General features: G+C 63.8%; 30 protein-coding genes, 1 tRNA gene and 1 pseudogene. 19 read left to right on the forward strand and 13 right to left on the reverse strand.

The features are described 5' to 3' along the window. Nucleotides 1-453: 453 nt before the first annotated feature. Nucleotides 454-1,143, forward strand: a complete 690-nt coding sequence (locus GEV06_18240) for a PQQ-binding-like beta-propeller repeat protein (GenBank protein MPZ19832.1) — start codon at nt 454-456, stop codon at nt 1,141-1,143. 5 nt (nt 1,144-1,148) lie between these two features. Here GEV06_18240 and GEV06_18245 read toward each other — a convergent pair. From GEV06_18245 to GEV06_18255, 3 genes and pseudogenes are all read right to left on the reverse strand, one after another. After that, nucleotides 1,149-1,256 (reverse strand): annotated as a pseudogene (locus GEV06_18245) (PIG-L family deacetylase). Between the two features lie 11 nt (nt 1,257-1,267). Beyond that, nucleotides 1,268-3,049 (reverse strand): hypothetical protein, encoded by a 1,782-nt coding sequence (locus GEV06_18250; GenBank protein ID MPZ19833.1) that lies wholly within the window; start codon nt 3,047-3,049, stop codon nt 1,268-1,270. A 105-nt stretch (nt 3,050-3,154) separates the two neighbouring features. Then, nucleotides 3,155-4,366: a hypothetical protein gene (locus tag GEV06_18255; GenBank protein ID MPZ19834.1), complete on the reverse strand. Its 1,212-nt coding sequence runs from the start codon at nt 4,364-4,366 to the stop codon at nt 3,155-3,157. A 1-nt stretch (nt 4,367) separates the two neighbouring features. Between GEV06_18255 and GEV06_18260 the strand changes: the two genes are divergently transcribed. The 6 genes from GEV06_18260 to GEV06_18285 all read left to right on the forward strand — a co-directional run bounded on the left by GEV06_18260 (nt 4,368) and on the right by GEV06_18285 (nt 14,293). Further along, nucleotides 4,368-6,026: a hypothetical protein gene (locus GEV06_18260; GenBank protein ID MPZ19835.1), complete on the forward strand. Its 1,659-nt coding sequence runs from the start codon at nt 4,368-4,370 to the stop codon at nt 6,024-6,026. Continuing rightward, nucleotides 6,023-7,540, forward strand: a complete 1,518-nt coding sequence (locus GEV06_18265) for a PDZ domain-containing protein (GenBank protein MPZ19836.1) — start codon at nt 6,023-6,025, stop codon at nt 7,538-7,540. The genes GEV06_18260 and GEV06_18265 overlap by 4 nt, the downstream gene beginning before the upstream one ends. Before the next feature lie 77 nt (nt 7,541-7,617). Next, nucleotides 7,618-7,693: transfer RNA gene (locus tag GEV06_18270), tRNA-Phe, on the forward strand. A gap of 316 nt (nt 7,694-8,009) precedes the next feature. Further along, on the forward strand, nt 8,010-9,248 hold the full coding sequence (locus tag GEV06_18275) for an MFS transporter (GenBank protein ID MPZ19837.1): 1,239 nt from the start codon (nt 8,010-8,012) through the stop codon (nt 9,246-9,248). Between the two features lie 290 nt (nt 9,249-9,538). Continuing rightward, nucleotides 9,539-13,099 (forward strand): hypothetical protein, encoded by a 3,561-nt coding sequence (locus tag GEV06_18280; protein ID MPZ19838.1) that lies wholly within the window; start codon nt 9,539-9,541, stop codon nt 13,097-13,099. Between the two features lie 102 nt (nt 13,100-13,201). Continuing rightward, nucleotides 13,202-14,293, forward strand: coding sequence for a TIM barrel protein (locus GEV06_18285; protein MPZ19839.1), 1,092 nt, complete (start codon nt 13,202-13,204; stop codon nt 14,291-14,293). Nucleotides 14,294-14,306: 13 nt separating this feature from the next. On the opposite strand, the gene GEV06_18290 is transcribed toward GEV06_18285, so the two are convergent. The 5 genes from GEV06_18290 to GEV06_18310 form a co-directional block, all read right to left on the reverse strand. Continuing rightward, a complete protein-coding gene (locus GEV06_18290) occupies nt 14,307-15,572 on the reverse strand; it encodes an MFS transporter (protein MPZ19840.1) in 1,266 nt (421 codons plus the stop codon). Nucleotides 15,573-15,584: 12 nt separating this feature from the next. Then, nucleotides 15,585-16,364 (reverse strand): FCD domain-containing protein, encoded by a 780-nt coding sequence (locus GEV06_18295; GenBank protein MPZ19841.1) that lies wholly within the window; start codon nt 16,362-16,364, stop codon nt 15,585-15,587. A 133-nt stretch (nt 16,365-16,497) separates the two neighbouring features. Continuing rightward, nucleotides 16,498-17,898, reverse strand: coding sequence for a hypothetical protein (locus tag GEV06_18300; protein MPZ19842.1), 1,401 nt, complete (start codon nt 17,896-17,898; stop codon nt 16,498-16,500). Continuing rightward, complete coding sequence (locus GEV06_18305; GenBank protein MPZ19843.1) at nt 17,760-18,212, reverse strand: hypothetical protein; 453 nt, start codon at nt 18,210-18,212, stop codon at nt 17,760-17,762. Before GEV06_18305 ends, GEV06_18300 begins: the two co-directional genes overlap by 139 nt. A gap of 33 nt (nt 18,213-18,245) precedes the next feature. Further along, a complete protein-coding gene (locus GEV06_18310; protein MPZ19844.1) occupies nt 18,246-21,584 on the reverse strand; it encodes a hypothetical protein in 3,339 nt (1,112 codons plus the stop codon). Nucleotides 21,585-21,885: 301 nt separating this feature from the next. Between GEV06_18310 and GEV06_18315 the strand changes: the two genes are divergently transcribed. Then, a complete protein-coding gene (locus tag GEV06_18315; GenBank protein MPZ19845.1) occupies nt 21,886-23,058 on the forward strand; it encodes an L-rhamnonate dehydratase in 1,173 nt (390 codons plus the stop codon). On the opposite strand, the gene GEV06_18320 is transcribed toward GEV06_18315, so the two are convergent. Together GEV06_18320 and GEV06_18325 are read right to left on the reverse strand one after the other, a co-directional pair. Next, nucleotides 23,019-25,343 (reverse strand): family 3 glycosyl hydrolase, encoded by a 2,325-nt coding sequence (locus GEV06_18320; GenBank protein ID MPZ19846.1) that lies wholly within the window; start codon nt 25,341-25,343, stop codon nt 23,019-23,021. The genes GEV06_18315 and GEV06_18320 overlap by 40 nt on opposite strands. 15 nt (nt 25,344-25,358) lie before the next feature. Continuing rightward, complete coding sequence (locus tag GEV06_18325; GenBank protein ID MPZ19847.1) at nt 25,359-27,095, reverse strand: beta-xylosidase; 1,737 nt, start codon at nt 27,093-27,095, stop codon at nt 25,359-25,361. 676 nt (nt 27,096-27,771) lie between these two features. Here GEV06_18325 and GEV06_18330 point away from each other — a divergent pair. Then, entirely contained in the window at nt 27,772-28,350 is a 579-nt protein-coding gene (locus GEV06_18330) for a hypothetical protein (protein ID MPZ19848.1), read from the forward strand. A 95-nt stretch (nt 28,351-28,445) separates the two neighbouring features. Here the strand turns inward: GEV06_18330 and GEV06_18335 are convergent, their stop codons facing one another. From GEV06_18335 to GEV06_18345, 3 genes are read right to left on the reverse strand one after another with little or no spacing between them, the layout of a single operon-like run. Continuing rightward, entirely contained in the window at nt 28,446-29,018 is a 573-nt protein-coding gene (locus tag GEV06_18335; protein MPZ19849.1) for a leucyl/phenylalanyl-tRNA--protein transferase, read from the reverse strand. Beyond that, nucleotides 29,015-30,013 carry a hypothetical protein gene (locus GEV06_18340; GenBank protein ID MPZ19850.1) on the reverse strand — a complete coding sequence of 333 codons (999 nt, stop codon included), beginning with the start codon at nt 30,011-30,013 and terminating at the stop codon, nt 29,015-29,017. The genes GEV06_18335 and GEV06_18340 overlap by 4 nt, the downstream gene beginning before the upstream one ends. 29 nt (nt 30,014-30,042) lie before the next feature. Then, entirely contained in the window at nt 30,043-30,870 is an 828-nt protein-coding gene (locus tag GEV06_18345; protein MPZ19851.1) for an inositol oxygenase, read from the reverse strand. Nucleotides 30,871-31,527: 657 nt separating this feature from the next. Here GEV06_18345 and GEV06_18350 point away from each other — a divergent pair. The 10 genes from GEV06_18350 to GEV06_18395 form a co-directional block, all read left to right on the forward strand. Beyond that, nucleotides 31,528-32,598 (forward strand): AAA family ATPase, encoded by a 1,071-nt coding sequence (locus GEV06_18350; GenBank protein MPZ19852.1) that lies wholly within the window; start codon nt 31,528-31,530, stop codon nt 32,596-32,598. Nucleotides 32,599-32,600: 2 nt separating this feature from the next. After that, on the forward strand, nt 32,601-33,629 hold the full coding sequence (locus GEV06_18355; protein MPZ19853.1) for an AAA family ATPase: 1,029 nt from the start codon (nt 32,601-32,603) through the stop codon (nt 33,627-33,629). 29 nt (nt 33,630-33,658) lie between these two features. Beyond that, nucleotides 33,659-34,339: a sugar transporter gene (locus GEV06_18360; GenBank protein ID MPZ19854.1), complete on the forward strand. Its 681-nt coding sequence runs from the start codon at nt 33,659-33,661 to the stop codon at nt 34,337-34,339. Nucleotides 34,340-34,452: 113 nt separating this feature from the next. Next, nucleotides 34,453-35,835, forward strand: a complete 1,383-nt coding sequence (locus GEV06_18365; protein MPZ19855.1) for a hypothetical protein — start codon at nt 34,453-34,455, stop codon at nt 35,833-35,835. 38 nt (nt 35,836-35,873) lie between these two features. Beyond that, nucleotides 35,874-37,520 (forward strand): hypothetical protein, encoded by a 1,647-nt coding sequence (locus tag GEV06_18370; GenBank protein MPZ19856.1) that lies wholly within the window; start codon nt 35,874-35,876, stop codon nt 37,518-37,520. Nucleotides 37,521-37,536: 16 nt separating this feature from the next. Next, nucleotides 37,537-38,550 carry a polysaccharide biosynthesis tyrosine autokinase gene (locus tag GEV06_18375; GenBank protein MPZ19857.1) on the forward strand — a complete coding sequence of 338 codons (1,014 nt, stop codon included), beginning with the start codon at nt 37,537-37,539 and terminating at the stop codon, nt 38,548-38,550. Between the two features lie 135 nt (nt 38,551-38,685). Further along, on the forward strand, nt 38,686-40,074 hold the full coding sequence (locus GEV06_18380; GenBank protein MPZ19858.1) for a TIGR03013 family PEP-CTERM/XrtA system glycosyltransferase: 1,389 nt from the start codon (nt 38,686-38,688) through the stop codon (nt 40,072-40,074). Nucleotides 40,075-40,101: 27 nt separating this feature from the next. Continuing rightward, a complete protein-coding gene (locus GEV06_18385; GenBank protein ID MPZ19859.1) occupies nt 40,102-40,938 on the forward strand; it encodes a DUF3473 domain-containing protein in 837 nt (278 codons plus the stop codon). Further along, the gene (locus tag GEV06_18390) at nt 40,938-41,213 is read left to right on the forward strand and encodes an acyl carrier protein (protein ID MPZ19860.1); all 276 of its coding nucleotides are present in this window, start codon (nt 40,938-40,940) and stop codon (nt 41,211-41,213) included. Before GEV06_18385 ends, GEV06_18390 begins: the two co-directional genes overlap by 1 nt. Beyond that, the coding region (locus GEV06_18395) for an AMP-binding protein (GenBank protein ID MPZ19861.1) at nt 41,203-41,752 on the forward strand (550 nt) is incomplete at its 3' end. The genes GEV06_18390 and GEV06_18395, both read left to right, overlap by 11 nt.

Below are 41,752 nucleotides of genomic sequence, written 5' to 3' on the forward strand. Positions count from 1 at the left end.
CGGAACCGGACCGGCGCTCGCCGGCGTGGTTGCGAAGCCGGGCTCGAGCGATTGGGGTCTTTTCCGTAGCATCAGCCGCGGCGTGCCTGGAACAGCGATGCCGCCGCAGCAGCTATCGGACGAATCGGTCTGGCAGCTCGTCACATACGTGCGATCGCTCACGGCTGCCGAGGCTGCTCCCCGACGTGCCGAGCTCGAGGCGTCGCGACGTGCAACGCCGACGGTGAGCGGCAACCGCCTCCTCCGCACCGACGCGGAGCCAGGCAACTGGCTGACCTACTCCGGTGCATATCACGGCGGGCGACACAGCCGGCTGACGGAGATGACAGCGGGAAACGTGACCCAGTTGAAGCTCGCCTGGGCGGTCCAACTCCCAACACGCGGAGAGAAGTACGCTGGCATTTTCAGTTCACGCCTCACGACGAGCACGACTGGGGGGCCGCGCAGATTCCGATGTTGGCCGATCTCGACCTGGGAAACGTGAGACGACGTCTCCTGCTCTGGGCCAATCGAAACGCCTTCTACTACGTGCTCGATCGCGAGACGGGCGACTATCTGCACGGGACGCCGTTTGCGAGGCAGAACTGGGCCGTGCGCCTCGATCAAGCTGGGCGTCCGCAGGTACGGCCGGACGCACGGCCAAGCGAGCAAGGCCCCCTCGTGTATCCGGGCGTCACGGGCGGCACCAACTGGTGGTCGCCGTCGTTCAGCCCGGAGACCCGTCTCGTCTATGTGCCGGTGCTCGAGCGCCCGAACCTGTTCTTCCAGGACGACGCGCCATGGGTCCAGGGCGAGCTGTTCCTGGGCGGCGCCACCCAGCAGGTGCCGCACCTGCCGTGGTACAAGGCAGTGCGGGCTCTCGACGCGCTCGATGGTGCGCTGAAGTGGGAGTACCGCTTGCCAGAGGACGACAAGGGCGATATGGGTGGGGTGCTCTCGACCGCCGGAGGCCTGGTCTTCGCCGGCAACAACACGATCTTCTACGCGCTCGACGCCCACACGGGCCGCGAGCTCTGGAGCTCGTCGCTCGGCGGGCGGATTATCGCGGCGCCCGTCACCTTCGAGGTCGACGGCCGACAAATGGTCACCATCGCCGCGGGCCAAACGCTGTTTACGTTCTCCCTACCGGAGCAGCTCCCTTGATCCCTTGATCCCTTGATCCCTTGATCCCTCGATCCCTCGATCCCTCGATCCCTCGATCCCTTGATCCCTTGATCCCTCGATCCCTCGATCCCTCGATCCCTTGATCCCTTGATCCCTTGATCCCTTAATACTCATACATACTCCTGAGCCGAAGCGTGCGGTAGGCGGCAATCCCTGCGCGAAGACCGAAGGTGGCGCCACTGCCGGCTCCGAGCTCCGTCAGGTCGCTGAAGCGGGCCTCCACCGATCCCGAGCCGAAGGCAAAGTTCCCATTCGATAGCTGCTGCGCGCTGCCGAGACGGTCCGAGTAGACGCCCAGGTCTGCGTTGACGCGGAGCGTGGCAATCCCGCGCGCCTCGTCGAGAGCGTAGACCTGCCCACGGCTATTGCACGATCCCTCGGCGTTGGCGCACCGGGTGTTGCCGTTGTCGTAGACCGCGATCGTCGTGGGGTTGATATAACTCGCGTCGTGCTGGTGGCTGAACCACGGATGTGGATCCTGCGAAACGACCGTGAAATCGCCGTCCTGGCCGAGCCGCCAGATGACGTCGCCCGAGCCCATGCCGTCGCGGTAGTCCACCTTCACGATCCAGTCCTGATGCCGCATCGAGATGATGAGGTTCCCGTCCGCAGGCGCATAGGCCAGCGAGTTGGAGTGCAGCCAATCGTGCGCGAACGGTGACGAGGCGGCGCAAGCCGCCCCGTATGCGGCGAGGCAGTTCTCGTTCAACACGGCTGCGCGGCTCGTGTCGAGGTGATCGAATGCGTTCCAAGTCCACGCTACTTGCAGATTCGCGTCGAGGGCAATCACCATGTCGGCGAGCATCGGCTGGTCTGGGAGCACGCCGGACCGCTCGAGCATCCCGAGCACGAGCGTCTGACCGTTGGGGAAGCGGACCGCGTCATGATGCAGGGCACGCACCGCCTCGTCGCCGCGCGCGCGAAGCTGCTCGTTGATGCGCGACATCGGTGTCTGACGAATCGTGTTGCCGGCGAGGTCGATCTCCACGAGCACATGGTCCCGCCCATTGCAGCACGCTGCTAACATCAGCATGCTTCCGCCTGGCACCGGGCGCGTCACGTAGGCAAAGGTTCCTCGAACGGCGAGGCGATCGTAGTACCAGATCAGGCGCCCTGCGAGATCGGTGGCAATTGGGAAATTGCTGGTCGGCCTGGCCGCGTCGAGGACGGCATGCAAAACGACGGCCTCCCGCGAGCTGGTCTCCAGATCAGGTGGATCCAGGACCTCCATGCCTGGCATGGTGATCGGCGAACTGCCGGTCGTGAACTGCGTGACCTGGCTCCTGAGCGTCACGAAGCCTTCAGTGACAGCGTGCCGCATCCAATATGTCTGTTGAGGACGCATCCCGGCAACGTAGAAGCTCAGGCTCCGATCCGCGACGCAGTCCTTGGTGCTCGTGCGCGTCCAGGAGAAGCTGGCCTCCTCGGCGAGCTCCACGAACACTCGCTTGCCCTCCGAGCAGGGCGGCACGTTATAGAGCGCAACCAGCGGATGGCTCGTCGTCGTCACAACGGCTCGCGAGCCCGTTGTGCGTGAGACGATCGTGAACGGTGCCACCCGCTCGACCCGTGTGAGACCAGCTCGGGCCACTACTCTGATTGAGAACACACCTTCGTCGAGCGGTGTCCAGGAGAAAGCGTTCACATCCTGAAAGTCTCTGACGATGACGTAGTCGCCCGTCTCGTGGGCGATGCTGAACTGGTACTTGCTCGTCGCCGGCGCCGTTGCGCTGGCCGTCCAGACGATTCTCGTCCCGACGGGTTGATGTGACGGCAGATTGGGACTGAGATCGAGGCTATCGGCGCGCGGCTGACCCGTTACGAGGACTGATACGACCGCGACCGCGAACAACAACCGCACCCACCGGAACAGCCACCGAGCCATAACGCTCCCCCTTTCGGAGTGGGCCTGAACGAACTGATCACGACAGACGCGCTCCACTGTACACCGCAAACGCGGTAGCCGACGGGACGTCGACTGCGGCTCCGTTTAGCTGAACGGTTTGGCGAGCTCGAGCAAGATCACCTGCAGCCGGACGTCCTCCCGCTTGGGACCGCGTCCCTGATCCACGCCCATCGTTCCCGCCAAGTAGCGGCCATCCGGGCTGAAATCGGAGGCGGCCACCAGGACGCGCTTGCCCACGTATTCCGCTGCCTCAGGGTCGTTGAAGCGCGTGAGCCGCTCTGTCCGCTTGCCACTCGAATCCATCATGTAGTACTCGCGTTGCACGGGTTGAGCGAACCAATCACCACGGGCGCGATCGAATCGATACCGCGAATCGCGGTTTGACATGTAGATAATCTGCCCATTGCGTGCAACCGCGCCATCCTCATCCCAGGAGCTCGGGGAGTTGGTCAGGTTCACGAAGCGCCCCGATGCTGCCTCCAGCACGTACAGGTCCATGCCATATTCGTGCTGGCCATCCAGATTACCGGCGACCAAGAGCCGCCGCGAGTCGACGAAGCCCATCGCGGTCACGTAGTTTCCTTCCTCCGGTGTGAAGAGCACGCGCTCATCCCGCAGGCGCGGACGCCCGGCCTCGACGATGAAGTCGGCAGCCTTGAGCCGCCACTTGCCCCAGTTGTGGTGGCCCCCTTCCGCATAGCGCTCGGTCCACACGAACGTTCGGCCGTCGAGCCCGAACACGGGGTTGACCGACGCGAAGGACGGCACGCGGTCAGTCAGTCTCCGCTTGATTGGGATATCGGTGAGCTGCCAAAAGTGACGCCCTTTCGTGCCCGTCGCGTAGAAGTTCGAATACAGGCCGACACCCGGGTCGCCGAGAGGCTTCAGCAGGCGACCGAAGTGGCGAGACGACTCAGACGTGAACACCACGAATCGTCCCGACGGATCGAAGCGCGCGTTCCCGTTGTGCCGTTGGTTGATGCCCTCGCGGCCATCGGTGAGGCTGGCAACGATCTCCCCCTGCAGGTTGCAGATGAATACATCAGCGAAGCCATCTCCCTCATAACGGTCGAAGACCACCAACTTTCCATCTGGCGAGAAGCGCGGTCTGGCCCCGGATTCCTGAAGTATGCGGATGGACTTGATGCGTGCGGTTTTCGGGAAGACCTGCGCGCTCGCTGCAGACGGCCAACCGCGGCGCTTACTATGCTGAGTGGCTGAGCTCGTGCGTTGCTGCGCGACGCCCGCAAGCAGCAGGAAGAGCAGCGTTCGTCGGTCGAGCCGGTAAGTCTCCAATATGGCCCTACATTGTTACTGTACCAGGCCGAGCCGATGTCACCTCGTTATAATCGTGCGGTGTAACCCCGCGGTTCGGTCCTGCAAGCGCATCATGAGGCTCTTCAGCGCGAAGTCACTTATCGCCCTCACGACCCTGACACTCCTGCTGGGATCCGCGACTGGTGAAGGCGACGCGGGCAGCACCGGTAAGCCTCCTGAGGCGACCGTCCTCACCCTTCTGCACACGAATGACCTTCACGGCAGCATCATCTATCCCGGCGAGCCGCGTGGCATTGCAACGTTGGCGCGGCGGATCCGTAAGGAGATGCCGCACGTCTTGTTGCTGGACAGTGGCGACATCATCCATGGCACCCCGGCGGAGAAGCTGTTGGAGGGTCGGCCCGTTATTGCCGCAATGAACGCGGCGGGATACGACGCGGCCGCTGCCGGGAACCATGAGTTCGACTGGGGACAGCGCATTGCTCGGAATGCGATCGCCGCCGCAGCCTTCCCTATTCTCTCGGCGAACGTCGTCGACGCTGCTTCGGGAGAGCCCTGGGGCGGCCTCCAACCCTTCATCGTCCAGGAGGCGGGTGGCGTTCGGATCGCGATCTTCGGGCTCACCACTCATCGCACGCCGGAGATCCAGTGGCCCCGCACCATCGAAGGGATCGACTTCCGCGATGCCATCGAGGCCGCACGCGTGCTGGTCCCGCGACTACGCGAGTTCGAAAGAGCGGACGTGGTCGTCGCGCTTACGCACCTCGGTGTAGAGACAGATCGGGAGCTGGCAGCGTCTGTGCCAGGTATCGACGTGATCCTGAGTGGTCACTCCCACACGCGACTCGAGCAGCAGGTGTGGGTGGGCAAGACACTCATCGCCCAGACTGGATCCGCCGCCGGACATCTTGGGCGGATCGACCTGCTGATCAGACGTGATGACAAAGACTCCGGGGTCATTGCAATCAATGGACAGGGCGGGCGGTGGTGGGGCCGCGACGGCGTGTCGGCTCCGCTGGGGCGGGAGTATCCGACTCAACCCCTGATCGCCTTGACCGCATCCGAGGAGGACGACCCGGCCGTCAGCGCCGCGTATCACCCGTTTGTCGAGCGGGTCCAGAGACACCTCGACGAGGAGTTGACCAGCGCCCTCGAGCCGCTTCCGGCCGACGGAGTGGAGCACGAGGAGATCGCGCTCGGCCAGCTGCAAGCCGACGCCGTGCGGGCCTTCACCAACGCGGACATCGGACTGAGCGCCCTCTACAGCCTGAACCCGTCCGGCCTCTCGCCAGGACCCGTGCGGGTAAGCGATGTCTATGAGCTCTTCGGAGGTTATACGCGCCAGCACCTTGTCGTGGTCCGCGCTCCAGGCGCTCGCATTACTGAGATGTTGGACGCGGCGAACGACGGCGTCGTCCGTCTTCATCTGTCTGGGGCACAGGTTCGCGACGATGTGTTGCACATCGGTGATGCACCGCTCGACGCGAACCAGCGCTACACGGTTGCAAGCGCCGCGCACATCATCCAGGAGCACCTGCTGGGTAAGGAAGGTGTTGCCGTGATGAGCGACAACCCCGAGGCAGCCGCTATTCGCGACGCCACGATCGCGTACCTGCGCGGGCATCCTCCGCTCGAGAACGTCGTGCGGCCACAGCTGACCAGCGTCGCGGTACCGTGACGACCTCGTCTGCTTGTGACGATATCACCACGTATAATCTTGACGTGTTCTCTTCCACGACTCGGTCCTTCAAGATTCCACTTCTGCCGGCAAGCCTCCTGCTCCTGCTGGCGGCTACATCGTCGGCCTCCGCGCAAGAGGCTCCTGCGTCTGGTCCGACGAGTCAATCGACGCCCCCTTCGTCCCAGGGTGCTTCGCGAAGCTTGCCGCAGATCAGCCAAGGTTTCGGGAAGCTGGTCTCGGCCGTCTCGCCCAGCGTGGTGCAGGTCCTCGCCACTGGCTACGGCGCCACGCCGGAGCGCGAGGGCGCTTCCGGCGTGGTCTCGACCCAGCGGGCTGGTGGCTCGGGCGTCGTTCTTCACGCCGACGGCTACATCGTGACGAACGCGCATGTCGTGGCCAACGCCCGACGCGTGCGGGTCGTGCTGCCGCCGCCAGCCGCTGCCGGACAGTCGATTGTTCGCCCGACCGGGGCCATACGCGACGCCACGCTCGTCGGGTTGGACCGCGAGACGGATCTTGCGGTGCTGAAGATCGACGAGAAGGGCTTGTCGCCGTTGCCACTCGCGGACTCGGACGAGCTCGGCCCTGGACATCTGGTCATGGCGTTCGGCAGTCCCCTCGGCTTGGAGAACTCGGTCACGCTGGGCGTTGTGAGCGCGCTCGGACGACAGCGGGCGCCAGACGACCCGATGGTGTACGTGCAGACGGATGCCCCGATCAATCCCGGCAGCAGCGGTGGTCCTCTCGTTGACGCCTCAGGGCATGTTGTGGGCATCAACACGTACATCATCTCGCGGTCGGGCGGGAACGAAGGCGTCGGCTTCGCAGTGCCCAGCAACATCGTTCGTACGGTCTTCGAGCAGTTGCAGACGACGGGCCGCGTGCGACGGGGGACGCTGGGCGTGCTCGCTCAAACCATCACGCCCACCATGGCGGCTGGCCTCGGCCTCGAGCAGACAGGCGGCGTCATTCTCGCGGACGTGGCGCCAGGCGGGCCCGGCGCGGCGGCGCAGCTACAGCCGGGAGATGTCGTGCTCTCACTCGATGGCCGTCCGATGGAGAACGCACGCCAATTCGACGTGAACCTGTACTCGCATCGCGTCGGCGATCGCGTGACGCTCGAAGTCCAGCGGAAGGGTGCCACGCTTCGGGCGACCGCAGCCATCGCCGAGCGTCCAGACGACCCCGCCCGGTTTGCCGACCTCGTTCACCCAACCAAGAACCTCATTGCACGCTTGGGCGTTCTGGGTATCGGGATAGATGCCACCGTCGCCAAGCAGCTTCCACGGCTGCGCGCCCCTGGCGGAGTGCTGGTTGCGGGGCTCCTTGCGGGAACCCCTGGCGAAGGCGGTCTCGAAGCAGGGGATGTGATCGTGGCGCTGAACGGAACGCCGGTCGGCAACCTCGCCGACCTTCGTACGAGAGTCGACGCGCTACCTGCGGCAGGCGCATGCGTGCTGCAGGTGCAACGTGCTCAGGTAATGCTGTACGTCGTGTTGGAGTTGGAGTGACGCGATCGCTGCGCGCTAGTGGGATCGCGTCTTGGTCGCCTGCAGGGCCGTGTGCTATATTTTTCTTTCTGCCTCGTGCCGAGGTAGCTCAGTTGGTAGAGCACGTGACTGAAAATCACGGTGTCGGCAGTTCGATTCTGCCCCTCGGCACCATTTGACTCCTCCCTTAGTGTTTCGCTCGCATGTTGCCCACACGGGAATGAGCCAATTGGCTTCCAGCGAGTCATCCGTGACAGAGCTTTTACGTGCATCCCGGCAGCGTTCGTGCGATACTTTTGAAGAGCGCCGAGCCTGGACGCGCTGGGTCAGGTCGAGCGTATCGAGTGACCGTCGCGGCATCCGTTCGATGTCGCGGCTGACCGCGCGCGGTGTCGCCCTCATTGGGGCCCAGACGCCCACCAAAACCGCCGCGGTCTCGTTGACTGGCGCGCTGGTCTTCGCCTAGTCATTTCCAGCTTTTGCCGCACCTATGGTCGCGTTACTTACGGGTCATGCCCGTCGTCTCTCATTTGGTCTCTTCACCGCGTTCGCTTCGAGCTTTGGTCAAACGTTCTTCATTGCCCTGTCCGTGCCTTACATCCTGGCGGAGCTCGCCATGGGGGAAGGCCGCTTCGGCATTGTCTATGCGCTGGCGACCCTGACGAGCGGCCTGTCGCTGCCGGTCGTTGGCCGGCTCATCGACCGTATGCCGCTCCGTTTGTACACATCAGTCGCCGTCGTGGGACTGTGTGCCGCCGCGTTGGCCATGGCGTTCGCGCAGCATACACTCGCCCTCGCTGCCGCCATTCTGGGACTGCGCCTCGCGGGACAGGGTGTGATGGGCCACATCTCGCAGACCGTCATGGCCCGCGACTTCACGCGCAATCGCGGCAAGGCGCTGGGTCTTGCCGGCCTCGGTTACCCGCTGGGAGAAGCCTTGCTGCCCGGGCTGTTCGTTGCTGCCGCGTCGTTGATGGGCTGGCGCGGAGCCTGGCTCGCCATCGCGGTGTTCGCCGTGGTCGTCCTGTTGCCGGCCGGGATGTTCCTCGGCCACTCGCCACGTCGCTCGGAAGCCGACAACGGCGAGCACGCGTCCCGCGTCGCGCCCGAGCAGCTCACGTTCCGTGATCTCATCAGCGACCGGCGTTTCCGCCTCGTCTTGCCAGTCGTCATGGTCACGCCCCTGCTGCTGACGGCGCTGTTCCTCTACAACGCCGTGCTCGGTCAAGCAAAGGGCTGGTCACCAGCCTGGCTCGCCACCGCCTTCACCGGTTACGCCGTCTGCCGTGCCCTGGCGTCGCTCGGTGTCGGGCCGGTCATCGACCGTTGGACGGCTCGGGGCGTGTTGCCGCTACATATCGCACCGCTTTTCCTTGGCCTGGCGATCCTGAGTGCGGGCACCGCCAATTGGGTTGCGTTGGCATATCTCTGCCTCGTCGGGTTGACCTCCGGCGCGAGCAGCAGCGTGATGTCAGCGCTCTGGGCCGAGATGTACGGGGCCTCTCAGGTGGCTGCGGTTCGCAGCGTAACGGCGGGTCTCACGATCATCAGCACCGCCATCAGCCCGCCCATCATCGGCCTGCTCCTCGAGCGCGGTGTCGGATTCGACGCGATCCAGTACGGGGGCATGCTCTTGACGCTCGGAGCGTCGGCGCTCGCCTGGCGGGTCGTCCGTCGCGATCGTTCCAGCCCTGAATCCGCGCTATCCCAATCCGACATCGCCGCGTAAGCGGGTGAGAAAAAATACGCCGTTCCAAAGAGCTCATCCGTGTCTCACCGAGAACAGCGGTACGAGCGATAAGAGTTGACAGGTCGCGGTCGTGCGACCATAATCCCGCCTTCAGATACCACATATCGACACCATTGCGCGGTGGGCGCGCCTTGGCCCGTCGCGGAGCCTTTTCACCGTCACGACGCAGCTGCTCCATCTGATGTCGCAGTCGATCGTGAGATCGTGCCCGCGCCCTGGGCCACGCGCGCCCACGAGCCGGGCATGGGCCTCACAAGGGGAGGTCTTCCATGTCGATTCGCGCTTCGGTCATAACGAGCCTCGTTCTTCTCGTGCTGGCGGGACGACCAGCTGGCGCGCAGTCTACCTTCGGCGCCATCACCGGCCTGGTCACCGATAGCTCCGGGGCTGTCGTCCCCGGTGCGACGGTTGTCGCCGCCAACAGCGCGACCGGCATGCGCGCAGAAACCGTGACGTCGGACACGGGCAACTATGTGATTCCGAACCTGCAGGTCGGCTCGTACGAGCTCAGCGTCTCGCTGTCGGGCTTCCAAACGTGGTCGCGCACGGGCATCCATCTCGCCAGCAACGACAACGTGCGCATCAACGCCACGCTGGAGGTCGGTGCGGCGAGCGAGCGTGTCGAGGTGACCGGAGGCCCGCCGCCTCTCAGGACCGAGTCCAGCGAAGTCTCGACGACGATGGACAACAAGCTGGTGCAGGACGTGCCGGTGGCGGTCGGGGGCATTGGTGGAGGGCTGCGCAACGCCTTCAGCGCGATGATGATGATGCCGCAAGTCAAGAGCGGCAATGGCCAAGGCGCGTGGGACGACTTTCAAATTGGAGGCGGGCAGCAGCACGACTGGAACGTCAGCGTCGACGGCCTGTCGGTCGAGATGGGCTGGCGCAATCACGTCGGCTACATGAATCGCGTCACGCCCTCGATAGACGGCACCGAGGAGTTCCGCATCGACACCGCGACGTTCAAGGCGGAAGACAGCCGTGCCAGCGGCGGCAAGATCACCGTGACTACCAAGTCTGGCACCAACGAGCTGCGCGGCAGCCTCTTCGATTACTACCAGAACGACGTCTTCAACGCGAACAGCTGGCTCAACAACAAGCTGGGCGTCGCGAAGCCGGATCAGGAGCGACACGACTTCGGCGGCACGCTCGGCGGGCCTGTCCTTATTCCAGGGCTGTACAACGGCAGAAACAAAACATACTTCTTCTTCTCCTATGAGGGGTATCGGGAACCGCAAACATCCGGCGCGAGCGAGAGCACCGTTCCGCTTCCAGAGATGATCAACGGTGACTTTTCGAATTGGACAGATGCCGAAGGCCGCATGATTCCCATCTATGACCCGGCAACGACCCGCAGCGACGGAGCGGGTGGCTTCGTTCGCGATCCGTTCCCCGGCAACACCATCCCGCAGGACCGGCTGAGCTCGCTCTCGAACGCCATCGCCGAGTACTATCCGGCGCCGAACGCCGAAGGGCTCGTCCGCAACTACGTTGCCCCTGGGACGGAGCCAAAGGAGCGGATCGAGAACTCCTTTCTGCTGAAGGTCGACCACAATTTCGGCATCAAGAATCGCCTGTCGGTGACCTACAACCAGAACGGCACGCACTTCACGAACGCTTACGACTCGGATCCCGCCAACCCCAATAATTGGGCCGGTCTCGCCTATCCGCTCTCGGGCCGGAAGTATTTCAACGGCGATCAGTACTACGGTTACGTGTTCCGCCTGAACGATACACACGTGTTCAGCCCCACCGTGGTCAATACCCTGACAATTGGCGCGCATCGCATCACACACCCGGAGCACGACATCACGGCCGAGCGTTTTGGTCAGAACTGGGGTGATATCCTCGGCGGCGCTGTGCCGAACAATCCCGGCTACAACACCAGCTTCCCTTCCGTGAACTTTCGAAACGACAACTTCACCGGCTGGGACAGCTCCAAGCTCTGGGACGAGTATCACACCGTCTACGGTCTGAACGAGAGCGTCACCTGGGTGAAGAACAATCACAGCTTCAAGTTCGGCTACAGCTACCAGATGATGTTGCTCAACACGAACAACCGTAACACTTCGGCCGGCAACTTCGGGTTCGACCGCTTGAGCACTGCCATCCCCGGCGACAATACCGGCACCTCGGGCAGCGCGTTCGCCAGCTTCATGCTCGGTGAGGTGTACAGTGGCGGTTTCACGGTGCCGAACACGCAAATGTTGCGGTTCCCTTACCACGCATTCTTCGTGCAAGACGATTGGAAGATTACGCCGCGGCTCACGATGAACGTCGGCATCCGTTACGAGATCAACATGAGCGCCTACGAGAAGCGTGACCGGATGTCCTACTTCGACCCGAATCTTCCAAATCCTGCGGCAAGCGGCTATCCGGGGGCGCTGCGATTCCTCGGTGACGGTGAAGGGCGCGAGGGGCGCCGCAACCTCTATGACAACGCGGGCGGCTGGGGCCCTCGACTCGGCCTGGCGTATCAGCTCAGTGACGACACCGTGATCCGCAGCGCTGGTGGCATCTTCTACGGAACCAACAAGGCTCCAGGCCTTGCGGGCGCCAATGACGGCTTCACCAACTCGCCAGGCTGGGATTCCCAGAACGAAGGTGTCACCTCTGCGTTCCAATGGGATGAGGGATTTCCGTCGTGGGAGGCGCCGCCGATTCTCGATCCCGGCTTCAGGGCTGGTTTCAGTGTGCCGTGGTACGACGCGGAAGAGGCCGGCCGGCTTCCGATGACGACGAGTTGGAACCTGGCGGTCTCACATGCTCTGCCCCACGATTTCGTGTTGGACGTGACGTATACCGGAAGCCGGGGCACTCACCTCCCCTCCGACCGCGTGAACGTCATGCAGATCGATCCGCAATACGCGCATCTCGGCGACTTGCTGAACAAGCCCATCGATGATCCAGAGGTGGTGGCGCTCGGCTTCGAGCCGCCGTTTGCGAACTTCAAGCAGCTCCTCGGCGACGCTGCGACGCTGGGGCAGTCATTGCGCGCCTTCCCGCAGTATCGGGGTGTCGGCACGGGCGGCATGATGAACCACAGTGGCAGCTCCTCGTACAACGCGCTGATCGTGAAGGGCACCAAGCGCTTCTCGGGCGGTCTCACGCTGCTTGCGAGCTATACCTGGTCGAAGCTCCTCACGGATGCAGACTCGTCGGATCCCTGGATTGCCGGCGTGGTGGGCAGCGGACGCGGCGCGGGAGCGGCACAAAACCACTACGACCGCCGACCGGAAAGATCCTACGGCGTCCTCGACCTGCCCCACGTCTTCAAGCTCACCGGCAGTTACGATTTACCCTTTGGCCGGGAGCGACGATACGTGAGCTCCGGCCTGATGAGCCATCTCGTCGGCGACTGGAACCTCAGCGCATTCACGTTCTACCAGAGCGGCTATCCCATGGGCGTTGTAGATGCCGCATATCAGAACCATCTCCACGGCGGCCCCCCGCGCCCCAACGTCGTTTCCAACGATTGGCGGGCGCCGATCGCCGGTGACGAGTTCGACCCCTCGGTTGACAACTTCTTCAACGTCGACGCGTTCGAGCGCCGGACCGATCCAGCCGCTGAGCCGTTTGGCAACGCGCCGCGCCTGAACGGCGAGACGCGATCGTTTCCGACGTTTCGCACGAATCTCTCGATCAGCAAGGCGTTCCCGATGCTGGCGCGCGCGCGCGCCGCAGTGCGGCTCGAGATCTTCAACCTCTTCAACCAGAAGACATGGGCGAATCCTGGTACCGATCTCTCCAACAGTGAGTTTGGCGTGATCACCAACACCGCCGGCGGCAGCAATCGCACCATGCAGCTTGGCCTGAAGATCGACTTCTAATCACCATGCTGTCCACTTATCTGTCTCCGCACGTAGCGCCGGTCGTCTCAAGGAACGTGCGCTATGAGCTCTGATTTCTCCCGTCGCAGGCTGCTCGAAGCCATGGGTGCGGCAGCCGTCCTGGCATCGACGTCGCCTGCGCGCTCACAGCCGACTCAACCGACCTTCTCCCGGATGCCGTCCGAGGGCAAGGACACGCCCAAGATCTGCCTGGGAGCATGGGGACGGATCGATGACGCCGGGATGCGCGCGTTCAACCAGATTGGCGTCGACTACGTCCTGACCGGTGGGCCGAGGAACACTCCGTGGGAAGAGGCGGAGCTCCGCGCCCGGATCGAGCGCTTCAAGGCGGCGGGCCTGACGCTGTGCAACATGATGATCTCCGGGTTCAACGACGTGATCTGGGGCAAGCCAGGCGCGGACCAGCAGATCGAGGCTGTGATCGCCTCCATTCGTGCAGCGGGAGCCGCCGGCTTACCGGTCATCGAGTACAACTTCTACGCCCATCGCCTCACGGAGGGCTACAAAGAGGAGCTCGGCCGCGGCGGTGCCGGCTACACCGCGTACGACTATGAACAATCGAAGGCCCTGCCGCCACGCGAGGATGTAGGAACGCACACCCGCGCCGAGCAACTGAAGCGTGCCGAACAGTTCCTGAAGGCCATCGTGCCGGAAGCGGAAAAGGCCAACGTCCGCTTGGCTCTGCACCCCAACGATCCGCCGGTGCCCCTCAGCCGCGGCTCCGAACAGATCATGGCCACCTTCGAGCACTGGAAAGAGTACCTGGATCTCGTGAAGAGCCCGTACAACGGTATGACGTTCGACTGCGGCGGCGTGACGCGGGAGCTGGGCGAGGATCCGGTGGCCGTCTGTCGCTACTTGGGTGAAAGGGACTGCATCAACCACGTTCACTTTCGCAACGTCGTGGTCAGGACACCGTATGTCGACTACACGGAGGTGTTCCCAGACGAGGGCCAGGTGGACATGTTCGGGGTGATGAGAGAGCTCGTTCGGCAGAAGTATCCGCGCGCTATCTACCCCGAGCACCCGCGTGCGATCGACCTGGACCGGGATCGCGGCAAGATCGAGAATCAATATCCCGGCGGCGGCGGCTTCGCGGGTGAGATCTACAACGTCGCCTATACCAGGGCCATGCTACAGGCGGCTCTCAGCGGAGCCGAAGCACCAATGTGACGGATGTCGGCTATTAGGTGCGCGCGTATTCCGGCTCGGACACTACCAGCGGCTCCACGCGACGGATGGTCGCCAAGATCAGGAAAAACGCCGCGACGTGAAACGTGCTGACCAGCCCAAAGACCGTCGCGTACCCAAATCCGTTGTCCAGCAGGTACCCAACCACCAAGTTGAAGACGACCCCGCCAAGCGCGCCGCCGAGGCCCACCAGCCCCGCTACGGATCCCACCACACTTCGCGGAAAGATGTCCGCCGGCACGATCATGACCAGGGTCGACCATGATTGCTGGCCGAAGAAGGCGATGCTGAAGAGGACAATCGCCCATTCCACCGGCACCTGCGGCACGAAGACGATCAGCGGCATCACGGCCGCGCTCGCGCCCAACGCCACCTTGCGAGACACGTTCAACGACTTGCCGCGGCCCAGCAGCCAGCCGGAGAACCAGCCGCCGGCGATACAGCCAACGCCGGCCGCCGCGTACGGGATCCACGCGTAGGTCCCCACCTGTGACGTGTCGAAACCGCGCACGTCGTACAGATACTTGGGCAACCAGAAGAGATAGAAGTACCAAGCCGCATCGCTGAGAAACTTTGCGAGCACGAGTCCCCACACCTGGACGAACGAGAACAGACGAAACCAGGAGATCGGGGCCGCCGTGGCGCTCGCGTCCGCGAACACTTCCTCGATTTCGCTGCGCTCGCTGGTGCTCAAGCGGGCATGCACGGCAGCCGGAAAATAGTCGCGCAGCCACCAGACGGTCCAGATGAGACCCACCACGCCAACGGCGAGGAACACCCAGCGCCAGCCAGCGCCGGCAATGATGGCCGCGATCGCCGGCGGGGCGATCACCGCCCCAACCGCCGTGCCGGCGTTGATGATCCCCATGGCCAGGGACCGCTCGCGCGCGGGAAACCACTCGGCGACCGCCTTGGTCGCGGCGGGAAATCCGCCGCCTTCGCCCACGCCGAGCAGGAATCGAAAGGTGGCCAGCGTGGCGAAACTGGTGGCCAGGCCGTGAGCCGCGCACGCCAACGACCAGAAGACCATGATGAGCGCGAATCCCCGCCGGGTGCCCAGCAGATCGAGCAAGCGGCCCCCGCCGGCGTACATCGCCGCATACGCGATCAAGAATGCCGCCTGCAGCTGCGAGAACTGGGTATTGGAGATCGGGATGTCGCGCTGAATCGCCGCAATCGCCACCGGGACCGTCTGACGATCCAAATAGCTGATCGCGATAGCCGCGCTGATCAGGAACGCAATTTGCCACCGTAGTCGCATGGCGATCTTTTCTCAGCGCTTCCGCGCTCGCAGCCGGGTCGGCTGCATCGCGAGCTCTGAGATCCGGTTCTGAAGATGCAGGCTTTGCTGCCGTTCGTTGACACGGGCAAGCAGAATGTTGACGTCGGCCAGGTGCTCGGCCGTGCGCTTGCGGGCTTCCTCCGGATTGCCTTGGGCAATCGCGGCGTAGATGCGCTGGTGGAACTGCAACGTGTGATCAACCGATACCAGGTGTGAGGTCATCTCGATGAGGCTCTGGAGCGACCGATGGACGACCGTGAACAGCATGCTGCACACGCGGCTCCCCGCGGCCTCGAAGATGATCTTGTGGAACTCCAGATCGTGCTGCGTGATCAGGACGTGATGCCCTTCGCTCGCCTTCATCGCCTCCATTTCGTGGCGCAACGCGGCGTGATCCTTGGCCGTCGCGTGAATCGCCGCGCGCGCGGCGAGCTGAGGCTCCACGATAATGCGTGCCTCCATGAGCTCCTGGAACGAGATCCCGTTCAGCAGGATGAGGAACTCCAGCGGCTCGCCGAGCACGGAGCTGGCCCCACTGGTGAGATACGTTCCGTCGCCCACGCGCTGCGAAATCACGCCAATGATCTCCAGCACCTTCAGTGCCTGGCGCAGCGATGAGCGACTGACCTGGAATTGCTCCGCCAGCTCGCGCTCCGCCGGCAGCCGGGCGCCAGAGCGAAGCGTGCCCTCCGAGATGAGCCGCTTGAACGTCGTGAGTACCCGTACCGTGACGTCTTCCTTGGAGACCGATGCTGGCCGTCCGTGTGGCATTGGCGACGTTCATCCTCATACACGCGCACGTGCACTGATAGCGTCATTGGCCGCGCGGTCTGACCGTGGCGGTCCGCCGAAGCTTCATGCGAAGGCGGAAGACCGCGCGCTACAGACTCTCGGAGACGAGCCCTTACCGCCGAAGAGAGGCGCTCGTTGTCCGTGCGCCCGCTGTCCAGTGGCCAGGCGCTGTCACCTCGAACTGGCCCTTCAGGCGGATCTCCTCCGAGGAGCTGCCCACCATCACATCGAAGACGCCAGGCTCGACGATCCAGGCTTTCTTGCCCATGTCCCAGAACGCCAGCTGTTCGGAGGGCACCGAGAAGCTGACCGTCTTCGTTTCTCCCGGCTTCAGCGTGATGCGCTCGAACGCTACCAACTGCCTGCTCGGCCGCTTGACGCTCGCCTCGACGTCGTGGACGTACAACTGCACGACCTCATCACCCGCACGCTGTCCGCTGTTCTGGACGTCGACACGGACGTCCAACGGTCCGTCGGGCACGTCATTGGATATGTTCAGGTTCGTGTAGTCGAAGGTCGTGTAGCTGAGCCCGTGTCCGAACACGTACTCGGGCTCACCCTCGAAATACATGTACGTGAAGCCCTTGGTGATATCGTACTCCATCATCGGCGGTATATCCCGCACCGACCGGTACACCGTATAGGGCAGCCTGCCGGCCGGGTTGTAGTCGCCGAACAGGACGTCAGCGATCGCCGTGCCGCCTTCCTCGCCCGCCCAGAACATATCGAGAACCGCCGGCGCTTCGGGCGGTTGCTGGCTGGGGCCTCCGCGGCCGCTGGCGAGTGAGACTGGCCCACCATTCTGGAGCACGATCACGCTTCTCGGATTGACCTCCAGAACGCGTCGCACGAGCTCGAGCTGCACGGGCGGCACATTCAGGTAGTTGCGGTCGATGCCTTCTCGTTCCAGCAACTCGTTGATCCCCACGAACAGGATCGCCACATCCGCCTTCTGCGCAGCGGCGACTGCTTCGGCATAGCTGGCTTCCGGATCGTCGGTCTCGAGAATCCCGCTGCCGCGTGCATACAGCACCTGGGTGCTCGCCCCCACTTTCTTCTTGATGCCGTCGAGCGGCTTGACGAAGACGGAGTACTCCCCCGTGTAGTTCGGCCCCGTCTGAGCGACATCCGCAAAGGGACCAATCACGGCAATGGTCTCGAGGCGGCTCCTGTCGAGCGGCAGGACATTGTCCTCGTTGGTGAGCAGCACAATCGATTCCTGTGCCAGGCGCAGCGCGAGCTGCCGGTGGGCCGGCGAATCGATGACGTCCGGCGTGAGCTTGGTGTAGGGCACCATCTCCGGCGGGTCGAACTCACCCAACCGAAACCGCACCTTCAGCACGCGTCGCAGCGCCTGGTCGATATGCTCCTCCGTCAGCAGTCCCTGCTCGACCGCTTTCGGCAAGACTTCGACATACGCCGAATTGTCGAGATCGCTGCCCACGAGTTGTGGATAGCCCTGCCCTCGTCGGCAATGGCGGCAGCCACCTCGTGCACCAATGCCGGATTCCATGTCGCCGCCATACTGATCGGCACCGGAAACATCGTCGTGGGCTGCGTCCACACGATCCCGTGGAGGCTCTGGTTCCAGCCGTTCATCACCGGAATTCGCAGCCGCTCGATCGCGGGCGCGGTCGTGCCCAGCAACGAGACCTTTTCCGGCAGGGTCATGCGCGCGATCAGGTCGTCGACGCGCCTGTCAAGTGGTTGTGACGGGTCGAGGTACATGAGTGGTGCGGAGGCGTCAACGGAACTGGCCTGTTGAGCGCTCACCAACCACGGCACCGCAGCAACCAGCACGAGAATCGGCAACATCAACTTCTTCATGGTGTCCGCTCCTGGCGTCGCGAGAAGCTTCCGCTAAAAGATGTATTTCAAGGCGAACTGGATCTGTCTCGCCTCGTTCGACGTGCTGGTCACCCGCCCGCCAGCCGCTGTGTCGACCTGCGTGTTCGGCGCGGCGAAATAGGGTGAGTTGAGGAGGTTGAACGCCTCCGCCCGGAGCTCGAGCGTCGAGCCGGCAGTCACGGCGAACTGTTTGAACAGCGAGGCATCCACGTTCCACTGGTGCTCGGCCCTGAGGATCCTCCTGCCGGAATCGCCGAACGTGAACTCATCGGGTACAGCGAAGGCGCTCTTGTCGAACCAGGCGTCCAACGTTGGATTGTCAGCTTTGCCCGCACCAATCCGGTTGGGCCGCTGGCCGCCAACGCCGATATTGGCGACGTCGCGCGATATCGTGGGTGTGAACGGGAGGCCGCTGCGGTAGTTGACGATGCTCTGCAACTGCCACCCGCCGACGAGGGCGTGGGCGAGGCCCCCTGCGTCCCCGAGCAGCGGCTTACCCCTTCCGAACGGCAACTCGTAGCCGAAGCTCAACGCAAGGCTATGGGGAACATCGAAGACCGACGGTCCCCGATCGTAGGTGAAGTTCCCACCCGCTTCTGGCGCGGGCTGCCTCGTCAAGCTCTTCGAGAACGTGTACGACACGAGATACCAGAGGCCCGCAGACGCTCTCCGCTGGAGCTTGGCTTGCAGAGCGTGATAATCGCTCGACAGGGCCTGACTGTGAACGCTCACGTTGCCGAAGCGCGGATACGGTCTGCGATCCTGAACGCTCCCTGGCCCAGCCTCCGGAATGTTGATCGGCTCGGCCTGCTGCTGGTGCGAGCCCTTGGTGCCGACGTAGTTCAGCTCCAACATCGTGCCGCCGACGAGCTCCTGCTGAATCCCAAGGTTCCAGCGCTGGTCATAGCCCATGCTCGCGTTCAACGGGAGCGGGTTCCAGTTCACGGTTCCCACCGAGGCGCCGAAGGGCGCGCCGAGATAGAAGTCTTCCAACGTTCGTGTGGGCACGACGTTCTGGGTGGCTGAGACGCTCTCGCTCAGACTGAACGGAATGAAGTGGAAGTTCAGGCGCCCGCTCGTCCCTTCCGACTCGTAGAAGACGCCGTAGCCGCCACGAACGACCGTGCGGTCGCCGTACGGCCGCCACGCAAACCCAAAGCGGGGCGCAAACTGCCGCTTGTCGGTTGCGGTGAGGTTGAGCGGCACGCCTGCCTGACTGCTGGTCTGGATCAGGTCCCCGAACAAGGCGGAGCCGACGTCTGCGAGAGGCTGGGCATCGAGATCGATCTGGTCGGTCTTGCTGGAGACGATGATCGGTCTGTCCCGGCTGGGATCGAATGCCGCCGCCTGGTTCCGGTACCCGGTGAGCCAGGGCGTGAACTCGTATCGCAAGCCAAGATTCAGCGTCAGCGTATTGGTGACCTTCAGGTCATCCTGGACGAACACATGCCAATAGGTTCCGGACCCGCCCCACCAGGTGGCTGGATTCGAGCGCGTGGAGTTGGCCGGATAGCCGAGCATCCAGTCGGCGAACCCGTCGCCGGTGCCAGAAGCAGAAGAGGGATTCTGCGTCATCACGCCGGTGAAGTCGAAGACGCCGTTGTGGCTCCGCGCGTCGGTGAACAGGATGTTCCGGCGATAGATGCGCCCGCCGAACTTGAGAATGTGCTTGCCCATGATCCACGTGAGGTTGTCGGTGATCTCGTACTCGCCCCGGTCCTGCCATTTCGGCCGCCCGTCGCCCGCGTTTCCCGAGAAGCCCTCGTAGCCTGAGAACGAGAAGGCCGGCAAGCTGGCAATGTTCGGGTCCTGAATGCCTTCCAGGCCGGTGACGCCGGCCTGCTGCAGCAGTCGCGTGCCCTCGCCTTGGAAGTACGCCGTGGACCGATACTCGCCGTACATGCGGCTGATCCGAAGCTCGTGAATCATCCGGGAGCCGAGATTCGACGTCATCGCAACCGCGAGGTTCCAGGCCGGGCCCTCCAGGCGGGTGGACCCGAGTGCCGGGAACGCGCTGGGCGTCTCCTCGGCCGTCTGGTGGCGGCTGAACCGCGCAAACAGCTTGTTGTTGGTCGTGATCTGCTGATCCAATCGAATCGTCACCTGGTTCGCGTCGAACTCGGTGGTCGGCGTGGACACGAACGTCCCGTCTGGCGAGTTCGGCAGGGGGATGTACTGGTTGAAGTACTGCGCCTGAGGCGAGAGCCGATCTTGCGGGATGACGTTCCCCGGGAACTGACCCCGCACCGCGCCGCTGCTGGAGGGACCCGGCACAGTGGTCAGCGGATCGTAGATCGGCGCAAGGCCACTGAAGTCCCCCATTCGCTGCGCCGCCGTGGGGACGATGCTGACGTCCACGTTGCCTTTCTTCTGTCGCTGCCCCTCATAGCTGACGAAGAAGAACGTTCTGTTCCTGCCGTTGTAGACGCCTGGAATCCAGAGGGGACCGCCAAGCGTGCCGCCGAATTGGTTGCGCTCCAACGGCTCCTTCGTCTGCGCGAAGAAGTTCCGCGCATCGAATGCGTCGTTGCGGACGAACTCGAACAGGCTGCCGTGAAACGCGTTCGTGCCAGACTTCGTCGTGGCGTTGAACGTCCCGCCGGCGCCGTGAAACTCGGCTGAGTAGGCATTCTGCTGAATGCTGAATTCCTGCAGGGCGTCGATCGACGTTTGGATCCAGGTACCGCCTTGGTGTTCCTCGGTGATGTCGACGCCGTCGAGGAGGAACCTCGTCTGCCAGCCGCTCACGCCCCCGATGACGTTGCCGTTCACCGCTTCCGGCCGCACCGTCTGCACGTTGCCGGTCGGCGCGAGCAGTGTCGCCCCTGGGGTGAGCCGTGCCAGCTCGTGGAAGCCCCTGCCATTCAATGGCAAATCCACGATTTGCTCGTTGGAGATGACCTGGCTCAGCGAGGCGGACTCGGTGTTGAGCAAGGGAACATCAGCGGTGACCTGCACCTCGGTGGATATCGTGCCGAGGTCGAGCGCCAGATCCACGCGAGCCGACTGACCGACCGTCAAAACGATGCCGTCCCGGACGGTCTTTTGAAAGCCCTCGAGCACCGCGCTCACACGGTAGGTCCCAGGGTCGAGCGGCGTGACGACGTAGTTGCCCTGAGAATCGGTGACCACCGTCCTGGAGAGGTTCGTGGCGAGATTCGTCACGGTGACGGTAGCCCCGGGAATGCCAGCCACCTGGGCATCAGAGACACTTCCCAGGATGCGCCCGGACTGGAGCTGCGCAACGAGTGGGGTGCCGCCGGCCCAGAGCCAGACAACGAGTAGTAGCGGAAGGGCGTGGCACCGCTTCCGAGCTCCGGCGTGCATGGTCGTTCCTTCCTGGGCCGACATCCGCGATGCCGGTCCCGCAGGGGTGGACTGCTGCCATGGCGCTGGCCTTGCGGCGAACACCGAGCAGTCCAGAGGGAGTGTTGAAGGCGTAATGATACGACCAATAGAAGGCGGGTGTCAACGGGAAATGACCGCAGCAATCCAGTGCCTATTCATAGGCCATTTTGCTCTACTCTGCCAGTCGTTCCGCGACGGATGCCCCGTGAGTGGCGGCCTCAAAGCCCCGAAAAACACTTCCAATGATCCCTTACTTGGTTCTACCATTACGACGATCAAACGGGACGGACCGGAAGGCAGCCAGATGAAGATTACAGAGATGCGCACCAGGGTAGTTGAATGGCGCGGGGAGCACGTCTCTCCTCAGCCGCATTTCTGCACCAATCCCATGGACCTCCTCAACCTCGATGGGGATTCGATGGCCGGCTTCCGCTTCCACGGCTGGCTCATCGTCGAGATCTTCTCGGACGATGGTCACGTCGGCATTGGCAATGCGGCACTCGCGCCACGTGTCACGAAGCAGGTCATCGACCTCTATCTCGAGCCGCTCTTGATCGGGCAGGACCCATTCGACACCGAGCTCTTGTGGCAGCGCATGTATCGCCACACGATGGCGTTCGGTCGAAAGGGCATCGGCATGGCGGCGATCAGCGCCGTCGATATCGCCATCTGGGATTTGCTGGGGAAGGCGCTCGGGCAGCCGGTGTTTCGCCTCCTGGGAGGTCGAACCAAGAAGCGCATTCCGGTGTACGCCAGCCGCTTGTACAGCCAGCCGCTGGAACAGCTCGCGGCTGAAGCCGAGGGTTACAAGCGGGATGGCTACAGAGCGATGAAGCTCCGCTTCGGCTGGGGACCGGTGGACGGAGCCGCCGGGATGCAGAAGAACGTGGAGCTGGTGCGCACCGTACGAGACGTGATCGGCTACGACATCGACTTGATGGCGGACGCCTACATGGGCTGGACGCTCGACTATGCCTGCCGCATGCTGCCACGGCTCGAGCCCTATCAGCTACGGTGGCTGGAAGAGCCGGTCATTCCGGACGACATTGCCGGCTACGCCGCGCTGAAGGCGCTCGGCACGGTGCCCATCGCTGGCGGTGAGCACGAGTTCACGCTGTACGGCTTCCGCCAGCTCCTGGATGCGCACGCGGTTGATTACATTCAGTTCGATACCAACCGGGTAGGCGGCATCAGCCAGGCGCGGAAGATTGCCGCGCTCGCGGAGGCCTACGCTGTGCCGGTCATCCCCCACGCCGGCCAGATGCACAATTTTCACGTGGTGATGGCCAGCTTGAACGCTCCCATGGCGGAGTTCTTTCCGGTCGTGAACGTCGAGGTGGGCAACGAGCTCTTTTGGTACATCTTCAAAGGTGAGCCGACACCGGTGAACGGCTTCATCGATCTCGACGACACCGTACCCGGCTTCGGCGTGACGATTCAGGAAGCGGCCCTCGACCGATTCGAGGTCATGGAGTAAGCAGAAGTGCGCGAGGCCTGTTCGCCCGCCGTCCGTTCACCAGGCGTCGTCACCTCGAACCGGCCTTTCAGGCGGATGTCCTCCGACGAGCTGCCCACCAGCACCTCGAACGCTCCCGGCTCCACGACCCACGCTTGCTTCGGTGTGTCCCAGAACGCCAGATGTTCGGCTGACACGGTGAAGCTGACGGTCTTCTTCTCGCCAGGTTGCAGCGCGAGTCGCTCGAACGCCACGAGCTGCTTGGTCGGACGTTTCACGCCGGCCTCGACGTCGTGCACATAGAGCTGAACGACCTCGTCACCGGCGCGCTGGCCGCTATTCTGCACATCCACCTGAAGCTGCACTCGTCCGTCGCCCGGAATCCGCGTGGAGCCTAAGCTCAAGTTCGTATAGTCGAACGTGGTATAGCTGAGCCCGTGGCCGAACGCATGCTCCGGCTGGCCATCGTAGTACAAATAGGTGAATCCCTTGGTGACGTCGTACTCATCCATAGGAGGCAGCTGTTCGAAGGTGTCCCCCGAGCCCGAATTGGAGGCGGCCCTGTTGTCGTACACCGTATATGGCAGTCTGCCACCCGGGTTGTAGTCGCCGAACAACACCTCGGCAATCGCGGTGCCTCCTTCCTCACCCGCCCAGAACATGTCGAGCACTGCCGGCGCCGCGAGTGGCTCATCATCGCCTCCGCCACCGACGAGTGACACCGGGCCGCCGTTGAGCAGGACGATCACCGTCCTGGGGTTGGCATCCAAGACCCTTCGCGCGAGATCCATCTGTACCGGTGGCAGGCCCAGAAACGAGCGGTCGAGCCCTTCCCGCTCCAGCATTTCGTTGGTGCCGACGAAGAGAATGGCGACGTCCGCCTTCTTCGCCACGGCCACGGCCTCGGCCGCATTCGCCTCCGCATCTTCCGATTCCACGATGCCACTGCCGCGTGCATAGAGCACCCGAGCGCTCGTCTCCACCGCCTGCCGAATGCCGTCGAGTGGCTTGACGAACGTCGAGTACAGCCCCGTATAGTTCGGTCCCGTCTGGGCGAAATCGGCAAAGGGGCCAATCACCGCGATGGTCTCGAGGCTGTTCCTGTCCAGCGGCAGGAAGTGGTCCTCGTTGGTCAACAGCACGATCGATTCCCGGGCCGCGCGCAGCGCGAGCTGCCGGTGCGCTGGGGAATCGATCACGTCCGGAGAAATCTTGGTGTAAGGCACCATCTCGGGCGGATCGAGCTCCCCCAACCGGAGCCTGACCTTCAGAACCCTGCGCAAAGCCCGGTCTATGTCCTTCTCGGTCAGGAACCCTTGCTCGACGGCTTTCGGCAGCACGATCGCGTAGTCGCGATTGTCGAGGTCGCTACCCGCGAGAATCGTCTTCGCGGCGGCTTCCTCGATCGTCGTGTACTTCCTGTGCCCGGTCACCAGGCGGGGCACGGCGCCGCTATCGGGCACCACGAACCCATCGAACTTCCACTCGCCGCGGAGGACGTCGGTCAGGAGCCACTTGTGCTCGGCGCCCGGCACATCGTTGATCGCGTTGTAGGACGACATGATTGATTGTGCCTTCCCCTCCACGATCCCCGCCCTGAAATGAGGGAGGAAGTACTCTCTCAGCATGCGCTCGCTCACGTCGACGTCGAGCTTGATTCGATCGCGCTCCTGATTGTTGACCGCGTAGTGCTTGAGCGTCGACGCCAGCTTCAGGTACTTCGGGTGGTCCCCCTGCATGCCCTTCACGTACGCGACAGTCATCCGTGACACCAGGAACGGGTCTTCGCCGAACGCCTCCCAGATCCTGCCCCAGCGCGGGTCGCGGCTGATGTTGATCACCGGCGAGCGATAGACCAGGCCGTTGTGCCGTACGCGCTCCCCGCTCGCCGTCGTTGTCACGAGCTGCCCGCGCGGGTCTGGCTCCGTCGTGCCACTGACGGTGGGCCAGTAGTTGTGGACAGCCCTCCCCTCGTCGGCGATGGCGGCCGCCACCTCGTGCACCAACTGCGGATTCCAGGTCGCCGCCATGCCAATCGGCACCGGGAACATCGTCGTCGGCTTGGTCCAGACGATCCCGTGCAGGCTTTGGTTCCAGCCATTCATCACGGGAATCTTCAGGCGCTCGATGGCGGGGGCGGTCGTGCTCAGCAGCGACGTCTTCTCCTCCAGGGTCAAGCGCCGCATCAGGTCCTCGACTCGTTGGTCGATTGGCTGCGACGGGTCGAGGTAGATGGGCTGCTGACCGCTCACCACGAGCGGAGCGGTCACGATCACGATGAGAATCGCTGGCCAGAAGCGCTTCATGGCGTCGGCAGCCTTTCACCACTCGATGACCAAGAGGGAGACCGCACGGCGTGGCAGTGTGAAGCGGACCGTGGCGTGTGACCGTGCAATGTCGATCGTGGACGGCCCATCCATCAACGCGAGCTGGCTCGCCTTCTCGAGCGCGGCGTACTGCGCCTGGTCCGGTTTTGCCGGCGAGCCCATGCGCTGCCACGCCGTGTAGGCGTTGCTGTGCTCGGCGTCCACACGGAAGTGGCTGAGGCGCGCCGGCTGCTCCGTCTCGGGTAGGCCGTCCATCGTCAGCTCTACTTCCGTCGCTGGCCCCGGCACGTCATCGTCATGGTAGTGCCACGCGAGGATGGTGATTCGATCATCGTCGCGGCTCGCGAGCGCGGACACATCCGGCTGTCCACGGACCCCGTTCTCGATGATCTCGTCCAACGGTACGGCGGCATCGCTGGTCGCCGCCACGCGCCGGCGGCCCATCTGACTGAACATCCGAAAGACGTTCAGGACCGGCTTGTCGACGCCGTTTGTCGCCAGCGAGCGAAAGCCAGCGAAGTACGGCTGGTCCTCGAACTCGAAGGCCCACGTGAGGGCACCTTCGAAATTGACGTCGTAGCGGTCCGCGAGGTCGTGCTTCCGCGCAAAGCTTGCCGCCGTGTAGCTCGAGTACATCGTCGTGTTGCGGTACGCCAGCTGCTCCCCCTGGCACGCGGCACAGCCCTCGGGATCCGACTCGCCAATCACTATCGGTGTGGACTTCAACTCTGGATACGAGGCGATCAGGCGGAAGCCTTCGTCAATCGTGGCGAGCTGATTGGAAATCCCCATGCGGACGTGACCGTCCTCGAACGAGGGGCGTCCCTTGGCGTGGAACGACACGAAGTCGAGCGGCGTCCCCGTACGACCGGTGGCGTGATTCTTGCCGCGCAGGACGTGCTCGATGAAGCTGCGCATGAAGTCTCCGCCGTGGCCAGCCGTGTCAGGACCGCCAACCCGCGCCGTCGGGAGCGCCCGGCGCACTCCCGCGATGGCGTAGTCGTGCAGTTTGTGGAACTCCTCCGGCGTGCCGCGCCAGTAACCGATGTTCGCCTCGTTCCACGCCTGCCAGTACCACTGCTCCACTTCCTCGCGGCCGTACTTCTCGATGACATGCTTGGTCCAGGCGTACGCGAGATCTCCCCACTTCTCGTAGTCCTTGGGCGGATAGGCCCAACCGGTGTAGATCTCGTCGTACTTGGCCTTCGGTGTCCACTTGTGCTGGTACGGCTCCGGCTGGACCGACAGATCCTTTGGCATGAAGCCAATCTGGACGTAGGGCCTGACGCCCCCCTCCAGATACGCGTCGAAGATGCGGTCGAGGATCGTCCAGTCGTAGATGGGGTTGCCTTGCGCATCCTCACGATACGCGTTGGTCGATCCCCACTTCAGCGCCGGCGTGCCGTCGCCAGAGGTCAGTAGGTTGTGCGTCCGAAAGTAGACCTGCTGCGGTGACAGCCGTCCCAGCTCGGTGAGGAGCTTCTTACCGTTCTTCATGTAGGCGTAGTTGGGCTCGTCGGCACCAAAGAACCGCCAGATGCGGCGCAGGGCGCCCAGCTCCTTGCCGGCATCCACGTGGATCGCCACCGGAAACGTGTCGGATTGGGGCGCTTGGAGCGTCCCGGGAGCTGCGGTCAGTGCGCCAGCCAAGGCGAGGAAGCTGAAACCGGCCGCGAGCGCTAGACGTGCGACGGTGTGCGCCGCCACGCCGCGACGGGTCGCCGCGGTCATGGCGGGCTGGCGATGTCTCTCGAGCATCATGGGTGTCCTCGAGTGGGTCGTGGGCGGAACTGGAGACCGGTCTCCAAGATTCCGAGATATGTTGCGCGAGGCGGGAATGATACGACCAATGTGAGGTGAAGTCAAATGCAGGATTGGTCGATATCAGGCGATAATCAGTACGTTATCCCCCAGAACGCCCTTATGGTCTTACCAATATGTACTCCGCAGGCTGTTGCCTTCACCCTCAGTCGGGGGCAGATCCGTGGTCCAGGCTCTCGCTAGATCTGTATGGACATCGACAGCCCACGCTGGATAGCCGAGCGCTGCTCTCGCCCTTTGCTCGAGCGTGACGAAATCCGTGGCTGTGCTTTGCGACTCACATTCGCGTCATACCTACACGGTGGCCCCATCTCTGTATGCGGATGTGACGACACAACAAGCTCCACACTAGCACTGGTGAGGATCACCGATTCCCATTCCAAGCCGATTTTCCTGGCATTCTTTTGGTGCGCTCTGACCTGGTCCGGGTTTTGCCCTTGGAAGAGTCGACGCTGACTCGGCCACGCATGAGGCGGGCCGGAACGAGCCCTTCCGGGCACACAACCCCGAGCTCTCGCCCCGTCGAAAGGGGGGCGAGGGCTCAGCCTCGAGACGGAATCCTCGAGGCGAAAGGAGCACGACCGTTATGAAGCGGATCCTCATTGGCACGTGTATCCTGGCTGCGAGTGCGTTTGCGGTTGCGGCTGGGACGACCCAGTCGGCAAGCGCCGCTGCGAGTCAGGTGGCCCTCCAAGAGCCCGCGGAGCCGCCACAGCAACCAGAGCCACCGGCGGAGCCGGAGCCGGCGCCGCCCACCGAACCGGCTCCGGAGCAGCCACCCACAGAGCCAGCTCCTCCGACCGACCCTGGAGCTCCCGCCGAGGCAGGCCCGGCGCCGGAGGCTGCATTGGGCGGGACCACGATCAAGGGCTGCCTCGAAAAGGGGGAGGAAGAAGGCACCTTCAAGCTGACCAAGGTGGTGTCGTCCGAGGGCGGCGAGGCGGATGCCGACGCGGCCGAGGACGTCACGCTCAAGGCCGCTGAGGGCGTCGACATGAGCTCATTGGCCGATCACATTGGTAGCACCGTCGAGGTGAGCGGCAGCTGGGCGGACGAGCCGGAAGGCGGAGAATCGGCTGTCGCCGAGGCTGGCGCCGTCGGGGGCGGTAAGACCTTTACACCGGCCTCCGCACAGCTCGTCTCCGACTCCTGCGAAGGCAACTAACGTCTCCAGACCGAATGGAGTGGAGGCGCCACAGGGCAAGGCCCCGTGGCGCCTTTTCTTTTGCGCGGCACAACAAAGGTAAGGCGCAGCAACGATCACGCGAAGACACAGCGCCGGCGCGCGCTCTCCCGTAGTCGCGCGAGATATTCTTGGCGCGGGATCTCGACCGCACCGAACTGCTCCAGGTGCGATGTCACCCATTGCACGTCCAGGAGCACATAGCCGCGTGCTCGTAACCGCTCGACCAGTGCGCAGAGCACGACCTTCGAAGCATCGGTCTCCCGGTGAAACATCGATTCGCCGAAGAACGCGCCGCGGAGACTCACGCCATACAGGCCGCCGACGAGCCGATCCCCGCGCCAGGCCTCCATCGAGTGCGCAAAGCCCAGACGATGGAGCTCGGTGTAGCTCTCGATGATCTCCTGATTGATCCAGGTTTCGTGTCGGCGCCCGCAGGCCCGCATCACCGCCTCGAAGGCCCGATTCACACCGACGTCCAGCGTGCCGTGTCGGACGACGCGCGCGAGGCGCGTCGGTACGTGAAAGGTGTCGAGCGGCAGGATTCCGCGCGGATCCGGTGAAAACCACTCAACGCCGCGGCGGGCGTCGGTGCCCATGGGAAACCAGCCGGAGGCGTAGGCCCGAAGCAGGAGGTCGGGGTCGATCATGAATCGACGCTCGTCTCCTCGCCGGCAGTCACGCTCTGATCCAAGGGCAGCCGGATCAGGAAGGTGCTGCCGTGCCCACGTCCCTCGCTCGTTGCATCGACCGATCCCTGGTGGGCCTCGACCAGATGTCGCACGATCGCGAGGCCAAGGCCGAGACCGCCTTGCGACCGTGATCGCGACGAATCAGCCTGAGAGAACCGTTCGAACATCGCGGGCACCCGTCCTGGCTCGATGCCGTCACCGGAGTCGGTCACACGAATGATGGCCTCCTCTGCCGTGTAGCCGAGGGCGATATCGATACGTCCACCAGTGGGCGTGAACTTGATGGCATTGGTCAGCAGATTCCAGAAGACCTGTTGGAGCCGCGCAGCGTCGCCGCGCACGCGGGCCCCGCGCTCTTCCCGGCGCACGATCAGCGTGAGGCGCTTGTTGTCGGCGGCTGGCCGCACCGTCCCGAGCGCCGCGTCGAGGCACGCCCCCAGGTCCACGGCCTCCCACGCCTGCTGGAGCCGTCCCCGCGCCATGCGGGACACGTCGAGCAGATCCTTGACGAGACGAGCCTGTGCGCGCGCGTTCTGTTCGATGGCTTCCAGCGCGCGCGGCACCACCTCCGGCTCGACGCGGCCCGCCCGGAGCATCTGTGCCCAGGCCAAGATCGCGTTGAGCGGCGTCCGCAGCTCGTGGGAGAGCGCCGCCAAGAACTCATCCTTGGCGAGTCTCGCCGCTTCCGCCGTCGCCTGCGCGCGTTCGGCCGCCTCGTGCAGCCGTGCGCGCTCGAGCGCCTGCGCTCCGAGGTGCGCATGGGCCTGCAGCAACATGGCTTGCAGATGTGTGATCCGCTCGACCTCCGCCTGCTGCGCCCGGCGGGCTCGACCGAGCGAGCGCGCCCAAAGCACCGCGATGAGACCGACGACGAGGGTCAAGCCGAGCAGCGCCCAGGTCAGCGCCGTCTCGGATGCGACACCGGTCGATATGTTGACGCTCAGTCTTGTCACGTGGCCGCCAGCAGTGCCCGGAGGAGGCGCTACCAGTGAAGTGGCTCTGGGAAGAACTCGTCGAGCAGGTCCTGATAGAACGGGGTCAAACTCTCCACGTCTGGCTTGCCATCGCCCTTCGAGTACAGATCAAAACGGTTGAACGCCTTGACCCACTTCTTCATCCGCCGATCCGTATCGGACGTGAGATAGTCGTACGCGCCTCCCTTGTGCCACGGATAGCACGAGTGGTAGCGGATCATGTAGAGCGCTTCTTCCGGGAGGCGATCCTTCATGACGTGGAAGAGGTACTCGTCGTGCCCCCACGAGAGGTGGACGTTCGACAGGCCGATCCCTTCTCGGTAGATGCCGTACTGCGTCGAGTACACAGGGTGGCGCCGGTCAGGGTTGTCTTCGAAGAGCTCAGGATAAACACACTTCTCCGAGAAGGCACAGCCAACGGGAAACGTGTCGCCCACAACGGCCCATTGGGGCTCGCCAAACAGACACAGAATCTTGCCGAGATCGTGAATCAGGCCGGTGACGATGAACCAGCGTGGCTGGTTGGCGCGACGGATGGCCTCGGCCGTCTGCATCGCATGCTCGATTTGGGTGAGATCGATGTCCGGGTCGCTGTCGTCCACCAATGTATCGAGGAACTCCAACGCTTCCCAGGCGCGCATGCGCTTGCGGTTGAGCGGAAGATACTCCGCTTTCCTGCCCAGGACGAAGTCGAGGGTCTGGTGCGCGTGGTTCAGACGATAGAATGCTCGTACCGACTCGCGCTCCTCCGCCGCATAGTTGCGAAACTCCTCGGCCAGCTTCGGTTGATTGACTTTGTTCAGCGGTTGCGGTTCCTGCACGGCGTCCTCCGCCATATATCTGTCGACTCCTCAGCGTACTCCAAGACGGCAGAAAAGGGGACGGGCGCCTTCTTCGGCGCGGAGCGGACGCGGCCGCCTCGGCGAGACAGCCCTACCCCGGAGGGTAGTGGCCAGGGGCCAGTGGTCAGTGGCCAGTGGTCAGTGGTAGGGTGAAGAAGTTGGATACAGTGTAAGATATTCCTCGCCTTCAAGGCTGAGCCAAGCCACTACCAGGCGGACTTTAGTCTACTCTACAGGTGTCTTATAGCGTCTGGGCGGCTGAACTTAACCCAACAGGCCCATCCGTATAAACCCCTTGTTCGACAATAGATTGACAAGCGTTATCCACCATGGGGAAGCCTGTGTGGCGACTTTTTTGCACAAGACACGGAGTCTTCTGGCTGCCTCGCACGGCCGGCCTCACGTGGCAGGGCCCGCTCGGCAGCAATCTTAGCGACTAATGATCCCTCGAATGAGCAACCTCCGGCACGTCCCGCGCCCTGTAACCCCGGCGCGACCGGTGACACCGGACCGATTAACCCACGTGCGCGCGTCAGTGCGCCCTCCCCCGTCGACGCTCGTCGTGCGAGCCGCGGCAGTCCATTCCACCGGCCGGCGAGCGGAGCACGCCGGTGTCCGAAGCGACCTTAGTAGGTGCGAGAGCCAGAAGTCATGAGGCACACGGATCAGTCGGAACTGATTGGCATCAGCCCTTCGATGATCGAGCTCAACCGGGAGCTCCAGCACATCGCGAGGTCTGACGCCAAGGTGCTCGTTACCGGCGAGAGCGGCGTCGGTAAGGAGCTCGTCGCACGCGCCATCCACGTGCACAGCGCGCGGGCCGCCCGGCCGTTCATCGCCATGAACTGCGCGGGATTGCCGGAGACGTTGCTCGAGTCGGAGCTGTTCGGCCACGTGAAGGGCAGCTTCACCGGCGCGTACCGCGATAAGCCGGGCAAGCTGGAATCGGCACACGAGGGCTCGATCTTCCTCGACGAGGTCGGCGAGATGACCCTCCGCATGCAGGGACTGCTCCTGCGCTTCCTCGAAACAGGCGAGATCCAGAAGGTGGGTGCCGACCGTGGCGCCCGCGTGGTGAACGTGCGCATCATCGCGGCGACCAACCGCAACCTGCAGGATCTCATCGCGCAGGGACACTTTCGCGAAGATCTCTTCTATCGGCTCAACGTGATCCACTTCTGGGTGCCGCCGCTGCGTGAGCGAAAGGACGACATCGCGCCGCTCTTGGAGCTGTTTCTCTCGCGCTTCTCCGCGCGGAATGGCCACGCGGTTCGCGGCTTCGAGAGCGATGCGCTCACGGCGCTGGTCGACTACTCCTGGCCGGGCAACGTCCGCGAGCTCGAGAACGTCATCGAGCGCATCGTCGTGACCGGGCGGTGCGAGACGGTCAGGTTGGAAGATCTTCCGATCGAGATTCGCGCGCAGCGCGGCGTCTCTGTCCGGCCGAAGCGGGAACGCCGGCGCACTGTTGCCGACGATCTCTACAAGCGGCTGATCGAGGAGCGCGAGTCGTTCTGGACGGCGGTGTATCCCCTATACATGAATCGGGAGATTACGCGCGCCAACCTACGCGAGGTGGTGCGACGGGGCCTGGAGACGGCGCGCGGCAACTACAAGATCGTCTGCCGCCTCTTCAACATGGATCAGGGCGACTACAAGCGGTTCCTCAACTTTCTCCGGAAGCACGACTGTCAACTGCCCTTCAAGGATTATCGACAGTAAGTATGTATGAATCCTTTTTCGGTCTCCGGGAGCGGCCGTTCGACCTCGCGGTGAACCCCCGCTTCATCCTTCTCACGCCGCGCCATCGCGAAGCGTTGAGCACGTTGCGCTATGGCATCTCGGCGCCCCGGGGCTTGACGCTGCTGCTCGGTGACGCCGGCACGGGCAAGACAACGCTCGTGCGCGCCGCGCTCGCCGAAGAGTCGCGTCCGGAGAACCGGACGGTGCTCCTGAGCAACCCGACGCTCACGCGTGCGGAATTCTACGAGTTCATCGCACGCGGGTTCGAGATGAGCGAGGGCGCGGCGCGATCGAAGGCACGGTTTCTCATCGAGTTTCAGCGAACCGTTCAAGAGCGGCACGCGGCCGGCGGGCTGACGACGATGATCATCGATGAGGCGCAGAGCCTGCCGGACGAGCTCCTGGAGGAGGTCCGGCTGCTGGCGAACATCGAGACGTCCACCGTCAAGCTCTTGAACCTGGTGCTGGTCGGCCAGCCCGAGCTGGCGGATCGCTTGAACCGGTCGTCGCTGAGACAGCTCAAACAACGAATCACGCTGCGCTGGCAGCTCACGCCGCTCGATTTACGCGAGACGGCGGTGTATGTGGCGAGCCGCATTCGCGTGGCGGGCGGGAACGCAGGCGAGATCTTCACGCGTGAGGCCGTCGCCAACATCTATGAGGCGTCGGGGGGGCTGCCGCGCATCATCAACGTGATTTGCGACAACGCGTTGCTGGGCGGGTTCGCCGCGCAGGTCAAGCCGATCGACCAAGAGATCGTGCGGGAGATCTGCCGCGACTTCGACATCAGGGCGCCGGAGCAGTTCGACGAGCCGGGCTCCTGGCAGGGCAATGCCTCCTCGGAGCGTGGCAACGGCCAGCCGCGTCGCGCGGTCAGCGACGGCGCGGGGGCCGGGGCCAGAGCTATCCAGCCCGACACCGCTCTGTCGAACGAACAGCCAGCCAATGTGGAGCCTCGCGTGCCCACGTTTGGCCAAGACGTGAAGAAGCGGAAGTTCTTCTTCTTTTAGAACGGGCCACGCCCGACTGTGGTGATGAAATGAGTATCCCTGATCGTCCTCGCGTCACGGCCCTCGTGAGCGCCGTTGCGGCGCTCCTACTCTGCTCTACTGTGGCAGCGGCGGGCCAGTCGCCGACGCCGCAAGCGGGTCAACCGACCCAGCCGCAGGAGAGCCCTGCCCCGACCGAGCCGGCGGCCGGCAACGGAGACGAGGCGCCGGCGGCCGACACGACCGTGGCGCCACCGCCGGATTACGTGATTGGGGCCGAAGATGTCCTCGGCGTGGTGTTCTGGCGCGAGAAGGAGATGTCCGGCGACGTGACGGTCCGCCCGGACGGGATGATCACGCTGCCACTCCTCCAGGACGTCCAGGCGGAGGGCCTGACGCCAGACCAACTGCGCGCACAGGTTCAAGAGGCGGCAGGCAAGTACATCCAAGACCCGTCTGTCACGGTTGTGGTCCGGAAGATCAACAGCCGGCGGGTGTTCATCAACGGCGAGGTCGGGCGACCCGGTGCGTACCCGTTGACGACGCCGCTCACGGTGCTGCAGTTGGTCGCGATTGCGGGCGGCCTCTCGGAGTTCGCCGACGCCGACGACATCAAGATCATGCGGCAGGACGGTGAGATCGTGGAGTTCAACTACAAGGATGTGGCGCGTGGCCGGAACATGGAGCAGAACATCCGCCTCAGGCCCGGTGACACGATCATCGTACCTTGAGCCCGGCGCTCACTTCTGTTGCCACACCGCACGTCCACGTAGCGCAGGGCTTCAGCCCTGCCTACCGCGGGCAGGCCTCAAGGCCTGCGCTACTTGAGATTCACGAAAGTACCATGCACTTCTTCTGTCGCTTTCTAATCGTTCTAATCGCATCGAGCGTGGTCGTGGCGATACCGGCGTCCGCCGCAGCTCAGATTCAGTTGCCCGAGCAGCGTGACGTCTACGGCATCTATGGCGGCTATCCTCGACCGCGGGGGGAGCGGCTGCGCCAGGAGCTCGACCTGACCGTTGGCCTGCTTGGCGGATACGACGACACGGTGCGGCCCCAGGGAACCGTGGCGCCGCCGGTGGACGTGCGCTTGCAGCAGAGTGGCTACAACGGAGCGGCCAATGCGGCGCTGCGCTATTGGCGCGGCCGCAGCGACAATTGGTTCTCGCTGCAGGGTCGAGGCTACGTGAACGGGTACAGTGCTCTCGACATCGGAGCGAGCACCGGCGGGGAATTCAGCGGGCAGGTACACAGGACACTCGGGCGCCGGGGAGCGCTTGACCTCTCGCAAAGCGTCAGCTCGGATCCCTTCTTTACTTTCAGCTCGTTCAGTCCGCTCGAGCCCATCGTCGGTCCAGGCGGCACGCCGGATAGTAACTCCCCCGAGCGCGGATTGTTCGAGCGGCGTTCTTGGATGACGAACTCCTCCGTTCGGTTGGGCACACGCCTGGGCCGGCGCGATTCCGCCAACGTCTCCTACAACTTTTCGCGGCGGCAGTTCGCCGGCGACGATCGCGGAGACAATCAGGCCCACCGAGCCGGTGCCAGCTATCATCGTAACTTCGGCCGCAGACACGGATTTCGCGCGAGCTATCAATTCTCGGACAGACAGTTCTTCGATTATGACGCGCGTGAGCGGCCTGCGACCACACACACCATTGAGGGGGGACCGGAGTTCCAGAAGCGGCTTTCGCCGTCGCGCAGCATGTTCTTTTCCTTCGGCCTGGGTGGGATACACGTCGAGACGCTATCTCGGGGAGAAGAACAGCAACCCCTCACATATTGGAAGCCGTTCGGGCAGGCAGCCTTTCGGATCGACATCGCGCGGAGCTGGACCCTCGGGACAAACTATCGGCGTGGCGTCACGCTCCTCGAGGGTGTGACCAGCGAGACCTACTTCACAGATACGGCAAACGTCACGCTCAACGGCTACCTGACGCGCCGGGTTGACGTCGGCTTCGCGGGCGGATTCTCGCAGGGTCGACCACGTCGGGGTGACGACGGTGAGGTCGATCAGCTCCGAACCTATAGCGCCTCGGCGCAGGTCCGCGTCGCGCTTACTCGACACGCCGCCATCTTCTCCCAGTACTCATACTACCGTTACCAATTTACAGATCCGTCGTCTCCCGCCCCGGGCTTCCCCCCAACCTTCGACCGCAATGCCGTGCGGGTGGGTGTGTCGCTCTGGGTCCCGTTGGCAGGCCGGTCCCGCGGAATCCGCCAGTAAGGACCAGTAGGAAACCGTCACAGGAAACGGACGAACTCATGCTCCCCGGTCGTAAATACACCCCCGAAGACGTGCTCTCGCTCGTGTGGCAGCGCCGCTGGTTGATCCTTGTTCCGCTGTTCGTCTGCAGCTTTGCCGCATTGCTCTACTCCCGGTCGAAGCCTGACCTCTATCAATCTCAGGCGCTCATTGGCGTGATACCTCAGCGGATCCCTGATTCGTACGTGCAGTCCACCGTCACCTCGAATGTACAAGAGCGCCTCCGCAGCCTGACACAGCAAATTCTCAGCCGCACCCGTTTGGAGCGGATTATCCAGGATTTCGGCCTCTATGGGACGCTCCAGGATGTTGCCCCGATGGAAGATGTTGTCGACTCGATGCGCAACATCATCGAGGTCCAGGCCATCGGTTCCACGAATCGCCGGCAGGCGGGTGAGACGTTCCATGTCCGCTTCACCTACCCGGATCCGCAGCTCGCCCAGCGTGTCACCGAGCGCCTGGCCTCGCTGTTCATCGAAGAGAACTCGCAAGAGCGCGAATCAGCCGCCGAATCGACCAATCAGTTCCTCGATGCGCAGCTCTCGGACGCGCGGGCCCGGCTGGAAGCTCAGGAGAAGAAGCTCGAGCAGTTTCGCGAGCAACACGCCGGACGCCTGCCCACACAGATGCAGTCCAACCTGCAGGCCATCAACGGCATGCACATGCAGCTGCAGTCGACGCTCCAGACACTGGAGGGCCATCGTTCCCGCAGGCTGATGCTCCAGCAGCTCTACGGCGACGCAGCGGCAGAAGAGACTACGTCGACAACCGCCGAAGAGGGTGAGACCGAAAGCGCCTCGTCTGAGGATGAGTCAGAGTCCGGCGTCACCGTGCCAGAAGGTCTGCCGGTACCCACGAGTGGGCCCGCATCGCAGCAACTGGCTGCGGCGAAAACCGCGCTCGGTCAGGCGGAGCTGCGCCTGAAGCCGGAGCACCCGGACATCGTGCGGCTGAAGCGTCTCATCGGCGATCTCGAGCGCAAGGTGGCGGAGGACGCCAAGAATCCGCCGGACCCAAATGTGCAACCGGCGCTCACGCCAGAGGAAGAACGACGCCAAGAGCGGTTGCGTCAGACGCGCGCAGAAATGGAAGCGCTCGATCGCCAGATCGGCTTCAGGGAATCGGAGGAGGAGCGAATTCGCGGGCGGATCGCCGAGTACGAGGCTCGCCTCGAGGCGGTGCCTGGCCTCGAATCGGAGTGGATACGGCTGACCCGCGACTACGAGACGCTGCAGCGCCAGTACAGGTCGCTGCTGCAAAAGAGCGAGAACTCGAAAGTGGCGATGAATCTGGAGCGGCGGCAGATCAGCGAGCAGTTTCGGATCATCGATGCCGCGCGGCTGCCAACGCGCCCGGTGAGCCCCAACCGTCTTCAGATCAGCGTCGCCGGCCTCGCTGCTGGGTTGCTGCTCGGGCTGGCGCTGGTCGCCCTCTTCGAGTGGCGTGACTCCAGCTTTCGCACGGACGGAGACGTGGTCGGCGTGCTGGCGCTGCCGGTTCTCGCGGTCATTCCGCATGTCGCAACGCGTGCCGAGCGGATGCGCGAGGCGCGCCGGCGGTTCTTGGTGACCTCGGCCGCCGTCGGCGCCCTGGTGGTTGCAGGCGGCACGTTCTGGTTTCTCGAGCTGTGGAAGTTCGTGAGATAGCGGGAAGGATTTTTACATGGGTCGTATCGATGAAGCACTTCGCCGCGCCGGCACCGGCGGCGCGTCGACGTTGGAGCGTGAGGAAGGCGACGGTCAGACGAGCGCACCACCGACGTCGCCGTGGGTGTTCCCAGGTGACGAGCTCCTTGGTCGGGCATCGATCGACGTGCCTGCACCGAGCCACGACGACGGCACCGGTGAAGGATCTGGGCCGGGCGTCGCCGACGGCCTTGCCCCGGGCGCAGTCGAGGGGCGACGGCACGCGAGAGCGTCGGCGTCGCGAGCGGCTCGGGTTCGCCGTACTCCTCGACAATCGGGCGAAGCCGGAGAGCTTGCGGTCTTTCGCGGTTTCAATCCCAGTGTGCTCGATCGCCTGGTGGTCAACGATCACACGACGCCGGCATTGGCAGAGCAGTTCCGCAAACTGGCGGCCACGCTCCACCACGCGCAGCTCTCGGACGGCATCAAGGTCATCATGGTGACGAGCGGCATGGCCGCAGACGGCAAGACGCTGACGGCCACCAATCTCGCGCTGACCTTGAGCGAGTCGTATCGGCGGGACGTTCTGCTCATCGATGCAGATCTGCGGCGTCCTTCGCTCCACGAGATCTTTCAGGTTCCCAACATCTCTGGGCTCAACGAGGGTCTCCAGGCGGCCGCTGACGAAAAGCTCTCGACGCTGCGGGTCACCGACACGCTCACGCTGCTTCCGGCGGGCCGACCGAACGCCGATCCGATGAGCTCGTTGACCTCTGACCGTATGCGCAGCATCATCGACGAGGCATCGACCAGCTTTCATTGGGTCATCCTCGACACCCCTCCGATCGGCCTCCTGGCGGATGCCAATCTCCTCGCCGACATGGTCGATGGGGCGCTGCTCGTCGTCCTCGCCGAGCGCACTCCCTACAAGGTCGTGAGCAAAGCCGTCGACACGGTGGGCCGCGATCGCATTCTGGGTGTGGTGCTGAATGGGTCGACGACGCGGGAGGAAACGGAGTACTACGAGCGCCGGTACAGCGCTGAGTCCTGAGCGGCGGGGCTTGGCCCCCGCCCTACCGCCAATTTCGACACCTTGCGGTGGAGATGGCCCTTTCAGGGCCGCCATTGAAATGCAGAAACTTTAGGGCGGAGCTGAAGGCTCCCCGTAACGCTTTATGCAGGCCTTATGTTACTGACGCGTCTAACCCGGCGAAGCACAGCGCTCGTTGTGGTCGAGCACCTGCTGATCGTTGCCTCTGTGCTTACGGCTGCCGTGATCAGGCTCGGCATCCCGTCAGACTGGACGCTGTTCTTCCGCCACTACGGCTGGTCCGCGAGCGTCGTCGCGGCCGTGCTGCAGCTCTGCCTCTATTACTCCGACATGTACGACTGGCGCAGGCTACGCGACCAGCGCGTCCGGCTGGTGGGTCTCGTCCAGGCCTTGGGCGCGGCGTGCATCCTCCTCGCCCTCCTCTATTACTGGCTTCCGGTTCTGGTCATTGGCCGCGGTGTCTTCATCATTGCGACTTTCTTCATTCTGGTGCTCGTCGCCGGCTGGCGGCTGCTGTTCGAGCGGCTCTCGGCGTATCTCGGCCCGAGCGAGCGCCTGTTGATCTTGGGAACGAACCCGGCGGCCGTTCAGCTCGCCCGTGAGCTGTTCCAGCGCCGCCACGAGCTCGGTGTCGAGATCGTCGGCTTCGTCGATCCCGATTCCACCCGCGTGGGCGCCCCGCTTCTGAATCCTGGAATCATCGGTACTCCCGCAGACATTCCAGATATCGTTCACGCGCGGGAGGTCGACCGCGTTGTCGTCAGCATGGCGGACTCCCGCGGAAAGCTTCGGATGGACGATCTGCTCGACATGAAGATGAAGCGCGGTGTGACGTTCGATTATCTCGCGACGGTCTACGAGCAGTACACGGGCAAGATCGCGCTCGAGAACCTCAGGCCGAGCTGGTTCGTCTTCTCGAGCGGCTTCAATCGGCGTCCGGTGAGTTTGATGTGCAAGCGCGGTATGGACGTGTGCGCGGCGCTAGTCGGACTGATCGTTGCAGCTCCCCTCCTCGCTCTCGTCGCCCTCGCCGTCAAGCTGAGCTCGCCAGGGCCTGTGCTGTACCGTCAGAATCGCGTCGGACGCAGCGGTACCGTCTTCACACTGGTCAAGTTCCGCTCCATGCGCGTCGATGCTGAGGCAACCAGCGGCGCCGTCTGGGCGCAGCTCAACGACCCCCGCGTGACACCCATTGGTCGGTACCTGCGCGTCACGCGCCTCGACGAGCTTCCCCAACTCTGGAATGTGCTTCGCGGCCAGATGAGCCTCGTTGGTCCTCGTCCGGAGCGGCCGGAGTTCATTGACGAGCTGACCAAGCGCATCCCCTTCTACGGGCAGCGCCACGTCATCCGGCCAGGCCTTACGGGATGGGCGCAGGTCCGCTACACCTACGGCGCGTCGGTCCAAGACGCCATGGAGAAGCTGCAACACGACCTCTTCTACGTCAAACATCTCTCGATTGCCCTGGACGCCTTCATCCTGTTCGCGACGCTGAAGACGGTGCTACTCGGGCGAGGGACGTAAATGAACACGACACGGCACGCCGGGCCGATCGTCAACGCGATGAGCGTCGACGTGGAAGACTACTTCCACGTCTCGGCGCTCGCGTCGGCGGCGCCGCGCAGTGCCTGGGACTCGTTCGAGTCGCGAGTGGTGGCGAATACGGAGCGGCTCCTCACGCTGTTCGACACGGCGGGTGTTACGGCCACGTTCTTCACACTAGGCTGGGTAGCAGATCGACACCCGGCTCTCGTGCGGCGCATCGCGGCGCTGGGCCACGAGGTTGCCTCACACGGCTACGCACACGAGCTGGTGTACGACCTCAGCGCGGACCGCTTTCGCGAGGATATCAGGCGAGCCAAGGCTACGCTCGAAGGGATCGTCGCGTCGCCGGTCGAGGGCTATCGTGCGCCCAGCTATTCGATAACGACACGCTCGCTCTGGGCGCTGGATGTGCTCGTCGAGGAAGGCCATACGTACGACGCAAGCATCTTCCCAATCCGCCACGACCGGTACGGTATCCCGAACGCGCCTCGACACATGCACCGGCTGCATCGTGCATCCGGCAGCCTTCTGGAAGCGCCGCCGTCAACGGTCCGTCTGACGCGCTTCAATCTGCCCATCGCGGGTGGCGGATACTTCCGGCTCCTCCCCTATCGCTACACGGCGTGGGGCCTTCGGCGGGTGAACCAGGGCGAGCGACAGCCTGTGTTCTTCTACTTGCATCCATGGGAGATCGATCCGGATCAGCCGCGCCTGCGGGCGGGCTGGCTCTCGCGGCAGCGGCACTATCGCAACCTGCACCGCACCGAGCAACGCCTCGTGCAACTGATGCGCGATTTTCGTTTTGCTCCCATGCGGAGAGTCCTCGAAAGTTTCGAATCGTGATGCCCATGCAGCTCGAACAAGAACTTCGCCACTTCGTTGTCGATAACTTTCTCTTCGGGCAGGATGATGGCAGCTTGTCCGATGATGATTCGTTCATCGACAAGGGGATCGTCGATTCGACGGGCGTCCTCGAGCTCATCGGCTTCCTGGAGACCCGGTACGGAATCAAGGTCGAAGACGATGAGCTGGTGCCAGCCAACCTCGACACGCTCAACCGCCTGAGCGCGTTCGTGCAGCGCAAGCTCGACGACGCAGGAGGACAGCTTGCAAGTTGAGGAGTTTCTCGAGCACAGCGCTCGCCGGCTCCCCAACAAGACCGCCCTGGTCGTGGGCGAGCGCCGGCTGACCTATGCAGAGCTCGATCGCCTGGCCAACCGTGTGGCGCACGGTCTCGTGCAACACGGCGTCTGCCGCGGCGACCGCGTCGCCATTTATCTCGAGAGCTCCGTCGAAGCGGTAGTCTCGATCTTCGGCGTCCTCATGCCGGTCAATCCGACGACGAAGGCCGACAAGCTGGCGTTCGTCTTGAGCAACTCGCGCGCGGCGGCGCTGGTGACCGACGTCAGGCGAAGTCAGGTGCTCGAAGAGACGAAGGATCGCACACCGCATCTTCGCGCGATGCTGGTCGCCGCGCCGCGCGGCACGGAGCGGGGTGACGGCCTTGCGGTGAGCGCGCTGGAAGACGTCTGCAGCCGCGACGAGTGGAGCGACCCGCCAGAGAAGCGTTGCATCGACATCGATCTCGCGGCGCTGATCTATACGTCCGGCTCGACCGGTCACCCCAAAGGCGTCATGCTCACGCATTTGAACATGG

It is taken from the genome of Luteitalea sp. (assembly GCA_009377605.1).
GTDB lineage: Bacteria > Acidobacteriota > Vicinamibacteria > Vicinamibacterales > Vicinamibacteraceae > WHTT01.

Coding starts and splice junctions, on each gene's coding strand:
- GEV06_18240 (MPZ19832.1), top strand. CDS start 454: ATGTTGGCCGATCTCGACCTGGGAAACGTGAGACGACGTCTCCTGCTC.
- GEV06_18250 (MPZ19833.1), bottom strand. CDS start 3,049: ATGGCTCGGTGGCTGTTCCGGTGGGTGCGGTTGTTGTTCGCGGTCGCG.
- GEV06_18260 (MPZ19835.1), top strand. CDS start 4,368: ATGGCCCTACATTGTTACTGTACCAGGCCGAGCCGATGTCACCTCGTT.
- GEV06_18275 (MPZ19837.1), top strand. CDS start 8,010: ATGGTCGCGTTACTTACGGGTCATGCCCGTCGTCTCTCATTTGGTCTC.
- GEV06_18280 (MPZ19838.1), top strand. CDS start 9,539: ATGTCGATTCGCGCTTCGGTCATAACGAGCCTCGTTCTTCTCGTGCTG.
- GEV06_18285 (MPZ19839.1), top strand. CDS start 13,202: ATGGGTGCGGCAGCCGTCCTGGCATCGACGTCGCCTGCGCGCTCACAG.
- GEV06_18290 (MPZ19840.1), bottom strand. CDS start 15,572: ATGCGACTACGGTGGCAAATTGCGTTCCTGATCAGCGCGGCTATCGCG.
- GEV06_18295 (MPZ19841.1), bottom strand. CDS start 16,364: ATGCCACACGGACGGCCAGCATCGGTCTCCAAGGAAGACGTCACGGTA.
- GEV06_18300 (MPZ19842.1), bottom strand. CDS start 17,898: ATGGAATCCGGCATTGGTGCACGAGGTGGCTGCCGCCATTGCCGACGA.
- GEV06_18305 (MPZ19843.1), bottom strand. CDS start 18,212: ATGAAGAAGTTGATGTTGCCGATTCTCGTGCTGGTTGCTGCGGTGCCG.
- GEV06_18310 (MPZ19844.1), bottom strand. CDS start 21,584: ATGTCGGCCCAGGAAGGAACGACCATGCACGCCGGAGCTCGGAAGCGG.
- GEV06_18315 (MPZ19845.1), top strand. CDS start 21,886: ATGAAGATTACAGAGATGCGCACCAGGGTAGTTGAATGGCGCGGGGAG.
- GEV06_18320 (MPZ19846.1), bottom strand. CDS start 25,343: ATGAAGCGCTTCTGGCCAGCGATTCTCATCGTGATCGTGACCGCTCCG.
- GEV06_18325 (MPZ19847.1), bottom strand. CDS start 27,095: ATGACCGCGGCGACCCGTCGCGGCGTGGCGGCGCACACCGTCGCACGT.
- GEV06_18330 (MPZ19848.1), top strand. CDS start 27,772: ATGAAGCGGATCCTCATTGGCACGTGTATCCTGGCTGCGAGTGCGTTT.
- GEV06_18335 (MPZ19849.1), bottom strand. CDS start 29,018: ATGATCGACCCCGACCTCCTGCTTCGGGCCTACGCCTCCGGCTGGTTT.
- GEV06_18345 (MPZ19851.1), bottom strand. CDS start 30,870: ATGGCGGAGGACGCCGTGCAGGAACCGCAACCGCTGAACAAAGTCAAT.
- GEV06_18350 (MPZ19852.1), top strand. CDS start 31,528: ATGAGGCACACGGATCAGTCGGAACTGATTGGCATCAGCCCTTCGATG.
- GEV06_18355 (MPZ19853.1), top strand. CDS start 32,601: ATGTATGAATCCTTTTTCGGTCTCCGGGAGCGGCCGTTCGACCTCGCG.
- GEV06_18360 (MPZ19854.1), top strand. CDS start 33,659: ATGAGTATCCCTGATCGTCCTCGCGTCACGGCCCTCGTGAGCGCCGTT.
- GEV06_18365 (MPZ19855.1), top strand. CDS start 34,453: ATGCACTTCTTCTGTCGCTTTCTAATCGTTCTAATCGCATCGAGCGTG.
- GEV06_18370 (MPZ19856.1), top strand. CDS start 35,874: ATGCTCCCCGGTCGTAAATACACCCCCGAAGACGTGCTCTCGCTCGTG.
- GEV06_18375 (MPZ19857.1), top strand. CDS start 37,537: ATGGGTCGTATCGATGAAGCACTTCGCCGCGCCGGCACCGGCGGCGCG.
- GEV06_18380 (MPZ19858.1), top strand. CDS start 38,686: ATGTTACTGACGCGTCTAACCCGGCGAAGCACAGCGCTCGTTGTGGTC.
- GEV06_18390 (MPZ19860.1), top strand. CDS start 40,938: ATGCCCATGCAGCTCGAACAAGAACTTCGCCACTTCGTTGTCGATAAC.